The following is a 57,671-nucleotide window of genomic DNA, read 5'->3' on the forward strand; positions in this document are numbered from 1 at the left end:
GATAATCAGTTGACTATCAGTCTTACTTCACAAGCACCCACACGAATTGCTTGATTCAGTTGTTAAAGAGCGTTTCGATCAAGTCTTTCGTCTCAACCGAGGCCGCGCATTTTACAGCAGCCTTTCTGTCTGTCAAGCTGTTTTTCGAAATTTTTCGTTTCTACTCAACCGCTTGCGCTTTCGATCCGATCTCTCTTCTCGTCAGCGGGAGGCGCATCTTACAGCATTCAAACTCGCTGTCAACACCTCCTTTCCAGCCTCCCTCGCCACTGGCGAGCCTTGCGAGGCAAGAACCTTCCAGCTCATCGTCTATCAAGCTTAACTCATTGAATCTCAAGGAGTTTTACTTGGCGACTGCGCCGGAAGAGGTGCGCATTATAGGGATCCAAAACGCGCCGTCAACACTTATTTCAAGAAACTATTCCACAACCAAGCTAACACGCGCAAACGCCCTTTTCCCGGCTTGGCAGACATGTGTCGTGCCGAGTTTGAAGACGAAGGAGCGATCAACTACCTCACCATCAATGCGCACACCACCAGAACCAAGCAGGTCGCGCGCCACAGCGGCATTCTTCACCAGACCAGCTTTATTAAGGACAGAAGCGATCGGCATGTCTTCAGCAGCAGCCAGCTCAATTTCCGGCAGATCCACAGGCAACTCGCCATCCCTCATTCTGTTGCCCGCAGAACGATGGGCAGTAGCAGCCGCCTCTTCACCATGGAAGCGAGCGACGATCTCTTCGGCCAGCTTGATCTTGATGTCGCGCGGATTGGCGCCCTGGTCTACATCCTTCTTGAACTGCTCGATCTCACCCATGGAGCGAAAGCTCAGCAGCTCGAAGTAGCGCCACATCAACTGATCAGGAATGGAGACCAGCTTGTTGTACATCACACCAGGTGCTTCCTGGATGCCCACATAGTTGCCAAGGGACTTGGACATCTTTTTCACACCATCCAGACCTTCCAGCAACGGCATGGTGACGATGCACTGAGACTCCTGACCATAAGCGCGCTGCAGTTCGCGCCCCATCAACAGATTGAACTTCTGATCGGTACCACCCAGCTCGACATCCGCGCGCAGAGCAACCGAGTCGTACCCCTGCACCAGCGGGTAAAGAAACTCATGAATGGCAATCGGTTGATTCGTGGTGTAGCGCTTGCTGAAGTCATCGCGCTCGAGCATCCGAGCAACGGTGTACTGGGAGGCCAGACGAATGAAGTCTGCCGGAGACAGCTTATCCATCCAGGTGGAGTTGAAGGCCACCTCAGTCTTGCCAGGATCCAGAATCTTGAACACCTGAGCCTTATAGGTCTCCGCGTTCTCCAGAACCTGCTCTCGAGTCAGCGGAGGACGCGTTGCGCTCTTGCCGCTTGGGTCACCAATCATCCCCGTGAAGTCGCCTATCAGGAAGATGACCTGGTGACCTAGCTCCTGGAACTGGCGCAGCTTATTAATAAGGACCGTATGCCCGAGGTGAAGGTCTGGAGCTGTCGGATCGAAGCCCGCCTTGATCCGTAGTGGCTGGCCACGCTTGAGCTTTTCCACCAGCTCGGACTCGACCAGAACCTCTTCCGCACCGCGCTTGATCAGCGCCAGTTGCTCTTCAACCGACTTCATGACAGGACTCGTGACCGTTCGACAGACAAAAGGGGAACCAACCATACAAGATCGCGAACTAATTACAAGTTTTGCGCCTGAGCCAACGCCGACCGGCGGACGGCGTGAATCCGAGGTTGCCTAGGGCAGCTTTTGATTATATTTTAGGCAGTTAGTTCACCTTCTAAAAAACACCACACGCCATGACGCATAACGTTCCCAAAGTGCCGCCGTATCCGAAGAGCCATTTGCTGGCTGCAAGCGGTGTGGCTGCTCTGCTCAGCCTGGCCCTGCTGGTGTTCCCGTCCCGCGAAGTCGAGGCGAAGAAGACCTTCATCAATCTGGAGCTTGAAAATGGCTCCGAGATGCTCATCCAAGAGAAAGACGATCTCCGACCAGGTCCAGTCACCGGGGATCAGGGCAACTCGCCATTTACCAAGATCGAGAGCCCAACCGACAATCAGAACAGCGCCGAAAAAGACGCGGATAAGAAGACAGAAGACGCCAAGCTCGCCACCACTCAACCAGCCGCCGATCCCAGCCTCAGGACTGTGACCGTGGGCAATGGCGACACCTTGTCCACGATATTCGCCAAGGTCGGATTATCCGGTGCAGTGATGCATGACGTGCTCAATAGCAGCAAGGACGCAAAACAGCTCAGCCGCCTCAAGGTTGGCCAGCGCTTTCAGTTCAACCTGAGCCCGGCCGGCGACCTGGAGAAAATCAGCTCGAAACTGAGCGAACTCGAAACCGTCCACCTCGAAAAGACCGGCAAAGGCTATGCATTCAAGCGCGACCTGGCTAAACCCGAGGTGCGCTCGGCTTATGCAAGAGGCGTAATCAACAGCTCGCTTTTCCTCTCTGCAAAGCGCGCCGGGCTTTCCCATGACCTGACCATGGATCTGGCCAATGTATTCGGCTACGACATCGACTTCGCCCTCGACATCCGCGAAGGGGACGAGTTCGAGGTGATCTACGAAGAAAAAGTAGTCAACGGCAAGAAGGTTGGTAGCGGCGAAATCCTCGCAGCCCGCTTCATCAACCGCGGCAAGGCCTTCAGCGCAATCCGTTACGTCAGCAAGCAAGGCAACGCCAGCTACCTGCGGGCCGATGGAAGCAGTATGCGCAAGGCATTCATCCGTACTCCTGTGGACTTTGCCCGTATCAGCTCTCGATTCTCCATGGGACGACGCCACCCGGTTCTCAACAAGATCCGGGCACACAAAGGTGTCGACTATGCGGCTCCTCGTGGAACGCCAATCAAAGCAACCGGCGACGGGAAGATCGTACTAGCCGGCCGGCGCGGTGGTTATGGCAATGCCGTGATCATCCAGCACGGCAACAAGTACCGAACCCTCTACGGCCACATGAACGGCTTCGCCAAAGGCATTCGCACCGGCGGTAGCGTCAAGCAAGGCCAGATCATTGGGTACGTGGGCACCACCGGCCTCTCGACCGGTCCGCACCTGCACTATGAGTTCCAGGTCAACGGCGTCCATGTCGATCCCCTGGGGATCAAGCTGCCGATGGCCGATCCGCTCATGGCCGCTGAAAAGAAGCGCTTCCTGCAGATGAGCCAGCCACTACTGGCACGTATGGACCAGGAGAAGGCCAGCACGCTGGCCTTGAACAAGCGCTAAGGCCATGGTTCGCTACATAGGGGTGATGTCCGGAACCAGTCTGGATGGACTTGACATCGCCCTGATCGACCAGACCGATCGTACTCTCCTCCTCGACACGTACTACCTCCCAATGCCCGAGTCGTTACGCAGCGAGCTACTGGCTCTGTGCGCAACGGGGCCCGACGAACTGGCACGCGCTGCAACGGTCGAACAAAGCTGGGTAAGGCTTGCGGCTTCGGGCATTCAGTGTCTGCTCGAGCGCAACCAGCTCACTCCACAAGACATTCGTGCCATTGGTAGCCACGGCCAGACGGTTCGTCATGAGCCTGCGCGCGGCTTCACCATCCAGATCGGCAATCCTGCCCTGCTCGCGGAGCTGACCGGCATTGCTGTGGTAGGTGACTTCCGCCGGCGTGACGTCGCTGCCGGCGGCCAGGGCGCACCTCTGGTTCCGGCATTTCACGAATCCTTGTTCGACGATCACACGAGTCTGCGCGCGGTGCTGAACGTCGGTGGATTCAGTAACCTCAGCCTGATTGAGCCGGGCAAGGCCGTTCACGGCTTCGACTGCGGCCCCGGCAACGTTTTGATGGATGCCTGGATTTGTCTGCAAACTGGAGAAAAATACGACCGAGAAGGACGCTGGGCAGCCAGCGGAACCGTTCAGCAAGTGCTGCTGGATACGCTGTTCGCTGATACCTTCTTTGCCACCCAGGGACCGAAGAGTACCGGCCGCGAGCTGTTCAACCTAGGCTGGCTACAGTCCCATCTTGCGCGCCTACCGATCTTCCGCCCAGAGGACGTCCAGGCCACGTTGTTGGAGCTCACCGCACGTAGCATTGTCGACGCCCTCAAGGCTGCGCAGACCGGCACCAATGATCTGTTGGTATGCGGTGGCGGCGCGCACAACCTCCAGTTGATGCAGCGCTTGGCGGCCTTGCTGCCGAGCACCCGCGTATGCAGCACCAGCGAGTTTGGCGTCGATCCGGACTGGGTCGAGGCCATGGCCTTCGCTTGGCTCGCCCATTGCTGCCTCGAAGGCATCCCGACCAATCGGCCCAGCGTCACCGGCGCCAAGGGCCTGCGCATTCTCGGCGCGATCTATCCCGCGTAACCAGTCCACAAACAAAAACGCCGTGCTCAATGGCACGGCGTTTTAGAGCATTCCCGCAACGTCAGATCGAGAAGGACTGGCCGCAACCGCAGGTGGTTGAGGCGTTCGGGTTCTTGATCACGAAACGCGACCCTTCCAAGCCTTCCTGGTAGTCGACTTCGGAACCGGCGAGATACTGAAAGCTCATCGGATCAACAACCAGGCTGACGCCGTCACGCTCGACGATCGTATCGTCGTCCGCCACGTCTTCATCGAACGTGAAGCCGTACTGGAAGCCAGAGCAGCCACCACCCGTGACGAACACGCGAAGCTTCAGGCGTGGATTGCCTTCTTCATCGATCAGGTTCTTCACCTTGCTGGCCGCACCCTCAGTGAACAACAGGGCTGAAGGGGTGAAGGTTTCGACGCTCATGCTGCAACTCTCCCGGCTCGACGCCGCCATACTGCGCTAAGGCGAGGCATTATCCGCTTACCCTACAAAACTGGTCAACTATTAAGCGACTCGGCCCACACCCGGAAGCGACATGGGCTCGAAAGTCAGCAGTGGATCAGGGCAGCAATGCCGCGTGGCCCAGCCCAAGGCGCTCTTCCAGGCCGAAAAGAATGTTCATGTTCTGTACGGCCTGACCGGAAGCACCCTTGACCAGGTTATCGATCACCGACAGGACCACCACCAGGTCTCCGCCCTGTGGACGATGGACCGCAATACGGCAAACGTTTGCGCCGCGAACGCTGCGGGTTTCCGGGTGACTCCCCGCCGGCATCACGTCGACGAAGGGTTCATTGGCATAGCGTCTCTCGAACAGCGCTTGCAGGTCCACGCTCTTGTCCGCCACGTTGGCGTAAAGGGTTGCGTGAATGCCACGGATCATCGGTGTCAGATGCGGAACAAACGTCAGATCGACAGCACCACCCGCAGCACGCCGCAGGCCCTGAGTGATTTCCGGCAGATGGCGGTGCCCCTTGACCGAATAGGCCATCATGCTTTCGCCCGCCTCGCAGAACAGCGAGCCGACCTTGGCGCCACGGCCTGCACCACTGACACCCGACTTGCAGTCAGCGATCAGTCGGCGGGTATCGGCCAGGCCTGCCTCGAGCAGCGGGATAAAACCCAGCTGCGTGGCGGTCGGATAGCAACCAGGGACCGCAATCAGGCGGGCGTTCTTGATTGCCTCGCGGTTGACTTCCGGCAGGCCGTAGACGGCTTCGGGAAGCAGACCGGGAGCGCCATGAGGCTGGCCGTACCACTTGGCCCACTCCACCGCATCCTGCAGGCGAAAATCGGCAGACAGGTCGATCACCTTGGTGCCCGCATCCAGCAGCTCGCCGGCCAGGGCATGGGCGACGCCGTGCGGGGTCGCGAAGAACACCACGTCGCAAGCGCCGAGCGTAGCCACGTCCGGCACGCTGAAGGCGAGCTGGTCGTAATGGCCTCGCAAGTTCGGGTACATATCGGCGACCTTGACCCCTGCCTCGGAGCGCGACGTGATCACCGCCACCTCTGCCTGCGGATGCTGAGCCAGCAGACGCAGCAGTTCGACACCGGTGTAGCCCGTGCCGCCGACGATTCCGACCTTGACCATCACTTGCCCCTTCAAAGAACCGATTGGAAAGCTGCCGATAATAAAGCTGCATCGGCCATGGGCCAACAGCCAAGGTGACGTGTGGCGTCCCCACCCTCTACTATCGTGGCCACCTTGGACCTGGAAGCCGACTCATGCTCTACCTGTGGTTGAAAGCCCTACACATCATCGCCATAGTCTGCTGGTTCGCCGGACTGTTCTATTTGCCACGCCTCTTCGTGTACCACGCGATGAGCGAGGATGCCGCTAGCCGCGAACGCTTCATCATCATGGAGCGCAAGCTTTACCGCGGCATCATGGGACCATCGATGATCGCCACCCTGGTCTTCGGTTTGTGGATGCTCTACCTCAACACCTCCTTGTTCAGCCAGGGCTGGCTACACGCCAAACTGACCCTGGTCGTGCTGTTGATCGGCTACCACCACGCCTGCGGGTCCCTCCTGAAGCGTTTTGCACGAGGCGAGAACCGACGCAGCCACGTGTTCTATCGCTGGTTCAACGAAGTTCCGGTGCTGTTCTTGATCGCCATTGTCATCCTGGTGGTGGTGAAGCCTTTCTGACTCCAGACAGCCTACAAGAGGAATGCCAGATGTCCCTGCCTGCCCTGCTCGATCAACGCTTGCGCCTACCAGTAGTGGCGGCGCCAATGTTTCTGGTATCCAACCCTAAGCTGGTGATGGCCTGCTGCAATAGTGGAATTGTCGGAAGCTTCCCTGCCCTGAACCAGCGCGAAAGCTCCGGCTTCCGCGCCTGGCTAGAGGAAATCGAGTCTGGCCTGAACACCAGCGCCGCGCCTTACGCCGTCAACCTGATTGTCCATCACAGCAATCCCCGGTTGCAGGCCGATCTGGCGGTCTGTGTGGAAAAGCGGGTTCCCATCGTCATCACCAGCCTGGGGGCGGTCAAAGAGGTGGTGGACGCGGTGCACGGTTACGGCGGCCTGGTATTCCACGACGTGACGACCCGCCGCCACGCTGAAAAGGCCGCCGAAGCCGGGGTCGACGGATTGATTGCTGTTGCAGCAGGCGCCGGCGGCCACGCCGGGACCTGGAGCCCCTTCGCCCTGATCGCCGAGATTCGCCAGTTCTTCGACAAGACCCTGCTGCTGGCTGGATGCCTCAACCACGGCCATGAGATCTTCGCTGCACAGTTGCTGGGCGCCGATTTGGCTTACCTGGGTACCCGATTCATTGCCACCCAGCAGAGCGATGCGGAAACCCGCTACAAGCAGATGATCCTGGACGCCAAGGCAGCAGACATCATCCATACCCCGGCAGTCTCAGGTGTACCGGCGAGCTTCATGCGACAGAGCCTTGAAGCTGCTGGCTACGACCTCAAACGCCTGACGGACAAGGCCGATATCAACTACGGCGAAAAGCTCAAGCCAATCAGTGATGAGGCAAAAGCCTGGAAGACCGTCTGGTCGGCCGGCCAGGGCGTGGGCAACATCCGTGACCTGCCGACCGCTGATGAACTGATCGCCCGGCTCGACCGCGAATACCGTGCCGCCCGTGACCATGCAGTCCAGCTTGGTCAGCGCTGGGCGCCCTGAGACTCGGCGACAGACTCGGCCACCGAACCTGGGGCACAGGGCCGCCTGATAGCCCTGTTCGAGGTCCCATACAGTGCCGTTCTGCGAAGCCTTTTCGCAAATCACCGTTCACTTTGTGCACCAGGCCGCTTGTGCCGTGGCCTAGCGCACAATTACGCTGTGCCATCCCCCGCTCTGTCGCCGACAAGGATGCCCGCATGGTCGAAGCTCGCTACAAAATCGTCTTCGAAGGCGAACCAATGCCCGGCGTGGCACTGGAAACCGTCAAGGAAAATCTCGCTCGCCTGTTCAAGAGCGATTCCAGAAAGATCGACAGTCTGTTCAGTGGCCGCAGCGTCGCACTAAAGCGCGATCTGGACGAGGCCGAAGCCGATAAGTACCTGGCCGCCCTGCAACGGGCGGGGGCAATGGTGCGCAAGGAGCAGGACCGGTCGAACAGCCCGCTGGAAGCGAAAGACGAGCCAGCCCCCATGATGGCACCCCAGACGCCCGCAATGATCGATAGCATGCGCTGCCCCAAGTGCGGCCACGAGCAGCCCAGGGCAGCCGAATGCCAGGCATGCGGCATCATCATCGACAAATACCTGGCACGCCAGGCCCAGCTGGCAACTGAAGCAGCTGCGGCGCAGGCCTCCATTACTTCTGCCACCGCTGGCTCCTCGCCCTACGCCCCGACACGGGCACAGGTCGGCGAAGTCCTGCCCGAATATGGTGAGCTCAAGGTCCTCAGCACCGAAGGTCGGATTGGCCGGGTTCGCTACCTGGGCTGGAGCATGGCGCTCATACTGGCATTCCTCCCGGTCGGCGCGGTGATCGCAGCCAGCTTCGCGCTTTCCTCCACTCTGGCAAGCCTGCTGGCAATTGTGGCGTGTATCGTCCTGGCAGTTGTCGGCGTCTTTATCGGTGTCCAGCGCCTGCACGATATTGGCTGGTCCGGCTGGCTTTGGCTGGTCAACTTCGTTCCGTTCGTGGGCAGCGTGTTCGCCTTGATCATGCTGGTGGTCCCCGGGACCTCCGGCCCCAATCGTTATGGCCCACCGCCGCCACCCAACAGCCTCGCCGTCAAGGTCCTGGCCTGCCTGGTCCTGCTGGCCCCGATTGTGATCGGTATTCTTTCCGCAATTGCCATTCCCGCCTACCAGGACTATGTAAGTCGCGCCCAACTGACCGGGGAGACCCGCTACGAGCAGCCAGCTGACACCGCAATAGCGCCACAAAGCGATTCCGCATCAGAATAAGCAACCTCCCGGGGCCGGAACTGTCCAACCCGGCCCCTTCAGGAGAATCTCCATGCCCCGTTATGCCCTGGTCACCGGCGCCTCCAGCGGAATCGGCCTCGCTTTGGCCGAAGCCTTGGCGCGACGAGGCCGCAGCCTCCTGTTGGTGGCAAGGCAGCGTGACGCGCTGGAAAGCATTGCCTGCGAATTGACCCAGCGCTTTGGCGTAGAGGTACTGTTTCGCGTCTGCGACCTGGCCGAACCGCTCCAGGTGTCCGGCATGCTGATGGAGCTGGAACAGGGCGAACGGCAATTCGACCTGCTGGTAAACAATGCCGGCATTGGAACCTCTGGCCCCTTCATTGAGCAGCATTGGAGTGATGAGCAGGAGCTGATCGAGCTGAACATCCTGGCCATGGCTCGACTTTGCCACGCGCTGGGTGCGCTAATGGCCCACCAAGGCGGGGGCCAAATACTCAACGTAGCCTCCGTCGCCGGCTTTCAGCCCGGCCCCTGGATGAGCAACTACTACGCCAGCAAGGCCTACGTGCTGCACTTCTCCGAGGGCCTGCGCGAGGAGCTTCGCCCCCAGGGGGTCAAGGTTTCGGTGCTCTGCCCCGGCCCGACGCGCAAGAGCTTCTTCCGTCGCGCCCATTCGCAGGTCGATCGACTGGAAGGCAGTAAACTGATGATGAGCCCCGAAGAGGTCGCGTTGATCACTGTGCGAGCCCTTGAGAAGAATCGCGCAATCATCATACCTGGCTGGCGCAATCGACTGGCCGCCCGGCTCCCCCGTTTCGCCCCGCGCTGGCTGGTACGGCGCGTGGTGGGCCGAATCAACCGGGCCTTTGCAAAATCCTGAGCTACGGCCGATCAGTCGGCCCTGACGCAACGGTCGTGCGCCCAGCTTCGCAAGCTCGCCAACTGCTCGGCCATAACCACTGAAAGCGGAGAGCTGGCGCGCAGCTGGCGTAATAGCAAGGCCTGATCCACCGCGCATTGCTGCGCCTGGGACGCGTAGAGCATGCCAACGACCGCCTGCTCGATCTCCGCACCAGAAAAGCCTTCGCTGGCGAGCACCAGCTCATGCAGATCGAATTGCGCCGGGTCCAGTTCCCGGCGAGCAAGGTGGATCCGGAAGATGTCGGCGCGAACCTCTGGCTGAGGCAGATCGATGAAGAACAGTTCATCGAAACGCCCCTTGCGCAGCAACTCTGGCGCAAGGCGGTCGACGGCATTGGCCGTGGCTACCAGAAACACCGGCGCTTTGCGCTCGGCCATCCAGGTCAGCAGTGTTCCCAGGACCCGCTGGCTGACCCCGCTATCGTGATCTCCACTGGACAGCCCCTTCTCCACCTCGTCCATCCACAACACGCATGGCGACATCTGCTCGGCCAGCTTCAACGCCTCACGCAGGTTCCGCTCGGTTTCACCGAAGAACTTGTTGTACAAACAGGCGAAATCCAGGCGCAGCAACGGCAGGCCCCATAGCCCTGCCACGGCCTTGGCCGCCAGGCTCTTGCCACCGCCCTGCACGCCGACCAGCATCACGCCCCTGGGTCGATCCTTGACCTTTTCGTCGAGCAGCGCGGCCTGGCGTTCGGCCAGCCAACGTTTGAGATTGTCCAGGCCACCGACTTCTGCGAACCGCGCTGTCTCGTACTCGAAGCTGAGCACACCCTCCATGTCGAGCAGTTGGAACTTGGCCTTGTTCAGCTCCGGCAAATCTTCCTGGGTGATGGCGCCGTCATCGCAAATGACATTGCGAGCCAATGCGCGAGCCTCGCCATGACTCATTCCTCGGAGGTTCTTCACCACCTGCTGCAGGGTCCGGTTGTCCGTGCGAACCCGCGCCCCGCGATTACGCTCGCTCCAGCGCGTCGCCTCTTCGCGCACGATGCTCAGGAGCTCCTCTTCGCCTGGCAGTGCAAGACTGAAGCGTGCAGCATAACGCTGTACTTCCGGTGGCAGCTTCAGGGCATGGGAAACCAGCACCGCAGTCGGCTTGTGATTGCCTTCAGCCATGGCCACTTCCTTGAGCAGCCGAACGACCCGCGGGTTATCCGCAAGGAAGGGATGCAGGTCACAGAGGACATAGAGGCTCGGCTGCGGATCTGCCTTGATCAGCCGCAGAGCCACCTCAGGATCGCGGCTATCTTCTTCGCCCAGCGGCTCACCGCCAAAACCAAGCCGCTGCAGCCCCTCGCTGACCGACCAGGTCAACAGCCCCAGCCCTCGTTTGATCGCCAGGCTGGTCAAGGTTTCCAACACTCGGCGCTCATCCCAGGACTCGATCAGCACCAGTTTCACCCTGGAGTCCATCACCAGGCCGAGGTCATGGATGTCGTTCTTCACAGGCGCTCCTTCGGGTCGTGGGTCAGGCTGGCCGGGGCAACCGCCCGCCGTTAAACTCGACGCCTCTTATATCAGGCCGGAGAACCCCAGTGGACTGTCTGTTCTGCAAAATCGCGGCGGGCGAAATCCCCGCCCGCAAGCTCTATGAAGATGACCAGGTGGTTGCCTTCCACGACATTGCACCGCAAGCCCCCGTGCATTTTCTGGTCATTCCGAAAAAGCACGTGCGCACCGTCAACGACTTGGTCGAAGAAGACAAGGCGCTCGCCGGCCACATCGTCTTCACGGCGCAGCGCCTGGCCAAGGAACAAGGTTGCGAGGCCGGCTTCCGCATGGTGATGAACTGCAATGAGCAGGGTGGCCAGACCGTCTACCACATCCATATGCATGTGCTTGGCCAGCGCCAGATGCATTGGCCCCCGGGCTGATCCAGCCCCGGACCTCCTCGCCCCTGCGCGCAAGGGGCGAGCCTGCCCCGCCCGTCGCGAGCGGACTGATTCCAGTCAAGCCCGCAGCGGCCCCTTGGGTTAGAATGCCTGCCGAGATTGCCTACGGAGGTGCCGCATGGCCAGCGAACGTTACTACTCCCCCGCCGACCGGCTGTTGCTGCAGGCCGACGTCGCCCTGCGCACCCTGCTGCCATTTTCCGGGCAGCCTTTCCGCCCCTCACCTGCCGATGGCCAACCCGATACCGAACTCGATAGCGATGATGCGCGTCACGTTGCCGGCTTGATGCGCATCAACCACACCGGTGAGGTCTGCGCCCAAGCGCTGTACCAGGGCCAGGCCCTGACCGCGAAGCTGCCGGAAGTGCGGGCTGCCATGGAGCATGCCGCCGAAGAGGAAGTCGACCACCTCGCCTGGTGCGAACAACGCATCCGTGAACTCGGCAGCCGCCCGAGTATTCTCAACCCGCTGTTTTATGGTTTGTCGTTTGGCGTCGGTGCATTGGCTGGCCTGGTCAGCGATAAGGTCAGCCTGGGCTTCGTAGCTGCCACTGAAGACCAGGTGTGCAAACACCTGGACGAGCATCTCCAGCAGCTGCCGGCCGAGGATGGCAAATCCCGCGCGATTCTCGAACAGATGCGTACCGATGAAGAACAGCACGCCACCAGCGCATTGGAAGCGGGCGGCATGCGCTTCCCAGCTCCGGTCAAGTTCGGAATGACGTTGCTGTCAAAGGTGATGACCAAAAGCACCTACAGAGTTTGAGCAGGAGACTGCGAAAACAACAAAGGGCGCCACGGCGCCCTTTGTTGTTTTCATCCGAAACGTGCCGCTAACTATCAGCGCGGCATGTTGCGGGCGTAGAAGATTTCCAGCATTTCGTGACGCAGGCGCTCTTCCACCTGCTTGCGCTGCTCGCCCGTCAGGTTGGAGGTCGCGTCGCCGAACAGGTAGTTGTCCAGCTCGAAATCCTTGAGCAGCATCTTCGTGTGGAACAGGTTCTCCTGGTACACGTTGACGTCTGTCATCTGATAGGCGTCCTGAGTGTCGTCGGAGAGGTAGTTCTGGATGGAGTTGATCTCGTGGTCGATGAAGTGCTTCTTGCCTTCCACGTCGCGGGTGAAACCACGCACACGATAATCCACAGTCACGATGTCCGAATCGAACTGGTGGATCAGGTAGTTGAGCGCCTTCAACGGGGAGATCACCCCGCAGGTGGAAACGTCGATGTCCACACGGAAGGTAGCGATCCCATCCACCGGATGAATCTCCGGATAGGTGTGTACGGTGATGTGGCTCTTGTCCAGGTGCGCCAGGATGGTTTCCGGCAATGGGCCCGGCGACTCCTCGATCTGGCTGTCGGTGGGGGTCACCGGCTGCTCGGAAATGAGGATGGTCACACTTGCGCCTTGAGGGTCATAGTCCTGACGGGCGATGTTCAGGATGTTCGCACCAATGATGTCCACCACGTCGGTGAGGATCTGGGTCAGGCGCTCGGCATCGTACTCTTCATCGATGTACTGGACGTAGGCCTGCTGGTCCTCGGGGGTCTCAGCGTAGCAGATGTCATAGATGTTGAAGCTCAAGGTCTTTGTCAGGTTATTGAACCCGTGGAGCTTGAGTTTGCTGTTCACCGTTGGAAACTCTCTTGTGCATGCGGCTCTACCGCGTGATTGAGCATGCCCGTCAGATGCGCACGACACATCTGCGTAGGACGGTTTACACCTCTTCGCGTTGGCGATTGTGGTCGTATGGTCGGAGCCTGAGCCCCGGAAAACTGGAGGGGGCGAATTATGCAGACGAGAGGCGCCGTCTGCCAGAGTTTGGCGTGCAAATATGATGGCCGGATGTCTTCATCACCCGGCCGGGCGTCCGATCTCAGGCGCCGAGCTCGACAATCTCGTAGTCATGGGTGATTTCAACGCCGGCCCGCCCAAGCATGATGGATGCCGAGCAGTACTTCTCCGCCGACAACTCCACCGCGCGTTTGACTTGCGCCTCTTTGAGGCCGCGCCCTTTAACCACGAAATGCACATGGATCTTGGTGAAGACCTTGGGGTCTTCGCTGGCGCGCTCGGCTTCGAGAAATGCCTCGCAGCTTTCAATCGGCTGGCGGGACTTTTTCAGGATGCTCACCACGTCAAAGTTGGTGCAGCCGCCGAGGCCGATCAGCAGCATCTCCATCGGACGCACCCCGAGGTTGCGACCGCCACTCTCAGGTGGGCCGTCCATCACCACGGCATGCCCACTGCCGGACTCACCAAGAAACAGGGCTTCGCCCGCCCATTGGATGCGTGCTTTCATCGCCAAGGACCCTACTCGAAAAAAAAGGTGTCGTAGCTTAGCACAGGGCCCCAAGGGGCCCGATGGACAACACACCAACATTACTTCCCGGGCAGGTGTTAGCTGTGTCGCAATTTCCGATCGTCGGTATAGAAGTGTCTGTTAAGCTGGCGCCGGATTACTGGCACACTTGGCACAACAATTACTAGAAATTGACTGTTGGACAAAGGCTTACCTTCTCTTTTCGGGACTCGGGCATGGTCGCAATTACCCTTACACCTAAAATAAAAAGCCTGGACAAGATCCTCGCGCATTGTCACCGCCGCCGCTACACGGCAAAGAGCACCATCATCTACGCAGGCGATCGCTGCGAAACCCTCTTCTTCATCATCAAAGGCTCCGTCACCATCCTGATCGAAGATGACGACGGTCGGGAAATGATCATCGCCTACCTCAACGCCGGCGACTTCTTCGGCGAGATGGGGCTGTTCGACAAGGAAGGCAATGAAAAGGAGCGCAGCGCCTGGGTTCGTGCCAAGACGGAATGCGAAGTAGCAGAACTGAGCTACGCGAAATTCCGCGAACTCACCCAGCAGGATCCGGAGATCCTCTACGCGCTGGGCAGCCAGATGGCTGACCGCCTGCGCAACACCACCCGCAAGGTCGGTGATCTGGCATTCCTCGACGTGACCGGGCGCGTCGCCCGCACGCTGCTCGATCTGTGCAAACAACCCGACGCCATGACCCACCCGGATGGCATGCAGATCAAGATCACCCGCCAGGAAATCGGCCGCATTGTCGGCTGTTCGCGAGAGATGGTCGGTCGAGTCCTGAAGAGCCTGGAAGAACAGGGTCTGGTGCACGTCAAAGGCAAGACGATGGTGGTATTTGGCACCCGCTGAACTCCACCCGCAAGCATGAAAAAAGCCGGCATCAGCCGGCTTTTTCATCGATCCGCGAATCAGTCCGGGTCAGCGCCCAGTGCGACGCGACTGAGCTCCGGGAAGAACAGGCGACGCAACTCTGCGCCTGGTTCCTCCGCCCGCATGAAGGCTTCACCCACGAGAAAGGCATACACCTCACTGACCTCCATGAGCTCGACATCCGCTCTATTGAGGATACCGCTCTCGGTGATCACCACTCGATCCCGCGGAATACGTGGCAGCAGGTCCAGCGTGGTATCCAGGCTCACCTCGAAGGTGTGGAGGTTACGGTTGTTGATACCCACCAGTGGCGTGTCGAGGGTCTTCAGCGCGCGCTCCAGCTCATCCCCGTCATGGACTTCGACCAATACGTCGAGGCCAACGTCCTTGGCCGTGTCCGCCAGTTCCTTCATTCGCACATCGTCCAGCGCGGCGACGATCAGCAGCACGCAGTCCGCCCCCAGGGCACGAGCTTCGACCACCTGATAAGGATCGATGAGGAAGTCCTTGCGGATCACCGGCAGCGAGCAGGCGGCACGGGCTTCCTGCAGGTAGGCATCGCAACCCTGGAAGAAATCGATATCGGTCAGCACGGACAGGCAGGTCGCGCCACCGTTCTCATAGCTCTTGGCAATCTGTGCGGGGAGGAAGTTCTCGCGAATGATGCCCTTGCTCGGCGACGCCTTCTTGATCTCGGCAATCACCGCCGGCTCCCGCTGCGCCACACGCTCCTGCAGCGCCCTGGCGAAACCACGAGGAGCATTGGCCGAACGGGCGTGAGCTTCAAGCTCAGCCAGGGTTACACGGGCACTGCGCTCGACCACTTCCTCAGCCTTGCGCGCCAGGATCTTTTCAAGAACGGTTGGGATGCTCACGCTTCATTCTCCACTCGGAACACCGCGGTAAAAGACGCGAGCTCGTCCAGCTTTTCGCGGGCGAGCCCGGTATGCAGGGCATCCTGAGCCAGCCGCACGCCCTCCTTCAGGCTGGACGCGAGGTCCGCAGCGTAGAGGGCTGCACCTGCATTCAGCACAATCATTTCAGCGGCTTTCTGGCCGCTCTCAGTCTTACGCTTGCCCAGGGCGTCGTGGATCAGCTCCAGCGATTCCTGAGGACTGTCCACCGTGAGGCCGATCAGGCTCTGGCTGCGGATGCCGAAGTCCTCGGGCTGCACTTCGTACTCGGTCACTTCGCCGTCCTTCAGCTCGGCAACATGGGTCGGTGCAGCGAGGCTGAACTCGTCCAGCCCGTCACGCGAATGCACCACCAGGATGTGCTCGCTACCTAGGCGCTTGAGCACCTCGGCCAACGGACGGCACAGCGCCTTACTGAACACGCCGACCACCTGATGCCGCACCCCGGCCGGATTGGTCAGCGGACCAAGCATGTTGAACAAGGTTCGCAACCCCAGCTCACGGCGCGGTGCAGCAGCATACTTCATGGCCTTGTGATGGACCTGGGCGAACATGAAGCCCACTCCGATGCTTTCGATGCAACGCGCCACCTGCTCGGGCTTGAGGTCCAGGTAGATGCCCGCTGCTTCCAGCACGTCGGCACTGCCGGTCTTGCCGGAAACCGCGCGGTTGCCATGCTTGGCAACCTTGCCGCCAGCCGCGGCGACCACGAAGGTGGCGGCCGAGGAAACGTTGAAGATATTCGCGCCATCGCCGCCGGTGCCCACCACATCGACCACATGGTCGAGGGTGCTGAGCTCGACCGTGCTGGCGAGTTCACGCATCACCGAGACGGCCCCGACGATTTCGTCGATGGTCTCGCTCTTCATCCGCATGCCCATGAGGAATGCACCGATCTGTGCGTCAGTGCACTGTCCGGTCATGATCAGGCGCATGACGTCCTGCATCTCGTCGGTGGTCAGGTCGAGTTGGTTGACCACCCGATTGAGGGCTTCCTTGATATCCATCTCAACGCACCCCGCCAGTCTGCTTCAGGAAGTTAGCCAGTAGTTCATGGCCCTGCTCGGTGAGGATGGATTCCGGATGGAACTGCACCCCCTCGATATTCAGGGTCTTGTGCCGCAGGCCCATGATCTCGTCCACCGAGCCGTCTTCGTGCTGGGTCCAGGCGGTGATCTCCAGGCAATCCGGCAGGGTTTCGCGCTTCACCACCAGGGAATGATAGCGGGTCACCGTCAGCGGATTGTTCAGGCCGGCGAATACACCCTTGTCTTCATGGAAGACCGGGCTGGTCTTGCCGTGCATCACTTGGCGGGCACGCACCACGTCACCGCCGAACGCTTGGCCGATGCTCTGGTGCCCCAGGCAGACACCAAGGATCGGCAGTTTGCCGGCGAAATGGGTGATCACCTCCAGCGACACACCTGCCTCGGTGGGGGTGCAAGGGCCAGGGGAAACGACGATGCGCTCGGGCTTCAGGGCCTCGATCTCGGCAACGCTCAGCTCGTCATTGCGGATCACTTTGACGTCAGCGCCCAACTCGCCCAGGTACTGCACCACGTTGTAGGTAAAGGAGTCATAGTTATCGATCATCAGCAGCATGGCGAAATCCTCAGGCGTCGGGCGTGGCAGTCTGTTCGGCGAGTGCCACGGCACGGAACATGGCGCGGCGCTTGTTCAGCGTCTCCTCCCATTCCAGGGCCGGCACTGAATCGGCAACGATGCCTGCGCCGGCCTGCACGTGCAGTTCCCCGTCCTTGATGACCGCCGTACGGATCGCGATGGCGGTGTCCATATTGCCGTTCCAGGCCAGATAGCCCACAGCGCCGCCGTAAACGCCACGCTTGACCGGCTCCAGCTCGTCGATGATTTCCATTGCACGGATCTTCGGTGCCCCGGAGAGGGTGCCCGCCGGCAGGATCGCGCGCAGCGCATCCATGGCAGAGACGCCTTCCTTGAGCTGGCCAGTCACGTTGGACACGATGTGCATCACGTTGGAGTAACGCTCGATCACCATCTTCTCAGTAACCTTCACCGAGCCGGTGCTGGAAACGCGGCCCACGTCGTTGCGGCCCAGGTCGATCAGCATCAGGTGCTCGGCCAGCTCCTTGGCGTCGGAGAGCAGGTCCTGCTCCAGCGCCTGGTCCGCCTCCTCGTTGGCACCGCGCGGGCGGGTGCCGGCGATCGGGCGAACAGTGACCAGGCCGTCCTCGACCCGGACCAGGACTTCCGGCGAGCTACCCACCACGTGGAAGTCGCCGAAGTTGAAGAAGTACATGTAAGGCGTCGGATTGAAGCAGCGTAGCGCGCGGTACAGATCGATCGGCGCAGCCTGGAACGGGATGGACATGCGTTGGGAAATCACCACCTGCATGCAGTCGCCTGCCAGTATGTATTCCTTGATGCTGCCCACCGCGCGCTCGTAGTCCTCACGGGTGAAGCTGGAGCGAAAGTCCGGCTCGCCACCCTGCGGCTGGCCAGGGTCCACGCCCAGACGCGGTACCACGGGCTGGCGCAACTGTCGGCGCAGCTCGGCGAGGCGGGCCTGGCCCCGCTCATAAGCGTCGTCCTGACCGGGATCGGCCAGGACGATCGCGTGCAGCTTGCCGGCGAGGTTGTCGAACACCACCACCGCGTCGGAGACCATCAGCAGAATGTCCGGGGTGCCCAACGGGTCGGGATTCTGGCAGTTGGCCAGGCGCTTCTCGACATAGCGCACGCAGTCGTAGCCGAAATAACCCACCAAGCCGCCATTGAAGCGCGGCAGGCCGGCGATGGGCGCTACGTTGTAGCGCTCCTTGAAAGCTTCGACGAAGGCCAACGGGTCTTCGCAGTCACGCTGTTCGACATCGACACCGTCGACCGCAACGGTCACCTGGTGGCCATGGGCTCGCAACACCGTGCGGGCCGCCAGACCAATGATGGAGTAACGGCCCCATTTCTCACCGCCCTGCACCGACTCCAGCAGATAGGAGTACGGCGTGTCGGCGAGCTTCAGGTAGAGGGAAAGCGGCGTATCGAAATCCGCCAGGGTTTCGAACGCAAGCGGAATGCGGTTATAGCCTTCGGCGGCCAAACGCAGGAAATCTTCGCGGGTCATGATCAGCCTCGTGACAGGGAGCTATCGAGCTCCTGGAGGTAAAACGTCGGTGTGCGAACGCGCCGGAGGAACCGGCCAGAATGAATTCAGGCGCGCCAGCGCCAACGGGCCACAGCCTTGATGATGATCATTCCAGCTCTTTCGAGCCAACGCTTGCAGGGAGCCACCACGTTTCGATCTCTTTGAGGCGGATATTCAGAGGAGTCGGGCGACATTAGCGCAGCGCCGTGTGCCGCGCAACCGCCCGGCAGCAGCTCGCGAAGATCGCCCACCACCAAGGCCGGCTCCTCTTCGCTGATGGGCCGGCCGTGGTTGTAGCCGTAGCTCAACGCCACGCATTTCACACCGGCAGCCTTGGCGGCCAGCACGTCATTGCGCGAATCGCCGATGAACAGAGCTTCGCCACGGCTGACGCCGGTCATGTGCATCACATGCAGCAGGGCCGAAGGGTCCGGTTTCTGCTGCGGCAAGGTATCGCCGGCGATGATCAGCGGGAAGTACCGCCCCAGCTTCATCTCATCCAGCAGCGGCGCGACAAAACGCTCCGGCTTGTTGGTGATCAGGGCAAGTTCGACGCCCCGTTTCTTCAGCCACTTGAGGGTCTCCGCGACCCCTGGGTAGACGCGGGTGAGCGCATGGCTTTCGCCATAGGCCTCCATGAAGAGTTCGAGGCCGCGCTCGGCATCGGTGTCATGCACGGCGGAGTGGTCCAGGCCACCGGCAAGGGCACGGCGCACCAGCACGCGGGCGCCGTTGCCGACCCACTCGCGGACCTGCTCGACGCCTGCTGCCGGACGCCCGAGGGCCACCAGCATGCGGTCTATCGCAGCGGCCAGATCGGGGACCGAATCCACCAGGGTGCCGTCCAGGTCGAACATCACCAGGCGCGGAAGGCGCCCCTCGAAAAGCCGCTGCAACGTGCTCATATCAGACCTTGGCCAGTTCGGCACGCATGGCCGCGATGACTTCGACGTAGTGTGGCGCGTTGAAGATGGCCGAACCGGCAACGAAGGTGTCGGCACCGGCAGCCGCGATTTCACGGATGTTGTGAACGTTGACCCCACCGTCGATCTCCAGACGAATCTCGCGGCCGGAAGCCTCGATCAGCGCGCGAGCCTCACGCAGCTTGTCGAGGGTGGCGGGAATGAACTTCTGCCCGCCAAAGCCCGGGTTGACGCTCATCAGGAGGATCATGTCGACCTTGTCCATCACGTACTTGAGCACATCTAGCGGCGTCGCCGGGTTGAACACCAGGCCAGCCTTGGCACCGCCATCACGGATCAACTGCAGGGAGCGATCAATGTGCTCCGAGGCTTCCGGATGGAAAGTGATGTAGGTAGCGCCTGCCTCGATGAAGTCGCCAATGATGCGATCCACCGGCTTGACCATCAGGTGCGCGTCGATCGGCGCGGTGATGCCGTACTTGCGCAGAGCCGCGCAGACCATCGGGCCGATGGTGAGGTTGGGCACGTAATGGTTGTCCATCACATCGAAGTGAACGATGTCGGCGCCGGCGGCAAGGACGTTGTCCACCTCCTCTCCCAGGCGAGCGAAATCGGCGGAGAGGATCGACGGGGCGATGGCGAAGGGCTGCATGGGTGACCTCGGGGCAGATTCACGATGGCGCGGATTGTAGCCCGAGAGCGCCCGCAAGGCTCGTTCATACGTCTGCGAGGCAACCAGAAACATCAAAGGGGGCCACTGGCCCCCTTTGATTCAACACGTGATGCGGGTCATTCAGGCATCGAGGTACGCAGGCGCTCGCCGCGTCCACGCAGCCACTCCAGCGTCAGCAGCAAGACGATTGAGAAGCCGATCAGCAGGGTCGCTGCCGCGGCGATGGTCGGGCTGAGGTTCTCGCGGATACCGCTGAACATCTGCCGTGGCAGGGTGGCCTGCTCCGGCCCTGCGAGGAACAGGGTCACCACCACTTCGTCGAAGGACGTGGCAAAGGCGAACAGCGCACCGGAAATAACCCCTGGCGCGATCAGCGGCAGGGTCACCCGAAAGAACGTGGTCAGAGGCGGAGCGCCAAGGCTGGCAGCCGCACGCACCAGGTTCTGGTTGAAGCCTTGCAGGGTCGCCGACACTGTGATGATCACGAAGGGCACACCGAGCACCGCATGGACCAGGATCAGCGACAGGTAACTGTTGCCCAGGCCCAGCGGGGCGAAGAACAGGTAGCTGGCCACACCGATGATCACCACAGGCACGACCATGGGGGAGATCAGGATGCTCATTACCAGCGCCTTGCCGCGGAACTCGCCACGGGTCAGGCCGATGGCCGCCAGGGTACCGAACACCATGGCCAGCAGGGTAGCGGCCGGGGCCACAATCATGCTGTTGGTCAGCGAGCGCATCCACTCGGCGGACTGGAAGAAGTCCGCATACCAGCGCAGCGAAAAGCCCTGCAGCGGGTAGACGAGGAAAGTGCCGGAGTTGAACGACAGCGGAATTATCACCAGTACCGGCAGGATCAGGAACAACAGCACCAGGCCGCACAGGCCGCGCAGGGTGAAGTACCACAGGCGTTCGACCGGGGACATGTAAGGACTCAACATGACTCGCTCTCCAATGAATTTCTTGCGGATCCCCTCCCCTGGCCCTGCGGGCCACCCTCACCCACAGGCGGGGAGGAGGATCAGTTGGCCTCTCGCGGAGGCGCTTATCCCAGTCGCAGGCGACCTGCGCCCACCAGCCAGCTGTACACCACGTAGAGGATCAGGGTGGCGAACAGCAGCATCCCGCCCAGGGCCGTGGCCATGCCCCAGTTGATGGTGGTGTTGGTGAAGAAGGCAACGAAGTAGCTGACCATCTGGTCGTTCGGGCTGCCCAGCAGTGCCGGGGTGATGTAGTAGCCGATCGACAGGATGAACACCAGCAGGCATCCGGCGCCGACCCCGGCCACAGTCTGCGGGAAGTAGACCTTCCAGAAGCTGGAGAACGGATGACAGCCGAGGGAGATCGCCGCGCGCATGTAAGTCGGCGAGATACCCTTCATCACGCTATAGATAGGCAGGATCATGAACGGCAGCATGATGTGCACCATGGAGATGTAGACGCCGGTGCGGTTGAACACCAACTGCAGCGGCTGGTCGATCAAGCCCAGCTTCAGCAGCGCGCCGTTGATCAGGCCACCAGATTGCAGCAGGACGATCCAGGCCGCCACGCGGACCAGGATGGACGTCCAGAATGGCAGCAGCACCAGGATCATCAGCAGGTTGCTCTGGCGCGTCGGCAAGTTGGCCAGCAGGTAGGCCAGCGGGTAGGCCAGCAGCAGGCAGATCACGGTGATCACTGCCCCCATCCAGAAGGTACGGGCGAAGATGTCGAGGTAGATGGCCTGGTCCGGGGTGGCCGGAGCCAGCTCGCCCAGATCATCGATGCGGTGGTCGAGAGAAGCCAACAGGTAATAAGGGGTCAGATTGCTGCTGTTGCGGCGGATGGCCTGCCAATACGCCGGGTCGCCCCAGCGCTCGTCCAGGGCTTCGAGCGCTTCTTTATATGAAGCCGGCTCAGTCTTGAACGGCAGGGCACGGGCGGTCTTGGCCATCAGGCTCCGGTAACCGGCCAGTTCCATGTTCAGACGCTTGGACAGGTCGCCGACAGCCTGGTTCTTGCGGGCTTCGGCGAGGTCCTCGGCCAGTGCCTTGTAGACCGGCTCAGCCGGTAGCGCCTTGCCGTCCCACGCACTGATCGCCTCGACAGTACGCGGCATGGTTCCCACGACCTCAGGGTTATTCACACTCTTGTAGAGCAGCGCACCGATGGGCACGAGGAAGGTCAGCAGGAGAAAAATCAGCAGCGGCAGGATCAATGCCTGGGACTTCAGGCGGTTCATCCGCTCGGCGCGGGCGAGGCGCTGCTTGAGGGTGGGGCCGGTGACCTGGGTCAGGGGCACTGCAGTGGCCATGGCGAACTCCGTTGAAACGTGCCGTCTCTCGGCTGGATTGGACTTGCGGCCCCGAGGGGCTGGGCGAGGAACATCCCTCGCCCTCAGCCCCTCTCCCAGTAGGAGAGGGGCGGGGCGGCGGCCTTACTTGGCCGCCCAGGAGTTGAAGCGCTGCTCCAGCTGCTCGCCGTAGTCAGCCCAGAAGGTGACATCCATGGCGACCTGGTTCGCGATGTTTTCAGGTGTGGTCGGCATGTCCTTCAGTACTGCCTTGTCCAGCAGCGGAACGGCCTGCTTGTTCGCCGGACCGTAGGCGATGTTTTCAGAGAAACCCTTCTGTTGCTCAGGCTTGACCGAGAAGGCGATGAACTGCAGCGCGGCCTCTTTGTCCTTGGCACCCTTCGGGATGGCCCAGGCGTCGAAGTCGTAGATGCCGCCGTTCCACACCACTTTCAGATTGCTCTCTTTCTGCACGGCGGCGATACGGCCGTTGTAGGCAGAGCTCATGACCACGTCACCGGAAGCCAGGAACTGCGGCGGCTGGGCGCCGGCTTCCCACCACTGGATGCTCGGTTTGATCTGGTCGAGTTTCTTGAAGGCACGGTCCTGACCCTCTTGGGTAGCCAGTACGCTGTAGACATCCTTCGGTGCCACACCATCGGCCATCAGGGCGAACTCGAGGGTGTACTTGGCACCCTTGCGCAGGCCGCGCTTGCCCGGGAATTTATTCACGTCCCAGAAATCCGCCCAACTGGTCGGTGCGCTCTTCAGCTTGTCAGCGTTGTACGCCAGCACCGTAGACCACACGAAGAAGCCAACACCGCACGGCTGGATGGCACCTGGGATGTAATCCTCGGCATTGCCGAAGAGGGCCGGATCGAGCTCCTCGAACATGCCTTCATCACAGCCACGGGAGAGCTCAGGCGACTCCACTTCGACCAGGTTCCAGGACACGCTGTTGGTATCGACCATGGCCTTCACCTTGGCCATCTCGCCGTTGTATTCGCCGGCGATGATCTTGTTTCCGGTAGTCTTTTCGAAGGGAGCGTAGAACGCCTTGGTCTGGGCGATCTTGTTGGCGCCGCCGAAGGACACCACGGTCAGGTCGGCTGCCAACGCTGGTACGGCGCAGGCCAGGCCCAGGGCCATGGCGGTGAGTTTCAGGGATTTCGACATTGTTATTTTCTCCACAGTGCAGGGTTGCTAGGTCTGTACGAAAAGTCGTCGAGCGAAGGTCAGGCTAGGCAAAAATCGGTGAGGATGCGGAATTTACGAGCTGTAAATGAGCATTCCGAACCGTTTTTTAACGACGCCTCACCGAGCGCAGGCACTTTTCGTACAGTGCCTAATGCTTGGCGCCGCCGCTCATTCCGTCGTCAACGGATCCAGCGCGCGAACGTGCTCCACTTGCCAGCCGAGCGGCACCACATCGCCTACCGCTAGTGCGGGGTCGAGCTCAGCAATAGGTTGCTTGACGAAGAAATCGGGCTTGCCGCAGACCTCGAGGCGAATTCGCACGTGGTCGCCCAGGTAGATGAACTCCTCCACACGACCGTTGAAGCGATTGACGCAACTTTCGCTGTGGCCGTTCAGGCGCACGCGCTCGGGGCGGATGGACAGGGTAACGGACTCGCCGGGCTTGCCGACGTTGATCGCCAGCGCCTCGACTTTCTCGCCGCGGGCCAGGCGCACCACGCATCGCTCGCCGCTGTGGCTTTCCAACTCGCCGCTGAGCCGGTTGTTCTCACCGATGAAGTTGGCCACGAAGGTGTTGCGCGGCAGTTCGTAGAGTTCTCGCGGAGGGGCAATCTGCTGGATCTCACCCTGATGGAACACGGCCACGCGATCGGACATGGTCAGGGCTTCGCCCTGGTCGTGGGTCACGTAGACCACAGTCACACCGAGACGCTGATGGATGTGCTTGATCTCCATTTGCATGTGCTCGCGCAGCTGCTTGTCGAGCGCGCCCAGCGGCTCGTCCATCAGCACCAGCTGCGGCTCGAAGACCAGCGCGCGGGCCAGGGCCACACGCTGCTGCTGGCCACCGGAGAGCTGACCCGGGTAGCGATTGCGGAAACTGTCGAGTTGCACCATGGACAGCGCACGCTTGACCCGCTCGCTGGCGTCGGTCTTGCTCATGCCGCGCACCGAGAGCGGGAACGCCAGGTTCTCGGCCACCGTCATGTGCGGGAACAATGCATAGTTCTGAAACACCATGCCAATGTCGCGCTTGTGCGGAGGGACGTTGTTGATGGAGCGACCGGCCAGGAGGATTTCGCCGTTGGTTGGGGTTTCAAACCCGGCGAGCATCATCAGGCTGGTGGTCTTGCCGGAGCCGGACGGCCCGAGCAGGGTAAGGAACTCGCCTTTGCGAATGTCCAGGTTGAGGTCTTTGACGATCAGCGTCTCGCCGTCGTAGCTCTTCTGTACGCCGCGAAAGCTGACGAGGATGTCACTGCCTTGAGTCTCGGCCATAACCGCACCTTTGTTTTTGTGTCTGCCGTAGGACAAAGCCTAGAGAAGCCGGCAAGCCACGCAAATCGGGCGGTATGACAGATTGCTATAAGGGTAGGAGAGGATCTTTTGTAGGAATCGCCCTACAAATCCGAGTGCCAATATCGGACATTCAGGGGGTGGTGATGATCCCGTTAGCCGCAGCTAGACCAAGCGCGGCGGCGTGATCTCGCGCGACCTCATAAAACCTGTAGGGGCGAATTCGTTCGCCAAGCGCCCCGCAGGGGCGACACTGGGGTCATGAACATACCAAGCCTTGACCAGCGCGAAGCAGGCCGCGCGACCACTCAGAGCAGCTTGTGCTCCACTGCGTATTTGACCAGGTCCGCCACTGAGTGCAGGTTGAGCTTCTGCATCAGGCGTGCCTTGTGGGTGCTGACCGTCTTGCTGCTGACCGCCAGCTGATGGGCAATCTCGTTGACCCCCTCCCCCCTTACCAGCCTCTCGAACACCGAGAACTCACGTTCGGACAGCAGCGTATGCGCCGGTCGCGCATCGGTCAGCCCCACCTCGAAGACCATGCGGTCGGCGAGGTCCGGATCGATATAGCGACCACCGGAGGCCACTTTGCGAATGGCCGTGAGCAAAAGGGCCGGGTCACTGTCCTTGGTAGCGTAACCGGCGGCTCCGATCTTCAGCGCCCGCGCAGCCATCTGTGCCTCGTCGTGCATCGACAACACCAGCACCGCAGGCGGATTGTTCAAAGCGCGGATTCGGGGGATGGCCTCCAGGCCGTTAACACCCGGCATGGAAATATCCAGCAACACCACCTCGCAGGGCGTATGGCGCAGGGTCTCGAGGAGCTGCTCGCCATTGGAGGCCTCACCAGCAACGCTCAGATCCTTGGCCAGGCCGATCAGCTGCTTGATGCCTTCGCGGACGATGGTGTGGTCTTCTGCGACCAGGACTCGAATCACGCTGCCTTCTCCTTATCCAATGCGACATGTACGCACAGGGTCGTCCCTTCACCCGGCTGACTCTCGATCTTCAAGTTACCACCGAGCATCAGCACCCGTTCGCGCATACCGACGAGACCGAACGAACCGCCGCGCTGGCCCTCCTGAGCGTCGAACCCACGGCCATCATCACTTATGCGCAAGCACAGCATGCCGCCCTCAACGCTCAAACGGACCGCCACAGTATGCGCTTCAGCGTGCCGCATGACATTGGTCAATGCCTCCTGCAGCACCCGGAACAAACCTACCGCCTTGGCATCGGACAGGCGCGGCAGGTACTCAGGCACCTCGACCAGGCACGGAATATGGGTGCGGGCCTCGAAACGCCGGGCCTGCCACTCGATCGCCGAGGCAATGCCAGCATCAAGAATCGGCGGACGCAGCGCGGTCGCCACATCACGGACCAGTTGGAATAGCTGAGCGATCAGGCGCTTCATGCTCTCCAGACGTTCCTTCAACCCGGTATCGAGGTCAGCATAGGCCAGCTCGCACATCGAGGTTTCCAGCTTGAGCACCGTGAGCACCTGACCCAGTTCGTCGTGGACTTCGCGGGCGATGCGCGCCTTCTCCTCCTCCCGCACGCTCTCAAGGTGAGCCGACAACTGGCGCAACTGTGCCCGTGAATCAGCTAGAGCGAGTTCAATCTGCTTGTTCTCGGTGATATCCCAGACCACGCCATCCCAGACTGCCCGGCCATCATCGAAGATTCGCGCGCTGGCTTTGATATCTGCCCAGCGCACCTGCCCGTCTCGGGTGAGGATGCGCCCTTGCCAATGCCAGTCCCGCTCAGCCTCCAATGCGGCCGACTGACTGGCCAAGTAGCTGTCCCGATCCTCCGGGTGGACCAATCCCCGGATACCTCGGCCAGTATCCAGCAACTCACTGGCACTGTAGCCCACGACGGCTTCGCTACCCTCGCCGATGAAAGCGAAGCTCGCCTGGGCCCCAACCTGCGGGCGTTCCAGACGGAATACCAACCCGGGCACGTTGGAAGCAATGCCCTTGAGGCGCGCCTCGCTTTCCTCCAGTGCCTCGCGAGCCTTGCGGCGCTCGGTTGCATCGGCCAGGAAAACCACCAGGTACTCCGACGTGCCGAATCGCAGGAAGCTCAGCGATATATCAGCCGGTAGCCAACTGCCATTGGCACGGCGGCAACGGGTCTCGAAACTCTGTGGCCCTTCGTCGCTATTGCGCGCCCGGCGCCACAGGCTCAGCCAGCGGTCCATATCCATCCCAGGCTGGAAATCGGCCAAAGGGCGATCGGTCAGGGCGCCCGGCTCATGACCGAGCATCTGCTCCGCTGCGCGGTTGGCGTAGCGCACATGACTGTCCCAATTGACCCAGAGAACGCCGAGGGTACTGTGGTCGATGGAGAATTGCGTGAGGCGCAAGGCCTCCTCTGCGGCCTCGCGAATCTGCATCATGTGCCGGGCCTCAAGGAGCTGGCGCTCCAGGGAACGGCGCTGGCGCCGCAGCCAGGTAATGATGGCGCCCGCTGCCACCAGCAGCACACCCAGGAGCATCGAGAGGTTCTGCCAGAATCCCGCCGACTCGCCCAGCCGTGGGTAACTCGCTTGCAACCAGCGCTCATGGAGCTGGTCGAGGTCCTTGGGCGGCAGGCTGCGCAGGGCGATATCGAGGATGGAGCCCAACTCAGGCCAATCGCGGCGCGAGGCGACACGCAGCAGCTGAGGGAAGCCGATGTCCCCCACCACGGCCAGTCCGGCGAATTCCTGCTCGCGAGACAGGCGACTGAGCTGCGCCTCGTCCAGCACCGCAAAGCGGACATTACCTTCGAGCAGGGCGCGCAATGCCTGGCGTTCCCCCGCCACCGGCAAAAGCTGAAGGTTCGAGTAGGTTGCGCGAAGATAGTCGCCAACCGGGCTGGGCTGACGAACCGCCACAGGAGCGCTGGCGTCGAGTTGCTCCAGGTCGACCGAGGCGTTCCCCTCACGCTCGCCGACCAGCAACTGGGAGACGCGCATATAGGGGTCGGAATACAACCACAAGCGCAAGCCAGCGGGCGTTTGCACCAACCCTGGCGCCAGGTCGATCTGCCCGGCACGCAGCGCCTGCTCCAGTTCGCCAACGCTGTCATAGGTACGCCAGATCCATTCCACCTGCATGGCAGTCCCCAGCCACTTCACCAGCTCGACATTCGCCCCGGAAAGTTGCTGCAAGCGACGGTCGAGCTGCGCATAGGGCGCCTGCAAGACCAGCCCGACGCGCAATTGCGGATGGGCCTCAAGCCATTGGCGTTGTGGCTCGCTCAGCTGCAGGGTGGGCGAGGCCGGGGCCGCCACAAGCGGAAAAGCCAGGCACAGGGCGAAGAACAGCGTGAGCAACGAACGGGTCATTGAGAGCTACCGCGGGCGAAGACTTGTGATGAACGGCCGATATACCTTACTCCAGGCAAGCAGGACCATGCGAAGGCTGGCCTGACAAAAAACGGGCAAGCCATTAGGCTGCCAGCTTCTGCTCCATCAGGAATGATCAGATGCCCCGAGCACCACGCCCGACTCTCGCAGCCCTCTGCTTCGCCTTCCTGACGTGCGGGCTCCCGGCCCTCGCTGCCGATGCCACACCCGCCAAGCAAGACGCCGCCGATAACTCCCAGGAAATGCCCGCGGTTACACGCGCCCCACTCCAGGAACGTAGCCAAGTCGAAGCGGCTGGCCTGGAGCGCCAGTTGCCAGAAAACGAACAGCAGCAGCTACAGGCAGGCGACGAGACCTTCCTCGCGTTATGGCGGCCTGCCAACGTCGGCGAACCCGAGGGTCTGGTTATTCTGCTGCCGGGCGATGGGGAAAACGCGGACTGGCCCCTCGCGGTCGGCCCCTTACGGCGCAAACTGCCGGATGCCGGCTGGAGCACCCTGAGTCTGAGCCTGCCCGACCCAAAGGGCGACGAGCCGCCTCCTCGTCCTGAGAAACCGTCGAAAATCGACCGCAGCGAGCCTGTCGTCAGCGCCGAAAAAGCGGCAGAGGATGGCCCTTCCACGACAGAGCAAGCCGGCAGTGCAGAGCCAAACACGGATCCAGCTCCCCCGGCACTATCCACCGAAGGCATCCGCAAGGCCCATAGCACCCGAGTGTCTGCCCGTATCCAGGCGGCGCTCACCTTTGCCCGCCAGAGCAAACCCACCACCATCGTCTTCCTTGGCCACGGCACTGGCGCCTACTGGGCGGCCCAGTACCTCGCAGTGGAAGAGCCGACAGATATCCGCAACCTGCTGCTGGTAGACGCGCAACAGCCTGCAGGCTATGACCCGATCCTGGATAAGCTACTGCCTGAACTGAAGTTGGCCACCGGCGACTTCTATTACCGAGAGGCGCCGGCGGACCGCAGTGCGGCGCAGGAGAGACTCCAGGCCAGCAAACGTCAGAAACATCCGGCTTACATCCAGGTCGCCATGAATGGCCTGCCGGGCGACAGGGCGACCGAGCAGGAGCAGCTGGTACGGCGCATTCGCGGGTGGCTGAGCCTACAACTGCAAGCGGGCGCGCCACCCGGCAGATAACGCGCCTCAGCGGAAACCGTGGCGCTCGCGAATCAGGTTGTAGGCGTTGTGCAGTTCACGCGTCTTGTCGGTAGCAGCCCGCACCAGAGCGGGCGTCGCGCCGGAACCGGCCAATTTGTCCGGGTGATTCTGGCTGAGCAGGCGCCGGTAGGCCCGCTTTATCACCGCCGGCTCGCAATCCGCGGTCACCCCCAGCAACGCCAAGGCGTCCTTGTAGCTGTTACGCGGCGTCGGCGGTAGGCCTTGCGGGGTGTCGAAACCGGCCCCCAGGGCCTCCACCTGCTCGGTCGAGCAACCAAGACAGCGTCCCCACTGAAGTATCAACTCCCGCTCGCGCTGGCCAATCCGGCCATCCACAGCAGCCATCTGCCAGCAACTGCGCAGCAGACGCTCGATCGCTGGGCGGCGCCCCTGCAGACGCTTGAGCGATGCCTGGATGCCCTTCCCGCTTTGCTTACCGCGCGTAAAAGCCTCGATCGCACGACGTGTACCCGCCTCATCCAGCCCAAGTCGGCGCATCTCGGCGCGGGCCTGCTGGATATGCAGCTCCATGACCCGCCCCTCACTCTTGGCCAGGCGCCCGAGCAGAACGAAGAGCAGATCCTGCTCCAGGATCGGCGGCTCACCTTGCAGCCGGGCCTTCAGGCTCGCCCAGGAGTCCAGCCCCAGACGCCGGTCGAGCACATGCCCCAGCAAACCGCCTAGCAGCGCGCCCGGAATGCTCGCCAGAGCTAGCCCGGCCGCCGCGCCGAGGAATGTGGCCGGCCAGGCCATCTCAGGCCTCCGCCTTCAACAAGCGCTCGACATCGGCCAGGCGCTCATGGGTACCGACGTCTACCCAGCGCCCACTGAAGTACTCGCCGCTCACCCGGCCTTCCGCCATCGCCTGACGCAGCAACGGCGCCAGCTTGAAAGCACCAGGCTGACATCCTGCAAACAAATGCGGATGAAGCACGGCAATGCCGCTGTAGGTCAGGTTTGGCTTTCCCGCGACGGCATCGTGGACCATCCCCGCATCGAGGCAGAAGTCACCACCCGGATGGTGCTCCGGGTTATCCACCAGGACAAGATGGGCCAGCCCATCGAGAGGCCGCCGCAGGTGCAAGAAATCGAAGTCGGTCCAGACATCGCCATTGACCACCAGGAAGGGTTCATCCCCCAGCATAGGCAAGGCCCGGAAAATGCCCCCACCGGTCTCCAGTGGCTCCCCCTCAGCCGAGTAACGAATACTCAGGCCGAAGCGTGCACCGTCGCCCAGGTGGTCTTCGATCTGCTGCCCCAGCCAGGCATGGTTGATCACCAGCTCGCGAAAACCGGCATCGGCCAGCGCGCGCAGGTGAAATTCGATCAGTGGCGTACCTGCAGCCCGGACGAGCGGCTTCGGCGTGTGCAGAGTCAAGGGCCGCATCCGTTCGCCCTTGCCCGCAGCGAGAATCATCGCCCTCATACGCAGGGGACCTCGACCTGCGGCAGGCTGGCCAGCAGCACTTCCAGCTCGGCCAATTCGGGTCGACGGGCAATCACAGCGTCTATATAGGCAAAGAAACGCGGCACATCGCCCAGGTATCTCGGTTTGCCATCGCGGTGGCAGATGCGTGCGAAGATGCCGATGACCTTGAGATGGCGCTGCACGCCCATCAGGTCGCTGGCACGGAGAAACGCGTCGAGCTCGCCTTGCACTGGAATCCCCGCTTCGTGGGCCTGGGTCCAGTAGCGCTCCAGCCATCCCCGCACACGCTCCTCCGGCCAGCTGAGGAAGGCATCCTTGAACAGGCAGGTGACGTCGTAGGTTACCGGACCATAGACGGCATCCTGGAAGTCCAGAACTCCCGGATTCGGCGTGCTCAGCATCAGGTTGCGCGGCATGAAATCGCGATGCACCAGCACCTGAGGCTGCGCCAGGGCGCTGGCTACCAGCAAGTCACAGATGCGCTGCCAGGCGCTTAGCCTCTCGCCGTCCAGTTCGATACCCAAGTGGCGCTGCAGGTACCACTCGGGAAACAACTGCAGTTCCCGACGCAGCAGGGCGTCATCGTAAGACGGCATGGGCTCATCAAGAGAGCGCTTCTGGAAAGCCAGCAGCGCCTGGACGGCGTCTTCAAAGAGACGATCCGCATTGTCGGCGTCGATCACGTCCAGGTAAGTCTGGTGCCCCAGGTCGTCGAGGATCAGGAAGCCCTGCTCCACATCGGCGGCGAGGATCCGTGGCACGTGCACACCAGTCTCGGCGAGCATGCCGGCCACCTTGACGAACGGTCGGCAATCCTCGCGCGGTGGCGGCGCATCCATCAGGATCAGGGTACGGTCGCCCCCTTCCCACCGGAAATAACGGCGAAAGCTGGCATCGCTACTGGCCGGAACCAGGCTGGCGACGGGCACAGGGCCCCAGCCTTGGGCAGCGAACAGGGTGGGCAACTGCTGGTCCAGCCAATGGCTCAGCTGCTGAAGGCGAAGGTCTTCTTCGTGCATTACGTGGGGTCTCCGGCGGCGCTAGCCGTTGTGCGGGTCATGCTTTATTATCCAGCATCTTTTTCAGCCCATCGAGAGGCGTGCGGCCCAGCGGGCCGAAGGCGCGCAGGAAGCCCGGACTAACAAGATGGCAGTAAGATCCCCCGCGTTTCGTAGAAAGTTCCCTCTGCTGGTGACCGGCAGCCTGCTGGCACTGCAGCCAGTAGCCACTTCATATGTCGTCGCCGCAGAACAATTCGATTGCCAGGCCTCTGCCAGCGGCGGCTGGGCGTGCGCGCCCAAGGCCAGCGCTGAGAGTCTGCCACCGCGTCCGGTGCATAGCGAGAGTGCCGTGAGCTCCACCATTGGCGCCGCCCCCCAGGCCGTTGACGGCCAAGGTGCGGCCGAAGGGAGCCAGGCGACCCTGGTGACCGAAGCGGGCGGCAAGGGGCTAGCTTCCCGCAGCGCTGACTACAGCCATCTGGACTGGGTACCACGTGACCAGCTCACTCCTGCCCAACTGGCCGAGACCGGTCCTTACTGTGCTGGTACCTATGTCGAGCCACTGCGCCCCGGCATGGACGACGACACACCGCTGGAAGACGCCCCGACCTACATTTCCGCCAAGGCCTCGCGCTACGAGCAGGAAAAGCAGATCGCGACCCTCGCCGGTGACGTGGTTCTGCGTCAAGGCAGCATGCAGGTCGAAGCCGACGAGGCCAACCTGCATCAGGCGGAAAACCGTGGCGAGCTGAAAGGCAACGTCAAGCTGCGCGACAACGGCGCGCTGGTCGTCGGCGACCAGGCCGAGCTGCAGCTGGACAACGGCGAAGCGAAGATCGAAAACGCCGAGTACGTCCTGCACCAGTCCCATACGCGCGGTAACGCGCTATATGCCAAGCGCCAGGAAGACGCTGTCATCCGCCTGAAGGACGGCACCTATACCCGCTGCGAGCCAGGCAACAACGCCTGGCATCTGAAGGGCAACAATGTCACGCTGAATCCAGCTACCGGCTTCGGCACAGCGACCAACGTGACGCTGCGAGTGAAGGACATTCCGGTCTTCTACACGCCGTACATCTATTTCCCGATCGACGACCGTCGCCAATCCGGCTTCCTGCCACCGACTATCGGCAGCAGTAGCGACAGTGGTTTCCTGCTGGTCACTCCGTACTACCTGAACCTAGCGCCGAACTACGACGCCACCCTCTACCCACGCTACATGGCCAAACGCGGATTGCTGATGGAGGGTGAATTCCGCTACCTGACCCCCAGCAGCGAAGGCCAGTTGGGCGCTGCCTACCTGGACGACAAGGAAGATGAGCGCAAGCTCATGTCCGACTACGAGGAAAAGCGCTGGCTCTATAACTGGAAACACACAGGCGGCCTGGATTCCCGTCTGCTGACCGAAGTCGACTACACCGACATCAGTGATCCGTATTATTTCGAGGATCTGGACAGCGACCTCAGCATCGATACGCCAACCTACGTCAACCAGCGCGGCACCCTGACCTATCGGGGCGACAGCTACACTGCCAAACTGAACGCGCACGCGTATGAACTGGCAACGATCTCCGATATCACCCCGTACGACCGGCTGCCACAGATCACCCTGGATGGCGTACTGCCCTACCAGCCCGGTGGGCTGAACTTCGGCTACAGCACCGAATTCGTACGCTTCGACCGCAACCTGCGCGAAGGCGACTTCATCAACGAGGATGGCGAGGCCTCCCCCTGGTACGACAACAACGTCCTGGGCCTGGCTCGCGCCAATGGCGACCGTACGCACTTGGAGCCCGTGGCCAGCCTCCCCATGAACTGGAGCTGGGGCTTCCTCAAGCCGCAGGTGAAGTACGCCTACACCCAATACGAACTGGACCTGGACCAGCAGGGCAAGAACACCCTGCTTGCTGAGCAGACCTTCCACGGCAGCCAGGACCGCCAGGTGCCGATTTATAGTGTCGACAGCGGGCTGTATTTCGACCGAAAGACCCAGTTCTTCGGCAAGAACTACACCCAGACCCTGGAACCCAGGCTTTTCTACCTCTACGTTCCGGAAGAAGATCAGACCGATATTCCGCTGTTCGACACCGGAGAAAGCACCTTCAACTACTCCTCGCTGTTCCGGGATAACCGCTTCTCCGGCCGCGACCGGATTGGCGACGCCAACCAGGTATCCCTGGGCGTGACCAACCGCTGGGTCGAGTCGAACGGCTTCGAGCGTCAGACCGTTAGCGTTGGCCAGGCCTTCTACTTCGAGGATCGCAAGGTCCAGTTGCCTGGTATCGACTATCGCACCCGCGCCGATGCGCAGGCCTCCACGTCTCCCTATGCTCTGGAGTACCTGTATCGGTTCAACCGGGACTGGCGCCTGAGCTCCGACTTCAACTGGGACCCGGACTCACATCGCACCCGTTCCGGCAGTGCGATGTTCCACTATCAGCCTGAAGACAACCCGAACAAGGTGGTCAACGCCGGTTATCGCTACCGCAATGACACCATCCACTACGACCAATCCACCGGCCAGTGGAAAGTCGGCGACAGCGATTTCGGCGTCGAGGGTCAACCGGGTTTCATCAAGGACTACTACAAGATCAGCCAGCACGACTTCTCGTTCATCTGGCCGGTGGTGCCGCAGTGGAGCGCCATTGGACGCTGGCAGTATGACTACAACCGCGACCGTACGCTGGAGGCCTTCGGTGGTTTCGAGTACGACAGTTGCTGCTGGAAGCTGCGCCTGATCAACCGCTACTGGGTCGACTACGACGAGTTTGACCAGACGCCCACCACCTCCAACGACAGCGGCGACCGCGGGATCTTCCTGCAGATCGTCCTGAAGGGCCTTGGCGGCGTTGTCGGCAACAAGGTGGAAGGCTTCCTCGATAAAGGCATTCAAGGTTACCGTGAACGTGAAGACCAAGCTCTCTGATTGTCTGCGCCCGCTGCTGCTGGGCGCCCTGCTACTCGGCAGCTGCGTGCAGGCCGAAGTGCGTCCCATCGACCGGGTGGTGGCGATCGTCGACAACGACGTGATCATGCAAAGCCAGCTCGACCAGCGCCTGCGCGAAGTGCAGCAGACCATCGCCAAGCGTGGTGCCTCGCTTCCCCCGGAGCATGTGCTCAGCCAGCAGGTGCTGGAGCGCCTGATCATCGAGAACATCCAGCTGCAGATCGGTGACCGCTCGGGCATTCGCATCACTGACGAGGAGCTCAACCAGGCCATCGAAGCCATCGCCCAGCGCAATGGCATGACGGTCGAGCAGTTCCGCGGCGCCCTCTCCCGGGACGGCCTATCCTATGAGGACGCCCGCGAGCAGGTTCGCCGCGAGATGGTCATCAGCCGGGTTCGCCAGCGCCGTGTCGCGGAGCGCATCCAGGTCAGCGACCAGGAAGTGCAGAACTTCCTGGCTTCCGACCTGGGCAAGATGCAACTGTCGGAAGAGTTCCGCCTCGCCAACATCCTGATCCCGGTGCCGGAAGGGTCTTCGCCCAGCACCATCCAGGCCGCAGAGCGCCAGGCCCAGGACCTCTACCAACAACTCAAGCAGGGCGCAGACTTCGCCCAGCTGGCCATCTCCCGCTCCGCCGGAGAAACCGCCCTGGAAGGCGGCGAGATCGGCTGGCGCAAGGCAGCCCAGCTGCCGCCCCCGTTCGACGGCATGATCGGCGCCCTCCCCGTTGGCGACGTTACCGAGCCGGTGCGCACGCCAGGCGGTTTCATCATTCTCAAGCTACTCGACAAGCGCGGCGGCGAAACCCTCGTGCGCGACGAAGTCCATGTACGCCATATCCTTCTGAAGCCCAGCGAAATTCGCAGCGAGGAAGAAACTCGCCGCCTCGCCCAGCGCATCTATGACCGCATCCAGTCTGGTGATGATTTCGCTGAACTGGCAAAAAGCTATTCGGAAGACCCGGGTTCGGCCCTCAATGGCGGCGACCTGAACTGGATCGACCCCAACGCTTTGGTTCCGGAGTTCCGCCAGGTCATGGCCCAAACCCCGGCTGGTCAGCTGTCCCAGCCATTCAAGAGCCCCTACGGCTGGCATGTCCTGGAAGTACTGGGCCGTCGTGCAACCGATAGCAGCAGCCAGTTCCGCGAGCAACAGGCCCTCAATGTCCTGCGTAACCGCAAGTACGACGAGGAACTGCAGGCCTGGCTGAGACAGATTCGCGACGAGGCCTACGTCGAAACCAAGCTGTAACCCGATCGAGTCGCGGGCAGCGCACTGGCGGTACAATCGCCGCCAGCGCGCTGGCTACCACGTAATCCCGCACAGGACTCACCATGACCGCTCTCCGCTTCGCCCTCACCCCCGGTGAACCCGCAGGCATCGGCCCCGACCTCTGCCTGCTGATCTCCCGCAACGCCCAGGCCCTTCCCCTGATTGCCATCGCAAGCCGCGACCTGCTTGAGCAGCGCGCCGCACAGCTTGGCCTTGCGATTAGCCTGATCCCGGTCTCTCCAGCTTCCTGGCCCGATGCCCCCGCAGAAGCCGGCAGCCTATATGTCTGGGATACCCCATTGCGCAACACCGTCCGCCCCGGGCAATTGGACAAAGCGAACGCCGCCTATGTGCTGGAGACCCTGACCCGCGCCGGAAATGGCTGCCTGGAAGGTGCCTTTGCCGGAATGATTACCGCGCCGGTACACAAGGGCGTGATCAATGAAGCCGGTATTGCCTTCTCCGGCCACACCGAGTTCCTCGCGGAGCTGACTAACACCCAGCAAGTCGTGATGATGCTGGCGACCCGCGGGCTGCGTGTGGCCTTGGTGACAACCCACCTACCCCTCAAGGATGTCGCTGCGGCCATCACCGGCGAGCGACTGATGCGTGTCGCTCGTATCCTGAATCGGGATCTGATCGACAAGTTCGGCATCGACCGGCCACGTATCCTGGTCTGTGGCCTGAACCCCCACGCCGGAGAAGGCGGACACCTGGGACGCGAAGAGATCGAAGTCATCGAGCCGGCGCTGGAGCACCTACGTAGCGAGGGACTGGACCTCATCGGACCACTGCCCGCCGACACGCTCTTCACCCCTAAGCACCTGGAGCATTGCGATGCAGTCCTCGCCATGTACCACGACCAAGGCTTGCCCGTGCTCAAGTACAAGGGTTTCGGCGCCGCGGTGAACGTCACCCTCGGCCTGCCGATCATTCGCACCTCGGTGGACCACGGCACTGCCCTCGACCTCGCGGCGACCGGCAAGATCGATTGCGGTAGCCTGGAAGTCGCGCTCGAAACGGCCTACCAGATGGCCGCCGCCCGCACGAAAACCCACTGACCACCCGGCGACCTTAGGCTTGCAACCCTCCCGCCTGATAAACTCCGCCTTTTGTGATCCTGCGTCAGCCATCGGGCTGGCGCCCAAGGCCTGGAGCCTTTGATGTCCGAACAGTACCAACATCGCGCACGCAAGCGCTTCGGCCAGAACTTCCTGCATGACGCCGGCGTCATCCACCGTATCCTGCGGGGCATCCATGCCCGTGAAGGCGAGCATCTGGTCGAGATCGGCCCTGGCCAGGGCGCGCTTACCGAAGGGCTTCTGGGCAGCGGCGCGCAACTCGACGTGATCGAGCTGGACCTCGACCTGATCCCGATCCTGCGGGCGAAATTCGGTCATGAGCCGCGCTTTCGCCTGAACCAGGGCGATGCGCTGAAGTTCGACTTCCGCCAGCTCGGTCACGAGCCGCACAGCCTGCGGGTGGTCGGCAACCTGCCCTACAACATCTCCACCCCGCTGATTTTCCACCTGCTAGACCACGCGGACCTGATCCGTGACATGCACTTCATGCTACAGAAGGAAGTGGTCGAGCGACTCGCGGCGGAACCTGGTGGCGGCGACTGGGGCCGGCTTTCGATCATGGTCCAGTACCACTGCCGGGTAGAGCACCTGTTCAACGTCGGTCCCGGAGCCTTCAACCCACCGCCCAAGGTGGACTCGGCGATCGTGCGCCTGGTACCCCACGCCAAACTGCCGCACCCTGCCAAGGATGTCCACCTGCTCGAACGCGTGGTGCGCGAAGCCTTCAATCAGCGGCGCAAGACCCTGCGCAACACGCTGAAGGGTTTGCTCGATGCCGCCGACATCGAGGCAGCCGGCGTCGACGGCAGCCTGCGTCCGGAACAACTGGACCTGGCCGCGTTCGTTCGCCTGGCCGATCAGCTGGCCCTGCGCACAAGCACCGTCTGAAGCCTTAGACTTCCTTTCCAGCTTCTCGAGAGCCACCGCGTGACCGACTCCCGCTATCAGATCGACGTCAGCGTCATCACCCGTTACCTCGCCGAGCAATCGCAGCCGGACGAGAACCGTTTTGCCTTCGCCTATACCGTGACCATCCACAACAACGGCGAGTTGCCAGCCAAGCTGGTCAGCCGTCACTGGATCATCACCGACGGCGATGGGCATGTGCAGGAAGTCCGCGGCGCCGGCGTGGTCGGCCAGCAACCACTGATTGCCCCCGGCGCGAGCCACACCTACACCAGCGGCACCGTCATGGCCACGCGAGTTGGCAGCATGCAGGGCAGTTACCAGATGGTCGCCGAGGACGGCAAACAGTTCGACGCGATCATTGCCCCCTTCCGCCTGGCCATGCCTGGCGCGCTTCACTGAGGGCATCCGGATGACGGTCTATGCGGTCGGCGATATCCAGGGCTGCCTTCGCCCGCTCAGATGCCTGCTCGACCGGGTGGCGTTCGACCCCGCCAAGGACCGCCTTTGGCTGGTAGGTGACCTGGTCAATCGTGGACCGCAATCCCTGGAGACCCTGCGCTACCTATTCTCCATACGCGACTCCGTGACCTGCGTGCTTGGCAATCACGACCTGCACCTGCTGGCTGTCGTGAATAACATCGAGCGCCTGAAGAAGGCCGACACGCTGAGGGAGATCATCGAGGCGCCCGACTGTGCGGACCTGGTCGACTGGCTCCGCCTGCAGAAGCTGATGCATTACGATGAAGAGCGCGACATCGCCCTGGTGCATGCGGGCATCCCCCCGCAATGGACACTCAGGAAAGCCCTCAAGCGAGCGGCAGAAGTCGAGGAAGTTCTATGCGACGATGCCCGCCTGCCACTGTTCCTGGAAGGCATGTACGGCAACGAACCGGCCAAGTGGGACGGCGACCTGCATGGCGTCACACGCCTGCGGGTCATCACCAACTATTTCACCCGCATGCGTTTCTGCACGCCCGACGGCACGCTGGACCTGAAGTCCAAGGAAGGCCTGGACACCGCACCGCCTGGCTACGCCCCCTGGTTCAGCCACCCAGGTCGCAAGACGCGTGGACAGAAGATTATTTTCGGCCACTGGGCGGCCCTGGAGGGCAACTGCAATGAACCCGGCCTGTACGCCCTCGACACCGGATGCGTCTGGGGTGGCGCCATGACCCTTTTGAATGTCGACAGCGGCGAGCGTTTCAGCTGCAGCTGCGAGGAGAACCGCCATGAGTGAATTCCAACGTATCGCCCCTGAGCAGGCCCAGACCCTTCGTGAACAAGGCGCCCAGGTGGTCGACATCCGTGACCCGCAGAGCTTTGCGCTCGGCCACATTGCCGGCTCAAGGCACCTGGACAACCATTCGCTGCCGGATTTCATCGCCCAGGCCGATTTCGACAAACCACTGATCGTCGCCTGCTACCATGGCAACTCTAGCCAAAGCGCCGCCGCCTACCTTGCCCACCAAGGTTTCAGCGAGGTGTACAGCCTGGATGGCGGGTTCGAGCTCTGGCGCAGCGTCTATCCTGCGGAAGTGGCCCAGGGAAGCGTCGAGTAAAAAAAAATTTCAGCAAGGCGCTAAGCCGCACCATCTCTGGCTTAGCGCCACTCTCCGACGAACGGTTATCTCTTGTTATCGTTCCGCCATCCTTGATCTTGCCGATAACGAACTACTCTTAGCTCAGGCCATCCAAAAAAGGGGAGAGCCGGTCCACCGGTTCCGGGCCATCGGCAGCGACCATTTAGGTGTTTTGGGGGATGTTCCATCAGCCAGCTTTCGGCTGACTGCCCGCACCCGCACAACCGACCCCGCGCCGGCTTCCTGTTTCCAGCGAGGTGACGTCATGAGCATTTTCAGCCACTTCCAACAACGCTTCGAAGCGACTCGCCAGGAGGAATATTCCCTCCAGGAATATCTCGACCTGTGCAAGCAGGACCGTAGTGCCTATGCCAGCGCGGCGGAACGCATGCTCCTGGCTATTGGCGAACCGGAATTGCTGGATACCTCGGTTGACCCTCGGCTGTCGCGGATCTTCTCCAACAAGGTGATCCGCCGCTACCCGTCCTTCGCCGACTTCCACGGCATGGAGGAATGCATCGACCAGATCGTTGCCTACTTCCGCCATGCCGCCCAGGGTTTGGAAGAAAAGAAACAGATCCTCTACCTGCTGGGTCCGGTCGGTGGCGGCAAATCCTCCCTGGCGGAAAAGCTGAAGCAATTAATGGAGCGCGTGCCCTTCTATGCAATCAAGGGTTCGCCAGTCTTCGAGTCGCCCCTGGGGCTGTTCAATGCCGACGAAGATGGCGCCATCCTCGAGGAAGAGTACGGCATCCCGCGACGCTACCTGCGCACGGTGATCTCGCCCTGGGCGACCAAGCGACTCAATGAGTTCGGTGGTGATATCAGCAAGTTCCGCGTGGTCAAGCTCTACCCCTCGGTCCTCAACCAGATCGCCATCGCCAAGACCGAGCCGGGCGATGAGAACAACCAGGACATCTCCGCGCTGGTGGGCAAGGTGGATATCCGCAAGCTCGAGGAATTCCCGCAGAACGACGCCGACGCCTACAGCTACTCGGGCGCCCTGTGCCGGGCCAACCAGGGCCTGATGGAATTCGTCGAGATGTTCAAGGCACCCATCAAGGTGCTGCACCCGCTGCTGACCGCAACCCAGGAGGGCAACTACAACAGTACCGAAGGCCTTGGTGGTCTGCCCTTCAGCGGTATCATCCTGGCCCACTCCAACGAATCGGAATGGCACAGCTTCCGTAACAACAAGAACAACGAGGCGTTCATAGACCGGATCTACATCGTCAAGGTGCCCTACTGCCTGCGCGTCACTGACGAGATCAAGATCTACGACAAGCTGCTGGTCGGTAGCTCGCTTGCTCACGCGCACTGCGCTCCCGATACCCTGCGCATGCTGGCGCAGTTCTCGGTCCTGTCTCGCCTGAAGGAGCCGGAGAACTCCAACATCTATTCGAAGATGCGCGTCTATGATGGCGAAAACCTCAAGGATACCGACCCGAAAGCCAAGTCGATTCAGGAGTACCGCGACTCTGCGGGCGTCGACGAAGGTATGAACGGCCTGTCGACCCGTTTCGCCTTCAAGATCCTCTCCAAGGTGTTCAACTTCGATCCGCACGAAGTCGCGGCCAACCCGGTCCACCTGCTCTATGTGCTGGAACAGCAGATTGAACAGGAACAGTTCCCGGCCGAGGTACGCGAGCGTTACCTGCGCTACATCAAGGAATACCTGGCGCCGCGCTACATCGAGTTCATCGGCAAGGAAATCCAGACCGCCTACCTGGAGTCTTACAGCGAGTACGGTCAGAACATCTTCGACCGCTATGTGCTCTACGCGGACTTCTGGATCCAGGATCAGGAATACCGCGACCCGGAAACCGGCGAGATTCTCAACCGAGTGGCCCTCAACGAAGAACTGGAGAAGATCGAGAAGCCGGCGGGCATCAGCAATCCGAAGGATTTCCGCAACGAGATCGTCAACTTCGTCCTGCGCGCTCGTGCCAACAACAATGGCAAGAACCCGAGCTGGCTCAGCTACGAGAAGCTGCGCGTGGTGATCGAGAAGAAAATGTTCTCCAACACCGAAGACCTTCTGCCGGTCATCAGCTTCAATGCCAAGGGCAGCAAGGAGGAACAGCAGAAGCACAACGACTTCGTCAAACGCATGGTCGAACGCGGCTACACGGAGAAGCAGGTACGCCTACTGTCCGAATGGTACCTGCGGGTACGCAAGTCGCAGTAAAACTGTCTCAAGCTGCAAGCCCGAAGCAAGCAGTCGGGAGGCGCCGCCCCAAGCGGCGCCTTCTGCAGCTTGCAGCCTGAAGCTCCCCGGAGGGGCCTATGAGCTATGTCATCGACAGGCGTTTGAATGGCAAGAACAAGAGCACTGTGAACCGCCAGCGGTTCCTGCGGCGTTACCGTGAGCACATCAAGAAGGCGGTGGAGGAGGCCGTCAGCCGTCGCTCGATCACCGACATGGAGCATGGCGAGCAGATCAGCATCCCTGGTCGCGATATCGACGAACCGATCCTTCACCATGGGCGTGGTGGGCGGCAAACCACTGTCCATCCTGGCAACAAGGAATTCACTGCCGGCGACCGTATCCCTCGCCCTTCCGGTGGTGGCGGTGGACGGGGCGGCGGCAAGGCCAGCAACTCCGGCGAAGGCATGGACGACTTCGTATTCCAGATCACACAGGAAGAGTTCCTCGACTTCATGTTCGAGGACCTGGAGCTGCCGAACCTGGTCAAGCGTCACCTAACCGGCGCCGACACCTTCAAGACCGTTCGGGCCGGCATCAGCAACGAGGGCAGCCCGTCGCGCATCAACATCGTCCGCACCTTGCGTTCAGCCCACGCCCGGCGCATCGCCCTGTCGGGCAGCAGTCGCACTAAACTCAAGGAGGCAAAGGCCGAACTCGAACGACTCAAGCGCGAAGAACCGGATAACTTCGGCGATATTCAGGATCTAGAAGCAGAAATCGCCAAACTGCGCACGCGGATCGAGCGCGTTCCGTTCCTTGACACCTTCGACCTCAAATACAACCTGCTGGTGAAGCAGCCGAATCCGTCATCCAAAGCCGTGATGTTCTGCCTGATGGACGTGTCCGGCTCCATGACCCAGGCCACCAAGGACATCGCCAAGCGCTTCTTCATCCTCCTGTACCTGTTCCTCAAGCGGAACTACGACAAGATCGAGGTGGTGTTCATCCGCCACCACACCAGCGCCCGCGAAGTGGACGAGGAAGAATTCTTCTACTCCCGGGAGACCGGCGGGACCATCGTTTCCAGCGCACTCAAGCTGATGCAGGAAATCATGGCCGAGCGATATCCCATCAACGAGTGGAACATCTATGCGGCCCAAGCGTCGGACGGCGACAACTGGAATGACGACTCCCCCATCTGCAGGGATATTCTGATCAAGCAGATCATGCCGTTCGTGCAGTACTACACCTACGTCGAGATCACCCCACGCGAGCACCAGGCGCTGTGGTACGAGTACGAGCAAGTCTGCGAGTCCTTCGACGATACCTTCGCGCAACAGCAGATCGTCTCGGCGGCGGATATCTACCCGGTGTTCCGAGAGCTCTTCCATCGCCGGCTAGTGACCTGAGTGGAGGCGTGACATGACTGCCAGCAAAAAGGAACGCAAGCCGATCTCCACCGGTTCCGAGTGGACCTTTGACCTGATCCGCGCCTACGACCGTGAAATCGGACGGATTGCCGAACGCTATGCACTGGACACCTACCCGAACCAGATCGAGGTGATCACTGCCGAGCAGATGATGGATGCCTATGCCTCGGTGGGGATGCCGCTCGGCTACCACCACTGGTCCTACGGCAAGCACTTCCTCAGCACCGAGAAGTCGTATTCCCGGGGGCAAATGGGCCTGGCCTACGAGATCGTCATCAACTCCGATCCCTGCATCGCCTACCTGATGGAAGAAAACACCATCACCATGCAGGCGCTGGTGATCGCCCACGCCTGCTACGGCCACAACAGCTTCTTCAAGGGCAATTACCTGTTCCGCACATGGACCGACGCCAGTTCGATCATCGACTACCTGGTGTTCGCCAAGCAGTACATCAATCAGTGCGAGGAGCGCCACGGCATCGATGCCGTGGAAGACTTGCTGGACTCCTGCCACGCGCTGATGAACTACGGCGTCGACCGCTACAAGCGTCCGTATCCCATCTCCGCCGAGGAGGAACGGCGTCGACAGAAGGACCGCGAAGAGCACCTGCAGAAACAGATCAACGACCTGTGGCGCACTATCCCCAAAGGCTCCGGCAAGGGAGGGGACAGGGACAATCAGCGCTTCCCCAGCGAGCCCCAGGAAAACATCCTCTACTTCATCGAAAAACATGCACCACTGCTGGAGCCCTGGCAGCGCGAAGTGGTGCGCATCGTGCGCAAGATCGCTCAGTACTTCTACCCGCAGCGCCAGACTCAGGTCATGAACGAAGGCTGGGCTACCTTCTGGCACTACACGCTGATGAACGACCTGTATGACGAAGGCCTGGTCACCGACGGCTTCATGATGGAATTCCTGCAGTCGCATACCAGCGTCGTCTATCAGCCCCCATTCGATAGTCCTTACTACAGCGGCATCAACCCCTACACGCTGGGCTTTGCCATGTACCGCGACATCCGGCGCATCTGTGAAGAGCCCACCGAGGAGGACAAGCACTGGTTCCCCGACATCGCCGGCAGCGACTGGCTGTCGACCCTGAAGTTCGCCATGAAGAGCTTCAAGGATGAGAGCTTCATCCTGCAGTTCCTCTCGCCCAAGGTGATCCGTGACCTCAAGCTGTTCAGCGTCCTGGACGATGACCAGAAGGAGGAACTGCTGGTGCCCGCGATCCATGACGAACAGGGCTACCGCCTGATCCGCGAAACGCTCGCCGCGCAATACAACCTCGGCAATCGCGAACCCAATATCCAGATCTGGAGCGTCGACCGTCGCGGTGACCGTTCCCTCACCCTTCGCCATCAGCAACACGACCGCAAGCCCCTGGGCGAATCGACCGACGAAGTACTCAAGCACCTGCACCGCCTCTGGGGATTCGATATCCACCTGGAAACACGTCAAGGCGAGCAAATCACCGGGAGCCACCATATTCCCCCAAAGGGGGAGCGCACTGAGGACGGGGAGTACCCACGCCTGGACCTGATCATTCCACCCATTTGATCGGTTGACCGCGTGCCCGACGCCCACCGAGCATGTGGTCATCTCCCCAGGGAGCGTCCTCAGATGCGCCTCTTCTCCATCCTGGTGCTGTGCCCGGCCCCGGCCACCTGTTCCAGCCCCATCCTGCAGATCCGCGTCCTGCAGCCAGCCGGCCCCGAGCGTTCCGGGCGCAGCAGCTTCGAACTGTTCGCCCCCGAACAGGCCGTGGACGGCGAACTTCTCTGAGAAGGGCTCGCCAGCACAGACCTCCGCCCCTCCCGCTACAGCACTGCACTTCTGGAAAGCGCGGTCCGCAGACTGATCGAGCAGATCCCGCAGGCACAATAGCCCGCCCCGGCGGGAGCAAATTGATTCGCGAAGGACCGCAAAGCGCCCCCTGGCAGGAAACTGTTTGAGGCCAGCACGACAGGCCCCAGGCCCGTTCGCGAATGAATTCGTCCCCACGACGGATCCCCGCATTCCTCTGCTTCAACAGCCAGGCTGCTATCCTCCGCATCCACGGAGGCATGCATGCAGATATACAAAGTTGGTGGCGCAGTACGTGATCGCCTGTTGGGACGCCCGGTCGTCGAGAACGATTGGGTCGTGGTGGGCGCATCGGCCGAAGAAATGCTGGAAAAGGGCTTCCGCCCGGTCGGAGCCGACTTTCCCGTGTTCCTGCACCCAGAAACCGGCGAGGAATATGCCCTCGCCCGCACCGAGCGCAAAAGCGGTAGAGGCTACGGCGGGTTCACCTTCTTCGCCAGCCCGGATGTCACCCTGGAGCAAGACCTGATCCGCCGCGACCTGACCGTCAACGCCATGGCTGAAGACGACGAGGGCCAGGTCATCGACCCTTACGGCGGCCAGCGTGACCTCGAAGCCAGGCTGCTGCGCCATGTCTCCCCCGCGTTCGCTGAAGACCCGCTGCGGGTGCTGCGAGTCGCCCGCTTCGCTGCACGCTACGCCCCACTCGGCTTCCGCGTGGCCGAGGAAACCCTGGAACTGATGCGTCAGATCGCCGAGTCCGGTGAGCTCGACGCGCTGACCCCGGAACGCAGCTGGAAGGAAATTGCCCGTGCGCTCATGGAACCCAGCCCGGATGTGTTCATCCAAGTCCTGCGCGATTGCTGCGCGCTCAAGGCCTGGCTCCCGGAACTGGACAGCCTGTTCGGCGTCCCACAGCCGGCCCAGCACCATCCGGAGGTGGACACCGGCATCCATATCCTCGCCGTGCTGCGCCAATGCGCCATGCACGAACAACCGCTGGATGTGCGCTGGGCCTGCCTGCTGCATGACCTCGGCAAAGGCCTCACCCCGGAAGCGGAATGGCCACAACACATCGCCCACGAAAAACGCGGCATACGTCTCATCCAGGCGGTCAATGAACGCTGCAAGGCCCCGCGCGACTGCCAGGAACTGGCCGTTCTAGTGGGCGAATTTCACACCCACGCCCATCGAGCCCTGGAGCTCAAGGCTTCGACCCTGCTGGACCTGTTACAGCGGTTCGATGTCTACAGGCGCCCACAGCGATTCGAAGCCTTCATCGCAGCTTGCGAGATGGATGCCCGCGGCCGCAGCGGGCTTGAACAGCGTGCCTACCCTCAGGCCGATTACCTGCGCAGCGCAGCGACCGTCGCCCGCGCGGTCGCAGTGCAACCGCTACTGGAGCGAGGCCTGAAGGGAGCGGAACTGGGTGAGGCGCTCAAGGCAGAACGCCTTGAGGCGCTGAAGATTCACAAGGAATCTGGCGGGAATGCCTGACGCAGCGGTGCCGGGGTAAGCTCGGCCCCGCGCCACAGGAACGACACCGGCCAAAGCGATTGCTGGATCTGCGCCGCCTTCCAGAGTTCGGCGAAGGTGCGCCCATCCACCGGGTGAGCCAGATCGGGGGCCAGCAGCGACAGCGGCCAGAGGACAAAGGCGTTCTTCAGCACTTCGGCACGCGGAAGAACCAACCCGTCGAAATTTCCGACGCGGTCACCGTACAGCAGGACGTCGATGTCCAGCGGCAGGCCCTTGCGGCCCGGCGCATAGCGACCATTGTCAGCCTCGATCACCTTCAGTCGACGGTCCAGTTCATGCAACGGCAGGTCGGTGCGAGCCGATACGACCAGGTTGAAAAAGTGCCCGCTCTTGATCCCCACTGCCCGGCTCTCGAACACCGGAGAGCAACGAATGTCGTGGAGGAATTCAGCCAAGGCCTCAAGCCCGGCGGTCAGGTTGCGCTCGCGCTCAACGTTGCTGCCGAGGCCCAGAAAAACAGGTATCAGCGACATCCGCGCTCGATCTCCACGCCGACACTGCTGGCCGCCGGTACCGCTCCCGGCTTGTGCAGCTTCAATCGCAACCAGGGAATATTGAATTCGGCCATCAGTAGCGCGGCCAAGCGTTCGGCAAAAGTCTCCACCAGCAGGAACTGGCTTTCAGTGGCGAATGCCTGGATACGCTGGGAAACAGACGCATAGTCAAGGGCCAGGGTCAGGTCGTCGCCGTCCGCTGCTGGACGATTGTCCCACCCCAGTTGCAGGTCAAGCCGCAAGCATTGGCGAATGCTGCGTTCCCAGTCATAGGCGCCGATGACCGTATCGACCTCCAGACCCTCGATGAAAACCGTGTCCACGTCAGTGCTGCCCCGCTAGAATCGGGACTTCCTCGCCCCGGAATGGATACCATGTTTTGGCTGCTGGCGACTCTCGCCTACCTGCTCGGATCGTTGTCCTTCGCCATTCTGCTCAGCCGGTTGTTTGGCACGGTCGACCCGCGTGCCCAGGGTTCCGGCAACCCCGGCGCCACCAACATGCTGCGGGTGGCAGGAAAGAAACTTGCGATCCTGACCCTTTTCGGAGACCTGGCCAAAGGCCTGGCGCCGGTGCTGGTCGCCTCACTATTGGGCCTGGGCATCCAGCAGCAAGCCTGGATAGGCCTTGCCGCGGTGCTTGGACACCTTTATCCCTTGTACTTCCGTTTCCGCGGCGGCAAAGGGGTCGCTACGGCTGCAGGCATGCTGCTCGGGCTCTACCCACCCGCCGCACTGCTGGCTATTGCCGCGTGGATGCTGACCTTCTACCTGACCCGCACCAGCTCGTTGGCGGCATTGATCGCCACGCCACTGACCCTGCCGCTACTGGCCTGGCAGCAACCCGGCGCCCTATTGCCGATGACCCTGCTGACCGGACTCATCGTCTGGCGTCATCGCGGCAATCTACGCGACCTTTTCGCCGGGCGCGAACGACATTTCTGAATCCGATGAGTGAATGGGGCTCAGCCAGCAGTCAAACCGCTGGCAAGCTCTCCATCGGCCAGCGCGCCTGCACGGCAATCGCCGGACCGTCATGCTGCCCTGCCAGCAAACGCTGGCAGCCCGCATAGGCGATCATGGCCCCGTTATCAGTGCAGAACCGTGGACGCGCGTAGAACACATCGCCCTTCAGCTCACCCAGCATCTTGGCAAGGGCCTGGCGCAGTGCCTGATTGGCGCTGACACCACCGGCGATGACCAGACGCTTCAGCCCGGTCTGTTTGAGGGCGCGCTTGCACTTGATGGTGAGAGTCTCCACCACTGCCTGCTCGAACGCCAGAGCGATGTCGCAACGGGTTTGCTCACCGTCGTCCCCAGCACCGCGGCACTGCTGCCAGGTATTGAGCGCGAAGGTTTTCAGGCCACTGAAGCTGAAATCCAGCCCCGGGCGATCCGTCATCGGTCGAGGAAAGGTGAAACGGCCTGGGGTACCACTCATCGCCAGGCGAGCGATCTCAGGCCCGCCGGGATAGCCCAGGCCGATCAGCTTGGCAGTCTTGTCGAACGCCTCGCCGGCCGCATCGTCCACCGATTCGCCAAGCAACTCGTAACGGCCGATGCCATCGACGCGCACCAACTGCGTGTGGCCGCCGGAAACCAGCAGAGCGACGAACGGAAACTCCGGCGGCTGCTCCTCCAGCATGGGCGCCAGCAGGTGGCCCTCCATATGGTGAACGCCAAGCGCCGGCACGCCCCAGGCAAACGCCATGGCCTGAGCGCAGGACGCCCCGACCAGCAATGCACCTACCAGCCCGGGGCCGGCGGTGTAGGCGATGCCATCGATATCGGAGGGCACGCAGCCGGCTTCGTCCAGCACCTGGCGCAGCAAGGGCAGCATGCGCTTGACGTGATCGCGCGACGCCAACTCAGGCACGACGCCGCCGTAGACCCTGTGCAGGTCGATCTGACTGAACAGCGCATCGGCCAGCAGGCCACGTTCGCTGTCATAGAGTGCGACGCCGGTTTCGTCGCAGGAGGTTTCCAACCCCAGCACTAGCATGGGTATGAGCCTTCAGGCCTAGCCAAACAAGAAGGCGCGAATCATAATCGCCGCCCCTCGCCCCGACCAGTGGTTTTCGACTGAAGGCTTTGCATTCCAGGGCCCGAGGCGTTAATATCCGCAGCCCTTGAAATCCGACGCGCCACCGAGCCTACTTTTTGCCGGAATGCGTCGACCATTCGGTAATTGATGAAGGTACGACCTGGATGCCAGCCGTCAAAGTAAAAGAGAACGAACCCTTCGACGTAGCCCTGCGTCGTTTCAAGCGCTCCTGCGAAAAAGCCGGTGTACTGGCCGAAGTTCGCAGCCGCGAGTTCTACGAGAAGCCCACTGCTGAGCGTAAGCGCAAAGCTGCTGCTGCAGTTAAGCGTCACGCCAAAAAAGTGCAGCGCGAGCAGCGCCGCCGCGAGCGCCTGTACTGAGTTAACAGGCTCCGCAGCACGCTCTAGCATCGCCCGGCCACGGCCGGGCGAGTGCATTTAAGCAGCACAGAAGACTCCGCTTCGCTACGGCGATAGCCGGAGTTTTTTGCTTTCTAGCGCACGTCGCTCGCCCCCTGTTTCGCCCACCGAGCGGGGAGTATGCTTCGAACCTCAAAGCGCCCCGAGCACCCTATGGCCGGTCTGATCCCCCAAGGCTTCATCGATGATCTGCTGAACCGCACCGACATTGTCGAAGTGGTGGGTTCACGCATCCAATTGAAGAAGGCCGGCAAGAACTACACCGCGCGCTGCCCCTTCCACAACGAGAAGACACCGTCCTTCAGCGTCAGCCCGGACAAACAGTTCTACTACTGCTTCGGCTGCGGTGCCGGCGGTAACGCCCTTGGCTTCATCATGGACCACGACCACCTGGACTTTCCCCAGGCGGTCGAGGACCTGGCCAAGCGCGCCGGGCTGGATGTACCGCGAGAAGAGAGCGGGCGCAGCAACAAGCCCCGCCAGCCGACCGACTCCCCGCTCTACCCCCTGCTGACGGCGGCCTCTGACTACTATCGACAGGCATTGAAAAACCACCCGACCCGCAAGGCTGCGGTCGAGTACCTGAAAGGGCGCGGACTCACCGGCGAAATCGCCCGTGACTTTGCCCTCGGCTTCGCCCCGCCCGGCTGGGACAACCTGCTCAAGCACATGGGCGGTGACAGCCTTCAGCAGAAAAGCATGATCGATGCCGGTCTGCTGATCGAAAACGCTGACACCGGCAAACGCTACGATCGCTTCCGCGACCGCGTGATGTTCCCCATTCGCGACAGCCGCGGGCGGATTATCGCTTTCGGCGGCCGGGTGCTGGGCGATGACAAGCCCAAGTACCTCAACTCCCCGGAAACGCCGGTGTTCCACAAAGGCCAGGAGCTGTACGGCCTTTATGAAGCGCGCAAGCACAACCGCAGCCTCGACGAAATCATGGTCGTAGAAGGCTACATGGACGTCATAGCCCTCGCCCAACAAGGCCTGCGCAATGCCGTCGCCACCCTTGGTACCGCCACCAGCGAAGAGCACATCAAGCGCCTGTTCCGCCTGGTGCCGAGCATCCTGTTCTGCTTCGACGGCGACCAAGCCGGTCGCAAGGCCGCCTGGCGCGCGCTCGAAGCCGCCCTGCCAAGCCTGGAAGACGGTCGGCGTGCGCGCTTCCTGTTCCTCCCCGAAGGCGAAGACCCCGACAGCCTGGTCCGCAAGGAGGGCACCGACGCCTTCCTGGCCCGCATCACCCAGCATGCCCAGCCCCTGGCGGATTACTTCTTCCAGCAACTGACCGAAGAGGCGAACCCCAGCTCACTGGAAGGCAAGGCACACCTGGCCACCCTTGCCGCTCCGCTGATCGAACGCGTGCCCGGCGCCAACCTGCGCACCCTGATGCGCCAGCGCCTGGCGGAAATCACCGGGCTCAACAACGACGCCCTCGGTCGCATGGCGAGAACCACCGCCAGCCCCCCCACCAGCAGTGAGCCCCAGACGTCGGACGACAGCTATTACGACAGCATCTCCGGCTACAGCGACTATCACGAGCCGGACCCGTCCCAGTACTTCGAATCGCCCGCCGCGCCCCAGGGAAACTGGAAAAAAGACGAACGGCGCAAGGACAGCTGGAAGAAGGATGGCAAGAAGTGGGACAAGTCGGGGCGCGGAGATTTCAAGCGCCCGCCACGCACCGAAGTCAGTGTCGAATCGCCCACACTCACCGCACTTCGCACCCTTCTTCACCACCCTTCACTGGCGCAGAAAGTCGAAGATGCCAGCCATTTCGCGGCAGAAGACGATACCTACGCCCAGCTGATGGTGTCACTGGTGGAGGCCGTCCAGAAGAACCCGAAACTGCGTTCGCTGCAGCTGATTGCCCGCTGGCACGGCACCGAACAGGGCCGACTGCTGCGCGCCCTGGCGGAAAAGGAATGGCTGATTTCCAGCGATAACCTTGAACAACAGTTTTTCGACACTATAACTAGGTTGTCGGCTCGCCAGCGGGAACGCCGCTTGGAAAATCTGCTGCGGAAAGCGCGGCAAAGCGAACTCAGCGCAGAAGAGAAAGATCAGCTGCGCGACCTCCTCAGCCGCAACACGTCTCCCCTGACTCCGACCTCAACTGGCGCGTAAGGCCCCGGATCAGGTATAATCCTCGGCTTGTTTTCAGCCCGCCAAGACCTTAAGTGGATAGGGTGCCATGTCCGGAAAAGCGCAACAGCAGTCTCGCCTCAAAGAGTTGATCGCCCGTGGCCGTGAGCAGGGATACCTGACTTACGCGGAGGTCAACGACCACCTGCCGGAGGATATTTCCGATCCGGAACAGGTGGAAGATATCATCCGCATGATCAACGACATGGGGATCAACGTATTCGAGAGTGCTCCGGATGCGGATGCCCTGTTGCTGGCCGAAGCCGACACCGACGAAGCCGCAGCCGAGGAAGCTGCAGCCGCCCTCGCTGCTGTCGAGACCGATATTGGCCGCACCACCGACCCCGTGCGCATGTACATGCGTGAAATGGGTACCGTGGAACTGCTGACCCGCGAAGGCGAGATCGAAATCGCCAAACGCATCGAGGAAGGCATCCGCGAGGTGATGAGCGCCATCGCCCACTTCCCAGGGGCGGTCGACGGCATTCTCTCCGAGTACCAGCGCGTCACCACTGAAGGTGGCCGCCTCTCCGACGTTCTCAGCGGCTACATCGACCCCGATGACGGCACCCTGCCGGCAGAAGAAGTCGAGCCTGTCGAGCTGAAGGACAACGCCGCCGCGGCCAAAGACAAGGACGAGGACGAAGAGGAAGAAGGCGAAAGCGACGACGCCGAGGAAGAAGGCGACGGTGGTCCGGACCCGGAAGAGGCCCTGCGCCGCTTCACGGCAGTATCCGACCAGCTGGAAAACGCCAAGAAGGCCTTGAAGAAGCACGGTCGCGGCAGCAAGCAAGCGGCTGAAGAACTGCTCGCCCTGGCTGAACTGTTCATGCCGATCAAGCTGGTGCCGAAGCAATTCGACGCCCTGGTGGAGAAGGTCCGCGGTGCACTGGACCGTGTCCGTGCCCAAGAACGCGCCATCATGCAGCTCTGCGTCCGCGACGCACGCATGCCGCGCGCCGACTTCCTGCGCCTGTTCCCGAGCAACGAAGTCGACCTGACCTGGGCCGACGGCCTGGCCAAGGGCAAAGCCAAGTACGCCGAAGCCATCGGCCGCCTGGTGGACGACATCAAGCGCAACCAGCAGAAGCTGGTGGACCTTGAGAAGGAAGTCGACCTGACGGTCAACGACATCAAGGACATCAACCGCCGGATGTCGATCGGTGAGGCCAAGGCTCGCCGGGCGAAGAAGGAAATGGTCGAGGCCAACCTGCGTCTCGTGATTTCCATCGCCAAGAAGTACACCAACCGTGGCCTGCAATTCCTCGACCTGATCCAGGAAGGCAACATCGGCTTGATGAAGGCGGTAGACAAGTTCGAATACCGTCGCGGTTACAAGTTCTCGACCTATGCCACCTGGTGGATTCGCCAGGCAATCACCCGCTCTATCGCGGACCAGGCGCGCACCATCCGTATCCCGGTGCACATGATCGAGACCATCAACAAGCTGAACCGTATTTCCCGCCAGATGCTGCAGGAAATGGGCCGCGAACCCACGCCGGAAGAACTGGGCGAGCGCATGGAGATGCCTGAGGACAAGATCCGCAAGGTTCTGAAGATCGCCAAAGAGCCGATCTCCATGGAAACCCCGATCGGCGACGACGAAGACTCGCATCTGGGTGACTTCATCGAGGACTCCACCATGCAGTCCCCGATCGACGTCGCCACCGTGGAAAGCCTCAAGGAAGCGACCCGCGAAGTGCTGGCCGGCCTCACCGCCCGTGAAGCCAAGGTCCTGCGCATGCGCTTCGGCATCGACATGAATACCGACCACACCCTCGAGGAAGTCGGCAAGCAGTTCGATGTGACCCGAGAGCGTATCCGCCAGATCGAAGCCAAGGCGTTGCGCAAGCTGCGTCACCCGTCTCGAAGCGAGCATCTCCGCTCCTTCCTCGACGAATAAGCCCTCCCAGAACCCCCGGCCAGTCCGGGGGTTCTGCTTTCTGCTTCCTACTGGCCAGCAGCCACGTCTACACTGCCCACTGTCATCCCTCAACGAATGAGGCCGCCATGGCGCGACTGCCGGCCATCCTCCTGCTCTGCATCGCATTCTGGGCAGCTTCGGCCAGCGCCTTGACGCTCACGCCGGAAGAGCGCGCCTGGCTCGACGCCCACCGGGAATGGCGGCTCGGCATCGACACTTCCTGGCCGCCCTTCGAATTTCGCGACGAACACGGCACCCATCAGGGCCTGGCCGCCGACTACCTCGCAGAAGTCCGCAAGCGCCTCAACGTCCAGTTCAAACCCATCGAACCCAGCAACTGGAGCGAGGTGTTGTTACAGGCGCGCAAAGGTAAGCTGGAGTTGCTTCCGGGCATCATGTCCACCCCGGAGCGCCAGGAACATCTGCTCTTCACCCGCCCCTACCTCGATTTCCCGATCGTCATCCTTTCCCGGGAGAAGGGCGTGCAACCGCGCGAAGTCAAACAGCTCTATGGCCTCAAGGTTGCCGTGGTGAAGGACTATGCCCCCCACGAACTGCTGCGCAATCGCAACCCGGACCTCAGCCTGCACGCCTACCCCAGCGTTGCCGCCGCACTGCAAGCGCTGGCGACTGCCAAAGTCGACGCTTTTGTCGGCGATCTCGCCTCCAGTGTCTGGAGCCTGCGCCAACTCAAACTCGATGGCATCGCCATCAGTGGCGAAACGTCTTACCGCTACCAGTTGGCGATGGCCACGCCGCGCGGCAATCCCCTGCTCGCCAGCATCCTCGACAAAGCGCTCGCCGACATCAGCAGCGAAGAGGCCACCGCGATCCAGCAGCGCTGGGTCGGCGGAGCCGTGTACCAGACAACCGACTGGCCGCGCGTGCTCCTTTACGGCCTGCCGGCCTTGCTCGCAGTGCTGGGCATCCTCGTCTACGTCCTGCGGGTGAATCGCCGCCTGAGCGCAGAGATGACCAACCGGGCTGCCCTGGAAGTCGAACTACGCAGCAGCGAGCAGCACTACCGCGGACTGGTGGAAAGCCTCAACGCCGTCTCCTGGGAGATGCGCGTATCCGACCTCTGCTACACGTACGTCTCGCCCCAGGCCGAACGCCTCCTCGGTTACCCGCTGTCCGCCTGGCTCGAGCCCGGCTTCTGGCAACGCACCCTGCACCCGGACGATGCTGTCCGGGCCGAGCGCTACTGTCTCGAGGAAACTCGCGCAGAGCGTGACCACTGCCTCGACTACCGCATGCTCGCAGCCGACGGCCGGGTACTCTGGATACACGACATCGTCACCCTCATCCCACACCGCGACGGCCTGATCATGCGCGGCCTGATGGTCGACATCACCGAGGCCAAGCAGACCGAACAGGCGCTGCGACTCTCGGAACAGAAGTTCGCCTCGGTTTTCCACAACTGCCCCGACATCATTGTCATCGCACGGCGCTCGGACGGCACCCTGCTGGCGGTCAACCACACATTCGAACAACAGATCGGCATCAGCGCGCAGGATGCCCTCGGCCGCTCCGCAACCAGCCTCGACATCTGGGGTATCCCCGGCATAGGTCCGACGCTGCTCCAGCGCCTGCAGCAAGGCAACCCGCTGCACAATCTGGAAATGCCCTTCCGTCGCCGCAACGGCGCGGTTTTCACCGGCCTCATCTCAGCCCAGACCATCCAGTTGGATGACGCACCGGCCCTGGTCGTGGTCGTCCGCGACATCACCCAGGTCAAACAAACCCAACAGCTGTTGCAGGTCTCCGAGGAAAAGTTTGCCCGCGCCTTCCATGCGTCGCCTGATGGCCTGCTGATCACTCGCCTGAGCGACGGCAAGCTGATCGAAGCCAACCGAGGTTTCAGCCGCATTTCCGGTTACAGCGCCCTGGAAGCCACCGAGTGCTCGACCCTCGAGCTCGGCCTCTGGGCCAACCCGGAAGATCGCGATTACATGGTCAGCGTCTTGCGCGACCAAGGCAGCCTGCACCACTTCACCGCGCCTATTCGCCAGAAGAACGGCCAGATTCGTTTGTGCGAACTCTCTGCCCAGCCCATACCGATCAACGGCGAACCTTGCATCCTCACCATCGCCCGCGACATCACCGAACGCCAGCAGATGCAGGAGAAACTCCAGCAGGCGGCCACCGTCTTCGAAAGCACCGCCGAAGGGGTGATGATCACCGACGCAGAGCAACGCATCACGGCGGTCAACCGGGCCTTCAGCGAAATCACCGGCTACAGCGAAGCCGAAGCCCTCGACCAGACCCCTCGCCTGCTCGCCTCCGGCCACCACGACAGCGCCTTCTTCGCCGCCATGTGGTACCAACTCGAGCAGGACGGCCACTGGCAAGGTGAAATCTGGAACCGTCGCAAAAACGGCGAGCAGTACCCGGAATGGCTGACCATCAACGCAGTCCGTGATAACAGCCAGGGCGTTACCCACTATGTCGGCGTGTTTGCCGACATCTCGCCGCTCAAGCACGCCCAAGCCCGCCTCGACCACCAGGCTCACCACGACCCACTCACCGGCCTGCCCAACCGGCTGCTCTTCGAAAACCGCCTGCAACTGGCCCTGAACGATGCCGCGACCGACAACCACCATGGCGCCGTCCTGTTCATCGATCTGGACCGTTTCAAGCACATCAACGACAGCCTCGGCCACCCGGTCGGCGACCAACTGTTGAAAGGCATCGCCAACCGTCTGCGTGACCAGCTACGCGACATCGACACCGTTGCCCGCCTAGGCGGCGACGAATTCATCATCCTCCTGCCAGGCCTGCATAACGCAGGCGATGCCCAAGCGGTCGCCAACAAACTCCTCGCCTGCTTCGATGCCCCGGTTCCCGCAGGGAATCATGAGTTCTTCATCAGCGCCAGCATCGGCATCAGCCTGTTCCCCGAGCACGGTACAGACGTCGCAACGCTGGTAAAAAATGCTGACGCTGCCATGTACCGGGCCAAGGCGTGCGGGCGCAACCGCGTCGAGCTCTATACCCGCGACCTGACCTTCCAGGCCACCGAGCGCATGGCTCTGGAGAACGAACTGCGTCGCGCCCTGGAGCGCGACCAGCTCTACCTTGTCTATCAACCCAAACTCTGCCTCGGCACCCGATGCCTGGTTGGAGCTGAAGCTCTGATCCGATGGAACCACCCTATCCTCGGAGAGATCCCTCCCGAACGCTTCATCCCGCTCGCCGAAGAATGCAGCCTTATCCTTCCGCTGGGCGACTGGGTCCTGCAGAAGGCCTGCGAGCAGATGCAGCAATGGCAGGAGCAGCACGCATCTTTCGGCCCCATCTCGGTCAACCTGGCTGGCGCGCAACTGCGTCAAACGACCCTCGCGGATCGACTGCAGCAGCTGCTTCAGAGCCTCGGGCTCGACCCGCAGCGCCTGCAACTGGAAATCACCGAGGGCTTCATCATGAGCCAGGCCGAAGAGGCCCTGGGCGTGCTCCACGACCTCAAGGCCCTGGGCGTACAACTGGCCATCGACGACTTCGGCACCGGCTACTCCTCGCTCAGCTACCTCAAGCGGCTGCCGCTGGACACTCTGAAGATCGACAAATCCTTCGTCAGCGGCCTGCCTGACGACGCCAACGACGCCGCCATCACCCGCGCCATCATTGCCCTGGGCCGCAGCCTGCAACTGACCGTAATCGCCGAAGGAGTGGAAACCACTGCCCAGGAACACTTCCTGGCCCAGGAAGGCTGCGAGCAGATCCAGGGGTTCATCGTCAGCTCTCCCCTGCCAGCCGAGGCCTTCGCCCGAAAATTCCTAAGCCCCCTTCCGACGATTGGCGCTCAACATAAGGCGCCTGTATAATCCGCCGGCCTTCTGGGGCCTATAGCTCAGTCGGTTAGAGCAGAGGACTCATAATCCTTTGGTCCA

At 61.7% G+C, this 57,671-nt stretch carries 51 protein-coding genes and 1 tRNA gene (1 of these 52 running past the window's edge); 28 read left to right on the forward strand and 24 right to left on the reverse strand.

Going from position 1 to position 57,671, the window contains the following annotated elements:
* Positions 1–418: 418 nt before the first annotated feature.
* A complete protein-coding gene (tyrS, locus tag J7302_RS23700; RefSeq protein WP_215380536.1) occupies positions 419–1,618 on the reverse strand; it encodes a tyrosine--tRNA ligase in 1,200 nt (399 codons plus the stop codon).
* A 182-nt stretch (positions 1,619–1,800) separates the two neighbouring features.
* On the opposite strand from tyrS, the gene J7302_RS23705 reads away from it, so the two are divergent.
* A complete protein-coding gene (locus tag J7302_RS23705) occupies positions 1,801–3,237 on the forward strand; it encodes a peptidoglycan DD-metalloendopeptidase family protein (protein WP_215380538.1) in 1,437 nt (478 codons plus the stop codon).
* Between the two features lie 4 nt (positions 3,238–3,241).
* Positions 3,242–4,333 carry an anhydro-N-acetylmuramic acid kinase gene (locus J7302_RS23710; RefSeq protein WP_215380542.1) on the forward strand — a complete coding sequence of 364 codons (1,092 nt, stop codon included), beginning with the start codon at positions 3,242–3,244 and terminating at the stop codon, positions 4,331–4,333.
* A 61-nt stretch (positions 4,334–4,394) separates the two neighbouring features.
* On the opposite strand, the gene erpA is transcribed toward J7302_RS23710, so the two are convergent.
* Positions 4,395–4,745, reverse strand: a complete 351-nt coding sequence (gene erpA, locus J7302_RS23715; RefSeq protein ID WP_215380544.1) for an iron-sulfur cluster insertion protein ErpA — start codon at positions 4,743–4,745, stop codon at positions 4,395–4,397.
* Positions 4,746–4,881: 136 nt separating this feature from the next.
* Entirely contained in the window at positions 4,882–5,916 is a 1,035-nt protein-coding gene (gene argC / locus J7302_RS23720; protein ID WP_215380546.1) for an N-acetyl-gamma-glutamyl-phosphate reductase, read from the reverse strand.
* Positions 5,917–6,050: 134 nt separating this feature from the next.
* Here argC and hemJ point away from each other — a divergent pair, with 134 nt between their 5' ends.
* The 4 genes from hemJ to J7302_RS23740 all read left to right on the forward strand — a co-directional run bounded on the left by hemJ (position 6,051) and on the right by J7302_RS23740 (position 9,547).
* Positions 6,051–6,476, forward strand: a complete 426-nt coding sequence (gene hemJ, locus J7302_RS23725) for a protoporphyrinogen oxidase HemJ (RefSeq protein ID WP_215380549.1) — start codon at positions 6,051–6,053, stop codon at positions 6,474–6,476.
* 29 nt (positions 6,477–6,505) lie between these two features.
* On the forward strand, positions 6,506–7,468 hold the full coding sequence (locus tag J7302_RS23730) for an NAD(P)H-dependent flavin oxidoreductase (protein ID WP_215380551.1): 963 nt from the start codon (positions 6,506–6,508) through the stop codon (positions 7,466–7,468).
* 197 nt (positions 7,469–7,665) lie between these two features.
* Positions 7,666–8,706 carry a DUF805 domain-containing protein gene (locus tag J7302_RS23735; protein ID WP_215380553.1) on the forward strand — a complete coding sequence of 347 codons (1,041 nt, stop codon included), beginning with the start codon at positions 7,666–7,668 and terminating at the stop codon, positions 8,704–8,706.
* 52 nt (positions 8,707–8,758) lie between these two features.
* Positions 8,759–9,547: an SDR family NAD(P)-dependent oxidoreductase gene (locus J7302_RS23740; RefSeq protein ID WP_215380555.1), complete on the forward strand. Its 789-nt coding sequence runs from the start codon at positions 8,759–8,761 to the stop codon at positions 9,545–9,547.
* 11 nt (positions 9,548–9,558) lie between these two features.
* On the opposite strand, the gene J7302_RS23745 is transcribed toward J7302_RS23740, so the two are convergent.
* A complete protein-coding gene (locus J7302_RS23745; protein WP_215380558.1) occupies positions 9,559–11,040 on the reverse strand; it encodes an AAA family ATPase in 1,482 nt (493 codons plus the stop codon).
* 89 nt (positions 11,041–11,129) lie between these two features.
* On the opposite strand from J7302_RS23745, the gene J7302_RS23750 reads away from it, so the two are divergent.
* Positions 11,130–11,468, forward strand: a complete 339-nt coding sequence (locus J7302_RS23750; RefSeq protein WP_215380560.1) for a histidine triad nucleotide-binding protein — start codon at positions 11,130–11,132, stop codon at positions 11,466–11,468.
* Positions 11,469–11,604: 136 nt separating this feature from the next.
* Positions 11,605–12,252, forward strand: a complete 648-nt coding sequence (coq7, locus tag J7302_RS23755; RefSeq protein WP_215380562.1) for a 2-polyprenyl-3-methyl-6-methoxy-1,4-benzoquinone monooxygenase — start codon at positions 11,605–11,607, stop codon at positions 12,250–12,252.
* A gap of 74 nt (positions 12,253–12,326) precedes the next feature.
* Here the strand turns inward: coq7 and speD are convergent, their stop codons facing one another.
* Positions 12,327–13,121, reverse strand: coding sequence for an adenosylmethionine decarboxylase (speD, locus tag J7302_RS23760; protein WP_215380565.1), 795 nt, complete (start codon positions 13,119–13,121; stop codon positions 12,327–12,329).
* A 244-nt stretch (positions 13,122–13,365) separates the two neighbouring features.
* On the reverse strand, positions 13,366–13,791 hold the full coding sequence (locus J7302_RS23765) for an OsmC family protein (protein WP_215380567.1): 426 nt from the start codon (positions 13,789–13,791) through the stop codon (positions 13,366–13,368).
* A 236-nt stretch (positions 13,792–14,027) separates the two neighbouring features.
* On the opposite strand from J7302_RS23765, the gene crp reads away from it, so the two are divergent.
* A complete protein-coding gene (gene crp, locus J7302_RS23770) occupies positions 14,028–14,672 on the forward strand; it encodes a cAMP-activated global transcriptional regulator CRP (protein WP_215380570.1) in 645 nt (214 codons plus the stop codon).
* Positions 14,673–14,731: 59 nt separating this feature from the next.
* On the opposite strand, the gene trpC is transcribed toward crp, so the two are convergent.
* The 12 genes from trpC to J7302_RS23830 all read right to left on the reverse strand — a co-directional run bounded on the left by trpC (position 14,732) and on the right by J7302_RS23830 (position 28,426).
* Complete coding sequence (trpC, locus tag J7302_RS23775) at positions 14,732–15,568, reverse strand: indole-3-glycerol phosphate synthase TrpC (protein WP_215380573.1); 837 nt, start codon at positions 15,566–15,568, stop codon at positions 14,732–14,734.
* Positions 15,565–16,614 carry an anthranilate phosphoribosyltransferase gene (gene trpD, locus J7302_RS23780; protein WP_215380577.1) on the reverse strand — a complete coding sequence of 350 codons (1,050 nt, stop codon included), beginning with the start codon at positions 16,612–16,614 and terminating at the stop codon, positions 15,565–15,567. The genes trpC and trpD overlap by 4 nt, the downstream gene beginning before the upstream one ends.
* 1 nt (position 16,615) lies before the next feature.
* Complete coding sequence (locus J7302_RS23785) at positions 16,616–17,209, reverse strand: aminodeoxychorismate/anthranilate synthase component II (protein WP_215380580.1); 594 nt, start codon at positions 17,207–17,209, stop codon at positions 16,616–16,618.
* A 10-nt stretch (positions 17,210–17,219) separates the two neighbouring features.
* Positions 17,220–18,707, reverse strand: coding sequence for an anthranilate synthase component I (gene trpE, locus J7302_RS23790; protein WP_215380583.1), 1,488 nt, complete (start codon positions 18,705–18,707; stop codon positions 17,220–17,222).
* An 86-nt stretch (positions 18,708–18,793) separates the two neighbouring features.
* A complete protein-coding gene (locus tag J7302_RS23795) occupies positions 18,794–19,633 on the reverse strand; it encodes a phosphoglycolate phosphatase (protein WP_215380586.1) in 840 nt (279 codons plus the stop codon).
* A gap of 1 nt (position 19,634) precedes the next feature.
* The gene (gene rpe, locus J7302_RS23800; protein ID WP_215380589.1) at positions 19,635–20,303 is read right to left on the reverse strand and encodes a ribulose-phosphate 3-epimerase; all 669 of its coding nucleotides are present in this window, start codon (positions 20,301–20,303) and stop codon (positions 19,635–19,637) included.
* A gap of 137 nt (positions 20,304–20,440) precedes the next feature.
* Positions 20,441–21,268: an ABC transporter permease gene (locus J7302_RS23805; protein WP_215380592.1), complete on the reverse strand. Its 828-nt coding sequence runs from the start codon at positions 21,266–21,268 to the stop codon at positions 20,441–20,443.
* Positions 21,269–21,372: 104 nt separating this feature from the next.
* On the reverse strand, positions 21,373–22,620 hold the full coding sequence (locus tag J7302_RS23810; protein ID WP_215380594.1) for an ABC transporter permease: 1,248 nt from the start codon (positions 22,618–22,620) through the stop codon (positions 21,373–21,375).
* Between the two features lie 123 nt (positions 22,621–22,743).
* Positions 22,744–23,775 carry an ABC transporter substrate-binding protein gene (locus J7302_RS23815; RefSeq protein WP_215380596.1) on the reverse strand — a complete coding sequence of 344 codons (1,032 nt, stop codon included), beginning with the start codon at positions 23,773–23,775 and terminating at the stop codon, positions 22,744–22,746.
* 189 nt (positions 23,776–23,964) lie between these two features.
* The gene (locus tag J7302_RS23820) at positions 23,965–25,074 is read right to left on the reverse strand and encodes an ABC transporter ATP-binding protein (RefSeq protein ID WP_215380598.1); all 1,110 of its coding nucleotides are present in this window, start codon (positions 25,072–25,074) and stop codon (positions 23,965–23,967) included.
* 326 nt (positions 25,075–25,400) lie between these two features.
* The gene (locus J7302_RS23825) at positions 25,401–26,030 is read right to left on the reverse strand and encodes a response regulator (protein ID WP_215380600.1); all 630 of its coding nucleotides are present in this window, start codon (positions 26,028–26,030) and stop codon (positions 25,401–25,403) included.
* Positions 26,027–28,426 (reverse strand): PAS domain-containing sensor histidine kinase, encoded by a 2,400-nt coding sequence (locus J7302_RS23830; RefSeq protein WP_215380603.1) that lies wholly within the window; start codon positions 28,424–28,426, stop codon positions 26,027–26,029. Before J7302_RS23830 ends, J7302_RS23825 begins: the two co-directional genes overlap by 4 nt.
* A gap of 140 nt (positions 28,427–28,566) precedes the next feature.
* On the opposite strand from J7302_RS23830, the gene J7302_RS23835 reads away from it, so the two are divergent.
* The gene (locus J7302_RS23835; RefSeq protein WP_215380605.1) at positions 28,567–29,589 is read left to right on the forward strand and encodes an alpha/beta hydrolase family protein; all 1,023 of its coding nucleotides are present in this window, start codon (positions 28,567–28,569) and stop codon (positions 29,587–29,589) included.
* Between the two features lie 6 nt (positions 29,590–29,595).
* Here J7302_RS23835 and J7302_RS23840 read toward each other — a convergent pair whose 3' ends face one another.
* The 3 genes from J7302_RS23840 to J7302_RS23850 are packed head-to-tail and all read right to left on the reverse strand — an operon-like array spanning position 29,596 to position 32,058.
* The gene (locus tag J7302_RS23840) at positions 29,596–30,363 is read right to left on the reverse strand and encodes a TerB family tellurite resistance protein (RefSeq protein WP_215380609.1); all 768 of its coding nucleotides are present in this window, start codon (positions 30,361–30,363) and stop codon (positions 29,596–29,598) included.
* 1 nt (position 30,364) lies between these two features.
* Entirely contained in the window at positions 30,365–31,036 is a 672-nt protein-coding gene (gene murU, locus J7302_RS23845; RefSeq protein WP_215380611.1) for an N-acetylmuramate alpha-1-phosphate uridylyltransferase MurU, read from the reverse strand.
* Positions 31,033–32,058 (reverse strand): aminoglycoside phosphotransferase family protein, encoded by a 1,026-nt coding sequence (locus tag J7302_RS23850; protein ID WP_215380613.1) that lies wholly within the window; start codon positions 32,056–32,058, stop codon positions 31,033–31,035. The genes murU and J7302_RS23850 overlap by 4 nt, the downstream gene beginning before the upstream one ends.
* Positions 32,059–32,185: 127 nt before the next feature.
* Here J7302_RS23850 and J7302_RS23855 point away from each other — a divergent pair, with 127 nt between their 5' ends.
* The 12 genes from J7302_RS23855 to J7302_RS23910 all read left to right on the forward strand — a co-directional run bounded on the left by J7302_RS23855 (position 32,186) and on the right by J7302_RS23910 (position 46,711).
* Positions 32,186–34,966: an LPS-assembly protein LptD gene (locus J7302_RS23855; RefSeq protein WP_215380615.1), complete on the forward strand. Its 2,781-nt coding sequence runs from the start codon at positions 32,186–32,188 to the stop codon at positions 34,964–34,966.
* On the forward strand, positions 34,947–36,239 hold the full coding sequence (locus J7302_RS23860; RefSeq protein ID WP_215380617.1) for a peptidylprolyl isomerase: 1,293 nt from the start codon (positions 34,947–34,949) through the stop codon (positions 36,237–36,239). Before J7302_RS23855 ends, J7302_RS23860 begins: the two co-directional genes overlap by 20 nt.
* Positions 36,240–36,322: 83 nt before the next feature.
* Entirely contained in the window at positions 36,323–37,321 is a 999-nt protein-coding gene (gene pdxA / locus J7302_RS23865; RefSeq protein ID WP_215380620.1) for a 4-hydroxythreonine-4-phosphate dehydrogenase PdxA, read from the forward strand.
* A gap of 102 nt (positions 37,322–37,423) precedes the next feature.
* Entirely contained in the window at positions 37,424–38,230 is an 807-nt protein-coding gene (rsmA, locus tag J7302_RS23870; RefSeq protein WP_215380623.1) for a 16S rRNA (adenine(1518)-N(6)/adenine(1519)-N(6))-dimethyltransferase RsmA, read from the forward strand.
* A 39-nt stretch (positions 38,231–38,269) separates the two neighbouring features.
* A complete protein-coding gene (gene apaG / locus J7302_RS23875; protein ID WP_215380626.1) occupies positions 38,270–38,650 on the forward strand; it encodes a Co2+/Mg2+ efflux protein ApaG in 381 nt (126 codons plus the stop codon).
* A 10-nt stretch (positions 38,651–38,660) separates the two neighbouring features.
* Complete coding sequence (locus J7302_RS23880; protein WP_215380630.1) at positions 38,661–39,488, forward strand: symmetrical bis(5'-nucleosyl)-tetraphosphatase; 828 nt, start codon at positions 38,661–38,663, stop codon at positions 39,486–39,488.
* Entirely contained in the window at positions 39,481–39,810 is a 330-nt protein-coding gene (gene glpE, locus J7302_RS23885; protein WP_215380635.1) for a thiosulfate sulfurtransferase GlpE, read from the forward strand. Before J7302_RS23880 ends, glpE begins: the two co-directional genes overlap by 8 nt.
* 286 nt (positions 39,811–40,096) lie before the next feature.
* Positions 40,097–42,019 (forward strand): PrkA family serine protein kinase, encoded by a 1,923-nt coding sequence (locus tag J7302_RS23890; protein WP_215380639.1) that lies wholly within the window; start codon positions 40,097–40,099, stop codon positions 42,017–42,019.
* 98 nt (positions 42,020–42,117) lie between these two features.
* Positions 42,118–43,389: a YeaH/YhbH family protein gene (locus J7302_RS23895; RefSeq protein WP_215380642.1), complete on the forward strand. Its 1,272-nt coding sequence runs from the start codon at positions 42,118–42,120 to the stop codon at positions 43,387–43,389.
* A 13-nt stretch (positions 43,390–43,402) separates the two neighbouring features.
* Positions 43,403–44,968 (forward strand): SpoVR family protein, encoded by a 1,566-nt coding sequence (locus J7302_RS23900; protein WP_215380646.1) that lies wholly within the window; start codon positions 43,403–43,405, stop codon positions 44,966–44,968.
* 63 nt (positions 44,969–45,031) lie between these two features.
* A complete protein-coding gene (locus J7302_RS23905) occupies positions 45,032–45,193 on the forward strand; it encodes a hypothetical protein (RefSeq protein ID WP_215380650.1) in 162 nt (53 codons plus the stop codon).
* A gap of 285 nt (positions 45,194–45,478) precedes the next feature.
* Positions 45,479–46,711 (forward strand): multifunctional CCA addition/repair protein, encoded by a 1,233-nt coding sequence (locus tag J7302_RS23910; protein ID WP_215380652.1) that lies wholly within the window; start codon positions 45,479–45,481, stop codon positions 46,709–46,711.
* Here J7302_RS23910 and folK read toward each other — a convergent pair.
* Positions 46,684–47,226 (reverse strand): 2-amino-4-hydroxy-6-hydroxymethyldihydropteridine diphosphokinase, encoded by a 543-nt coding sequence (gene folK, locus J7302_RS23915; RefSeq protein ID WP_215380654.1) that lies wholly within the window; start codon positions 47,224–47,226, stop codon positions 46,684–46,686. The two genes, J7302_RS23910 and folK, sit on opposite strands and share 28 nt — an antisense overlap.
* Complete coding sequence (gene folB, locus J7302_RS23920; protein WP_215380656.1) at positions 47,217–47,570, reverse strand: dihydroneopterin aldolase; 354 nt, start codon at positions 47,568–47,570, stop codon at positions 47,217–47,219. The genes folK and folB overlap by 10 nt, the downstream gene beginning before the upstream one ends.
* Before the next feature lie 51 nt (positions 47,571–47,621).
* Between folB and plsY the strand changes: the two genes are divergently transcribed.
* Positions 47,622–48,191 carry a glycerol-3-phosphate 1-O-acyltransferase PlsY gene (gene plsY, locus J7302_RS23925; protein WP_215380658.1) on the forward strand — a complete coding sequence of 190 codons (570 nt, stop codon included), beginning with the start codon at positions 47,622–47,624 and terminating at the stop codon, positions 48,189–48,191.
* A gap of 31 nt (positions 48,192–48,222) precedes the next feature.
* On the opposite strand, the gene tsaD is transcribed toward plsY, so the two are convergent.
* Positions 48,223–49,248: a tRNA (adenosine(37)-N6)-threonylcarbamoyltransferase complex transferase subunit TsaD gene (gene tsaD / locus J7302_RS23930; RefSeq protein WP_215380661.1), complete on the reverse strand. Its 1,026-nt coding sequence runs from the start codon at positions 49,246–49,248 to the stop codon at positions 48,223–48,225.
* 206 nt (positions 49,249–49,454) lie between these two features.
* Here tsaD and rpsU point away from each other — a divergent pair, with 206 nt between their 5' ends.
* From rpsU to J7302_RS23955, 5 genes are all read left to right on the forward strand, one after another.
* Positions 49,455–49,670, forward strand: a complete 216-nt coding sequence (gene rpsU, locus J7302_RS23935; protein ID WP_003085057.1) for a 30S ribosomal protein S21 — start codon at positions 49,455–49,457, stop codon at positions 49,668–49,670.
* A 192-nt stretch (positions 49,671–49,862) separates the two neighbouring features.
* A complete protein-coding gene (gene dnaG / locus J7302_RS23940) occupies positions 49,863–51,839 on the forward strand; it encodes a DNA primase (protein ID WP_215380664.1) in 1,977 nt (658 codons plus the stop codon).
* 67 nt (positions 51,840–51,906) lie between these two features.
* Positions 51,907–53,760 (forward strand): RNA polymerase sigma factor RpoD, encoded by a 1,854-nt coding sequence (gene rpoD, locus J7302_RS23945; RefSeq protein WP_215380666.1) that lies wholly within the window; start codon positions 51,907–51,909, stop codon positions 53,758–53,760.
* 107 nt (positions 53,761–53,867) lie between these two features.
* Positions 53,868–57,605: a bifunctional diguanylate cyclase/phosphodiesterase gene (locus tag J7302_RS23950; RefSeq protein ID WP_215380669.1), complete on the forward strand. Its 3,738-nt coding sequence runs from the start codon at positions 53,868–53,870 to the stop codon at positions 57,603–57,605.
* A gap of 15 nt (positions 57,606–57,620) precedes the next feature.
* Positions 57,621–57,671 (forward strand) — tRNA-Ile (locus J7302_RS23955) (it continues 26 nt past the right edge of the window).

Origin of the sequence: Metapseudomonas boanensis, from assembly GCF_018704125.1 — a bacterium.
Classification (GTDB): domain Bacteria; phylum Pseudomonadota; class Gammaproteobacteria; order Pseudomonadales; family Pseudomonadaceae; genus Metapseudomonas; species Metapseudomonas boanensis.

Bases quoted from the DNA above. Each gene is read 5' to 3' on its own strand.
- tyrS (WP_215380536.1), bottom strand. From the start codon at position 1,618: ATGAAGTCGGTTGAAGAGCAACTGGCGCTGATCAAGCGCGGTGCGGAA.
- glpE (WP_215380635.1), top strand. From the start codon at position 39,481: ATGAGTGAATTCCAACGTATCGCCCCTGAGCAGGCCCAGACCCTTCGT.
- rsmA (WP_215380623.1), top strand. From the start codon at position 37,424: ATGTCCGAACAGTACCAACATCGCGCACGCAAGCGCTTCGGCCAGAAC.
- J7302_RS23950 (WP_215380669.1), top strand. From the start codon at position 53,868: ATGGCGCGACTGCCGGCCATCCTCCTGCTCTGCATCGCATTCTGGGCA.
- J7302_RS23805 (WP_215380592.1), bottom strand. From the start codon at position 21,268: ATGTTGAGTCCTTACATGTCCCCGGTCGAACGCCTGTGGTACTTCACC.
- J7302_RS23730 (WP_215380551.1), top strand. From the start codon at position 6,506: ATGTCCCTGCCTGCCCTGCTCGATCAACGCTTGCGCCTACCAGTAGTG.
- J7302_RS23855 (WP_215380615.1), top strand. From the start codon at position 32,186: ATGGCAGTAAGATCCCCCGCGTTTCGTAGAAAGTTCCCTCTGCTGGTG.
- J7302_RS23710 (WP_215380542.1), top strand. From the start codon at position 3,242: ATGGTTCGCTACATAGGGGTGATGTCCGGAACCAGTCTGGATGGACTT.
- coq7 (WP_215380562.1), top strand. From the start codon at position 11,605: ATGGCCAGCGAACGTTACTACTCCCCCGCCGACCGGCTGTTGCTGCAG.
- hemJ (WP_215380549.1), top strand. From the start codon at position 6,051: ATGCTCTACCTGTGGTTGAAAGCCCTACACATCATCGCCATAGTCTGC.
- J7302_RS23910 (WP_215380652.1), top strand. From the start codon at position 45,479: ATGCAGATATACAAAGTTGGTGGCGCAGTACGTGATCGCCTGTTGGGA.
- J7302_RS23830 (WP_215380603.1), bottom strand. From the start codon at position 28,426: ATGACCCGTTCGTTGCTCACGCTGTTCTTCGCCCTGTGCCTGGCTTTT.
- rpe (WP_215380589.1), bottom strand. From the start codon at position 20,303: ATGCAGCCCTTCGCCATCGCCCCGTCGATCCTCTCCGCCGATTTCGCT.
- argC (WP_215380546.1), bottom strand. From the start codon at position 5,916: ATGGTCAAGGTCGGAATCGTCGGCGGCACGGGCTACACCGGTGTCGAA.
- J7302_RS23835 (WP_215380605.1), top strand. From the start codon at position 28,567: ATGCCCCGAGCACCACGCCCGACTCTCGCAGCCCTCTGCTTCGCCTTC.
- rpoD (WP_215380666.1), top strand. From the start codon at position 51,907: ATGTCCGGAAAAGCGCAACAGCAGTCTCGCCTCAAAGAGTTGATCGCC.
- J7302_RS23765 (WP_215380567.1), bottom strand. From the start codon at position 13,791: ATGAAAGCACGCATCCAATGGGCGGGCGAAGCCCTGTTTCTTGGTGAG.
- J7302_RS23900 (WP_215380646.1), top strand. From the start codon at position 43,403: ATGACTGCCAGCAAAAAGGAACGCAAGCCGATCTCCACCGGTTCCGAG.
- J7302_RS23905 (WP_215380650.1), top strand. From the start codon at position 45,032: ATGCGCCTCTTCTCCATCCTGGTGCTGTGCCCGGCCCCGGCCACCTGT.
- plsY (WP_215380658.1), top strand. From the start codon at position 47,622: ATGTTTTGGCTGCTGGCGACTCTCGCCTACCTGCTCGGATCGTTGTCC.
- J7302_RS23795 (WP_215380586.1), bottom strand. From the start codon at position 19,633: ATGAGCACGTTGCAGCGGCTTTTCGAGGGGCGCCTTCCGCGCCTGGTG.
- J7302_RS23850 (WP_215380613.1), bottom strand. From the start codon at position 32,058: ATGCACGAAGAAGACCTTCGCCTTCAGCAGCTGAGCCATTGGCTGGAC.
- trpE (WP_215380583.1), bottom strand. From the start codon at position 18,707: ATGACCCGCGAAGATTTCCTGCGTTTGGCCGCCGAAGGCTATAACCGC.
- J7302_RS23820 (WP_215380598.1), bottom strand. From the start codon at position 25,074: ATGGCCGAGACTCAAGGCAGTGACATCCTCGTCAGCTTTCGCGGCGTA.
- rpsU (WP_003085057.1), top strand. From the start codon at position 49,455: ATGCCAGCCGTCAAAGTAAAAGAGAACGAACCCTTCGACGTAGCCCTG.
- folK (WP_215380654.1), bottom strand. From the start codon at position 47,226: ATGTCGCTGATACCTGTTTTTCTGGGCCTCGGCAGCAACGTTGAGCGC.
- crp (WP_215380570.1), top strand. From the start codon at position 14,028: ATGGTCGCAATTACCCTTACACCTAAAATAAAAAGCCTGGACAAGATC.
- J7302_RS23810 (WP_215380594.1), bottom strand. From the start codon at position 22,620: ATGGCCACTGCAGTGCCCCTGACCCAGGTCACCGGCCCCACCCTCAAG.
- J7302_RS23840 (WP_215380609.1), bottom strand. From the start codon at position 30,363: ATGGCCTGGCCGGCCACATTCCTCGGCGCGGCGGCCGGGCTAGCTCTG.
- J7302_RS23735 (WP_215380553.1), top strand. From the start codon at position 7,666: ATGGTCGAAGCTCGCTACAAAATCGTCTTCGAAGGCGAACCAATGCCC.
- murU (WP_215380611.1), bottom strand. From the start codon at position 31,036: ATGAGGGCGATGATTCTCGCTGCGGGCAAGGGCGAACGGATGCGGCCC.
- dnaG (WP_215380664.1), top strand. From the start codon at position 49,863: ATGGCCGGTCTGATCCCCCAAGGCTTCATCGATGATCTGCTGAACCGC.
- J7302_RS23705 (WP_215380538.1), top strand. From the start codon at position 1,801: ATGACGCATAACGTTCCCAAAGTGCCGCCGTATCCGAAGAGCCATTTG.
- J7302_RS23890 (WP_215380639.1), top strand. From the start codon at position 40,097: ATGAGCATTTTCAGCCACTTCCAACAACGCTTCGAAGCGACTCGCCAG.
- J7302_RS23895 (WP_215380642.1), top strand. From the start codon at position 42,118: ATGAGCTATGTCATCGACAGGCGTTTGAATGGCAAGAACAAGAGCACT.
- pdxA (WP_215380620.1), top strand. From the start codon at position 36,323: ATGACCGCTCTCCGCTTCGCCCTCACCCCCGGTGAACCCGCAGGCATC.
- J7302_RS23880 (WP_215380630.1), top strand. From the start codon at position 38,661: ATGACGGTCTATGCGGTCGGCGATATCCAGGGCTGCCTTCGCCCGCTC.
- tsaD (WP_215380661.1), bottom strand. From the start codon at position 49,248: ATGCTAGTGCTGGGGTTGGAAACCTCCTGCGACGAAACCGGCGTCGCA.
- erpA (WP_215380544.1), bottom strand. From the start codon at position 4,745: ATGAGCGTCGAAACCTTCACCCCTTCAGCCCTGTTGTTCACTGAGGGT.
- J7302_RS23785 (WP_215380580.1), bottom strand. From the start codon at position 17,209: ATGCTGCTGATGATCGATAACTATGACTCCTTTACCTACAACGTGGTG.
- J7302_RS23740 (WP_215380555.1), top strand. From the start codon at position 8,759: ATGCCCCGTTATGCCCTGGTCACCGGCGCCTCCAGCGGAATCGGCCTC.
- J7302_RS23815 (WP_215380596.1), bottom strand. From the start codon at position 23,775: ATGTCGAAATCCCTGAAACTCACCGCCATGGCCCTGGGCCTGGCCTGC.
- trpD (WP_215380577.1), bottom strand. From the start codon at position 16,614: ATGGATATCAAGGAAGCCCTCAATCGGGTGGTCAACCAACTCGACCTG.